Annotated in this window: 51 protein-coding genes and 1 pseudogene (1 of these 52 running past the window's edge); 35 read left to right on the plus strand and 17 right to left on the minus strand. The window is 66.2% G+C overall.

From position 1 onward, the window contains the following. Positions 1-57 precede the first annotated feature (57 nt). The 4 genes and pseudogenes from infB to typA all read left to right on the plus strand — a co-directional run. Positions 58-2,235 (plus strand): annotated as a pseudogene (gene infB, locus AC6LKD_RS13845) (translation initiation factor IF-2); the annotation flags it as partial. 24 nt (positions 2,236-2,259) lie between these two features. After that, positions 2,260-2,661 (plus strand): 30S ribosome-binding factor RbfA, encoded by a 402-nt coding sequence (rbfA, locus tag AC6LKD_RS13850; protein WP_006388333.1) that lies wholly within the window; start codon positions 2,260-2,262, stop codon positions 2,659-2,661. Between the two features lie 37 nt (positions 2,662-2,698). Continuing rightward, on the plus strand, positions 2,699-3,451 hold the full coding sequence (gene truB, locus AC6LKD_RS13855) for a tRNA pseudouridine(55) synthase TruB (protein WP_498116547.1): 753 nt from the start codon (positions 2,699-2,701) through the stop codon (positions 3,449-3,451). Then, complete coding sequence (gene typA, locus AC6LKD_RS13860; protein WP_013392465.1) at positions 3,448-5,271, plus strand: translational GTPase TypA; 1,824 nt, start codon at positions 3,448-3,450, stop codon at positions 5,269-5,271. Before truB ends, typA begins: the two co-directional genes overlap by 4 nt. Before the next feature lie 96 nt (positions 5,272-5,367). Here the strand turns inward: typA and cynR are convergent, their stop codons facing one another. Next, on the minus strand, positions 5,368-6,279 hold the full coding sequence (gene cynR / locus AC6LKD_RS13865) for a transcriptional regulator CynR (RefSeq protein WP_498116548.1): 912 nt from the start codon (positions 6,277-6,279) through the stop codon (positions 5,368-5,370). A gap of 155 nt (positions 6,280-6,434) precedes the next feature. On the opposite strand from cynR, the gene AC6LKD_RS13870 reads away from it, so the two are divergent. From AC6LKD_RS13870 to AC6LKD_RS13885, 4 genes are all read left to right on the plus strand, one after another. After that, positions 6,435-7,661, plus strand: a complete 1,227-nt coding sequence (locus tag AC6LKD_RS13870) for a muconate cycloisomerase family protein (RefSeq protein ID WP_498116549.1) — start codon at positions 6,435-6,437, stop codon at positions 7,659-7,661. Between the two features lie 42 nt (positions 7,662-7,703). Then, on the plus strand, positions 7,704-8,618 hold the full coding sequence (locus AC6LKD_RS13875) for a dioxygenase family protein (RefSeq protein ID WP_498116550.1): 915 nt from the start codon (positions 7,704-7,706) through the stop codon (positions 8,616-8,618). A gap of 105 nt (positions 8,619-8,723) precedes the next feature. After that, positions 8,724-10,070, plus strand: coding sequence for an MFS transporter (locus AC6LKD_RS13880; protein ID WP_049797780.1), 1,347 nt, complete (start codon positions 8,724-8,726; stop codon positions 10,068-10,070). A 22-nt stretch (positions 10,071-10,092) separates the two neighbouring features. Then, the gene (locus tag AC6LKD_RS13885; RefSeq protein WP_013392470.1) at positions 10,093-10,881 is read left to right on the plus strand and encodes a 1,6-dihydroxycyclohexa-2,4-diene-1-carboxylate dehydrogenase; all 789 of its coding nucleotides are present in this window, start codon (positions 10,093-10,095) and stop codon (positions 10,879-10,881) included. 63 nt (positions 10,882-10,944) lie between these two features. Here AC6LKD_RS13885 and AC6LKD_RS13890 read toward each other — a convergent pair whose 3' ends face one another. Beyond that, positions 10,945-11,907 (minus strand): LysR family transcriptional regulator, encoded by a 963-nt coding sequence (locus AC6LKD_RS13890; protein ID WP_237709986.1) that lies wholly within the window; start codon positions 11,905-11,907, stop codon positions 10,945-10,947. A gap of 104 nt (positions 11,908-12,011) precedes the next feature. Between AC6LKD_RS13890 and AC6LKD_RS13895 the strand changes: the two genes are divergently transcribed. Then, complete coding sequence (locus AC6LKD_RS13895) at positions 12,012-12,995, plus strand: Bug family tripartite tricarboxylate transporter substrate binding protein (RefSeq protein ID WP_013392472.1); 984 nt, start codon at positions 12,012-12,014, stop codon at positions 12,993-12,995. 42 nt (positions 12,996-13,037) lie between these two features. Further along, positions 13,038-14,462: a M20 family metallopeptidase gene (locus tag AC6LKD_RS13900; RefSeq protein ID WP_498116551.1), complete on the plus strand. Its 1,425-nt coding sequence runs from the start codon at positions 13,038-13,040 to the stop codon at positions 14,460-14,462. 108 nt (positions 14,463-14,570) lie between these two features. Here AC6LKD_RS13900 and AC6LKD_RS13905 read toward each other — a convergent pair whose 3' ends face one another. Further along, complete coding sequence (locus AC6LKD_RS13905) at positions 14,571-15,263, minus strand: LOG family protein (protein ID WP_013392474.1); 693 nt, start codon at positions 15,261-15,263, stop codon at positions 14,571-14,573. On the opposite strand from AC6LKD_RS13905, the gene polA reads away from it, so the two are divergent. The 3 genes from polA (at position 15,262) to AC6LKD_RS13920 (ending at position 19,794) form a co-directional block, all read left to right on the plus strand. Next, on the plus strand, positions 15,262-17,979 hold the full coding sequence (polA, locus tag AC6LKD_RS13910) for a DNA polymerase I (RefSeq protein ID WP_498116552.1): 2,718 nt from the start codon (positions 15,262-15,264) through the stop codon (positions 17,977-17,979). The two genes, AC6LKD_RS13905 and polA, sit on opposite strands and share 2 nt — an antisense overlap. Before the next feature lie 114 nt (positions 17,980-18,093). After that, positions 18,094-18,933: a ZIP family metal transporter gene (locus AC6LKD_RS13915; RefSeq protein WP_013392476.1), complete on the plus strand. Its 840-nt coding sequence runs from the start codon at positions 18,094-18,096 to the stop codon at positions 18,931-18,933. A gap of 72 nt (positions 18,934-19,005) precedes the next feature. Then, positions 19,006-19,794 carry a dienelactone hydrolase family protein gene (locus AC6LKD_RS13920; RefSeq protein WP_498116553.1) on the plus strand — a complete coding sequence of 263 codons (789 nt, stop codon included), beginning with the start codon at positions 19,006-19,008 and terminating at the stop codon, positions 19,792-19,794. Between the two features lie 79 nt (positions 19,795-19,873). Here the strand turns inward: AC6LKD_RS13920 and AC6LKD_RS13925 are convergent, their stop codons facing one another. After that, positions 19,874-21,535 (minus strand): Na/Pi cotransporter family protein, encoded by a 1,662-nt coding sequence (locus AC6LKD_RS13925; RefSeq protein WP_013392478.1) that lies wholly within the window; start codon positions 21,533-21,535, stop codon positions 19,874-19,876. A 173-nt stretch (positions 21,536-21,708) separates the two neighbouring features. Between AC6LKD_RS13925 and AC6LKD_RS13930 the strand changes: the two genes are divergently transcribed. Then, entirely contained in the window at positions 21,709-23,100 is a 1,392-nt protein-coding gene (locus AC6LKD_RS13930) for an L-serine ammonia-lyase (protein WP_013392479.1), read from the plus strand. A gap of 39 nt (positions 23,101-23,139) precedes the next feature. Here the strand turns inward: AC6LKD_RS13930 and AC6LKD_RS13935 are convergent, their stop codons facing one another. Together AC6LKD_RS13935 and htpX are read right to left on the minus strand one after the other, a co-directional pair. Continuing rightward, positions 23,140-24,267 carry a lactonase family protein gene (locus AC6LKD_RS13935; RefSeq protein WP_498116554.1) on the minus strand — a complete coding sequence of 376 codons (1,128 nt, stop codon included), beginning with the start codon at positions 24,265-24,267 and terminating at the stop codon, positions 23,140-23,142. A 227-nt stretch (positions 24,268-24,494) separates the two neighbouring features. Next, positions 24,495-25,376, minus strand: a complete 882-nt coding sequence (gene htpX, locus AC6LKD_RS13940; protein WP_013392481.1) for a protease HtpX — start codon at positions 25,374-25,376, stop codon at positions 24,495-24,497. Between the two features lie 152 nt (positions 25,377-25,528). On the opposite strand from htpX, the gene AC6LKD_RS13945 reads away from it, so the two are divergent. Together AC6LKD_RS13945 and AC6LKD_RS13950 are read left to right on the plus strand one after the other, a co-directional pair. Beyond that, positions 25,529-26,383, plus strand: coding sequence for a DMT family transporter (locus AC6LKD_RS13945; protein WP_041652943.1), 855 nt, complete (start codon positions 25,529-25,531; stop codon positions 26,381-26,383). 37 nt (positions 26,384-26,420) lie between these two features. Continuing rightward, complete coding sequence (locus AC6LKD_RS13950) at positions 26,421-27,272, plus strand: sulfurtransferase (protein WP_492274709.1); 852 nt, start codon at positions 26,421-26,423, stop codon at positions 27,270-27,272. Between the two features lie 82 nt (positions 27,273-27,354). Here AC6LKD_RS13950 and AC6LKD_RS13955 read toward each other — a convergent pair whose 3' ends face one another. Continuing rightward, positions 27,355-28,278 (minus strand): LysR family transcriptional regulator, encoded by a 924-nt coding sequence (locus AC6LKD_RS13955; protein WP_498116555.1) that lies wholly within the window; start codon positions 28,276-28,278, stop codon positions 27,355-27,357. A gap of 218 nt (positions 28,279-28,496) precedes the next feature. Between AC6LKD_RS13955 and AC6LKD_RS13960 the strand changes: the two genes are divergently transcribed. Then, the gene (locus AC6LKD_RS13960) at positions 28,497-29,630 is read left to right on the plus strand and encodes an MFS transporter (protein ID WP_498116568.1); all 1,134 of its coding nucleotides are present in this window, start codon (positions 28,497-28,499) and stop codon (positions 29,628-29,630) included. Here AC6LKD_RS13960 and AC6LKD_RS13965 read toward each other — a convergent pair. Beyond that, on the minus strand, positions 29,608-30,177 hold the full coding sequence (locus AC6LKD_RS13965) for a phosphonate degradation HD-domain oxygenase (protein ID WP_013392486.1): 570 nt from the start codon (positions 30,175-30,177) through the stop codon (positions 29,608-29,610). The two genes, AC6LKD_RS13960 and AC6LKD_RS13965, sit on opposite strands and share 23 nt — an antisense overlap. A 38-nt stretch (positions 30,178-30,215) precedes the next feature. Further along, positions 30,216-31,079, minus strand: a complete 864-nt coding sequence (locus tag AC6LKD_RS13970; protein ID WP_013392487.1) for a LysR family transcriptional regulator — start codon at positions 31,077-31,079, stop codon at positions 30,216-30,218. A 149-nt stretch (positions 31,080-31,228) separates the two neighbouring features. Between AC6LKD_RS13970 and AC6LKD_RS13975 the strand changes: the two genes are divergently transcribed. The 5 genes from AC6LKD_RS13975 (at position 31,229) to AC6LKD_RS13995 (ending at position 37,259) form a co-directional block, all read left to right on the plus strand. Further along, positions 31,229-32,302 (plus strand): putative 2-aminoethylphosphonate ABC transporter ATP-binding protein, encoded by a 1,074-nt coding sequence (locus AC6LKD_RS13975; RefSeq protein WP_013392488.1) that lies wholly within the window; start codon positions 31,229-31,231, stop codon positions 32,300-32,302. After that, complete coding sequence (locus AC6LKD_RS13980; RefSeq protein ID WP_498116556.1) at positions 32,280-34,070, plus strand: putative 2-aminoethylphosphonate ABC transporter permease subunit; 1,791 nt, start codon at positions 32,280-32,282, stop codon at positions 34,068-34,070. Before AC6LKD_RS13975 ends, AC6LKD_RS13980 begins: the two co-directional genes overlap by 23 nt. A 23-nt stretch (positions 34,071-34,093) precedes the next feature. Continuing rightward, positions 34,094-34,915 (plus strand): phosphonoacetaldehyde hydrolase, encoded by an 822-nt coding sequence (gene phnX, locus AC6LKD_RS13985; RefSeq protein WP_013392490.1) that lies wholly within the window; start codon positions 34,094-34,096, stop codon positions 34,913-34,915. A 96-nt stretch (positions 34,916-35,011) separates the two neighbouring features. Beyond that, the gene (locus AC6LKD_RS13990; protein ID WP_013392491.1) at positions 35,012-36,034 is read left to right on the plus strand and encodes a putative 2-aminoethylphosphonate ABC transporter substrate-binding protein; all 1,023 of its coding nucleotides are present in this window, start codon (positions 35,012-35,014) and stop codon (positions 36,032-36,034) included. Positions 36,035-36,128: 94 nt separating this feature from the next. Beyond that, the gene (locus AC6LKD_RS13995) at positions 36,129-37,259 is read left to right on the plus strand and encodes a TIGR03364 family FAD-dependent oxidoreductase (protein WP_013392492.1); all 1,131 of its coding nucleotides are present in this window, start codon (positions 36,129-36,131) and stop codon (positions 37,257-37,259) included. 55 nt (positions 37,260-37,314) lie between these two features. On the opposite strand, the gene AC6LKD_RS14000 is transcribed toward AC6LKD_RS13995, so the two are convergent. From AC6LKD_RS14000 to AC6LKD_RS14015, 4 genes are all read right to left on the minus strand, one after another. After that, on the minus strand, positions 37,315-37,755 hold the full coding sequence (locus AC6LKD_RS14000) for an SRPBCC family protein (protein WP_498116557.1): 441 nt from the start codon (positions 37,753-37,755) through the stop codon (positions 37,315-37,317). A gap of 117 nt (positions 37,756-37,872) precedes the next feature. Further along, positions 37,873-38,559: a dienelactone hydrolase family protein gene (locus AC6LKD_RS14005; protein ID WP_498116569.1), complete on the minus strand. Its 687-nt coding sequence runs from the start codon at positions 38,557-38,559 to the stop codon at positions 37,873-37,875. 59 nt (positions 38,560-38,618) lie between these two features. Beyond that, positions 38,619-39,305: a carboxymuconolactone decarboxylase family protein gene (locus AC6LKD_RS14010; protein WP_498116558.1), complete on the minus strand. Its 687-nt coding sequence runs from the start codon at positions 39,303-39,305 to the stop codon at positions 38,619-38,621. A gap of 39 nt (positions 39,306-39,344) precedes the next feature. Further along, positions 39,345-39,971 (minus strand): VOC family protein, encoded by a 627-nt coding sequence (locus AC6LKD_RS14015; RefSeq protein ID WP_498116559.1) that lies wholly within the window; start codon positions 39,969-39,971, stop codon positions 39,345-39,347. Between the two features lie 335 nt (positions 39,972-40,306). Between AC6LKD_RS14015 and AC6LKD_RS14020 the strand changes: the two genes are divergently transcribed. After that, the gene (locus AC6LKD_RS14020) at positions 40,307-41,236 is read left to right on the plus strand and encodes a LysR family transcriptional regulator (protein WP_049797781.1); all 930 of its coding nucleotides are present in this window, start codon (positions 40,307-40,309) and stop codon (positions 41,234-41,236) included. Between the two features lie 95 nt (positions 41,237-41,331). Here the strand turns inward: AC6LKD_RS14020 and AC6LKD_RS14025 are convergent, their stop codons facing one another. The 3 genes from AC6LKD_RS14025 to AC6LKD_RS14035 form a co-directional block, all read right to left on the minus strand. Further along, on the minus strand, positions 41,332-42,480 hold the full coding sequence (locus AC6LKD_RS14025) for an aromatic ring-hydroxylating oxygenase subunit alpha (protein WP_013392498.1): 1,149 nt from the start codon (positions 42,478-42,480) through the stop codon (positions 41,332-41,334). A 242-nt stretch (positions 42,481-42,722) separates the two neighbouring features. After that, positions 42,723-43,733 carry an acyltransferase gene (locus AC6LKD_RS14030; RefSeq protein WP_013392499.1) on the minus strand — a complete coding sequence of 337 codons (1,011 nt, stop codon included), beginning with the start codon at positions 43,731-43,733 and terminating at the stop codon, positions 42,723-42,725. A 204-nt stretch (positions 43,734-43,937) separates the two neighbouring features. After that, entirely contained in the window at positions 43,938-44,906 is a 969-nt protein-coding gene (locus AC6LKD_RS14035; protein WP_492274703.1) for a Bug family tripartite tricarboxylate transporter substrate binding protein, read from the minus strand. Positions 44,907-45,061: 155 nt separating this feature from the next. On the opposite strand from AC6LKD_RS14035, the gene AC6LKD_RS14040 reads away from it, so the two are divergent. The 12 genes from AC6LKD_RS14040 to AC6LKD_RS14095 all read left to right on the plus strand — a co-directional run bounded on the left by AC6LKD_RS14040 (position 45,062) and on the right by AC6LKD_RS14095 (position 55,160). Beyond that, the gene (locus tag AC6LKD_RS14040) at positions 45,062-45,916 is read left to right on the plus strand and encodes an IclR family transcriptional regulator (protein ID WP_498116560.1); all 855 of its coding nucleotides are present in this window, start codon (positions 45,062-45,064) and stop codon (positions 45,914-45,916) included. A 93-nt stretch (positions 45,917-46,009) separates the two neighbouring features. Then, positions 46,010-46,276 carry an exodeoxyribonuclease VII small subunit gene (locus tag AC6LKD_RS14045; RefSeq protein ID WP_054451022.1) on the plus strand — a complete coding sequence of 89 codons (267 nt, stop codon included), beginning with the start codon at positions 46,010-46,012 and terminating at the stop codon, positions 46,274-46,276. Positions 46,277-46,283: 7 nt separating this feature from the next. Further along, positions 46,284-47,195: a polyprenyl synthetase family protein gene (locus AC6LKD_RS14050; protein ID WP_207466153.1), complete on the plus strand. Its 912-nt coding sequence runs from the start codon at positions 46,284-46,286 to the stop codon at positions 47,193-47,195. A 53-nt stretch (positions 47,196-47,248) separates the two neighbouring features. Next, positions 47,249-49,111, plus strand: a complete 1,863-nt coding sequence (dxs, locus tag AC6LKD_RS14055) for a 1-deoxy-D-xylulose-5-phosphate synthase (protein ID WP_498116561.1) — start codon at positions 47,249-47,251, stop codon at positions 49,109-49,111. A 181-nt stretch (positions 49,112-49,292) separates the two neighbouring features. Continuing rightward, positions 49,293-50,090 carry a GTP cyclohydrolase FolE2 gene (gene folE2, locus AC6LKD_RS14060; protein ID WP_013392505.1) on the plus strand — a complete coding sequence of 266 codons (798 nt, stop codon included), beginning with the start codon at positions 49,293-49,295 and terminating at the stop codon, positions 50,088-50,090. Between the two features lie 7 nt (positions 50,091-50,097). Then, positions 50,098-51,021 (plus strand): DUF817 domain-containing protein, encoded by a 924-nt coding sequence (locus AC6LKD_RS14065; RefSeq protein WP_013392506.1) that lies wholly within the window; start codon positions 50,098-50,100, stop codon positions 51,019-51,021. A 187-nt stretch (positions 51,022-51,208) separates the two neighbouring features. After that, on the plus strand, positions 51,209-51,586 hold the full coding sequence (gene rpsF, locus AC6LKD_RS14070; protein ID WP_013392507.1) for a 30S ribosomal protein S6: 378 nt from the start codon (positions 51,209-51,211) through the stop codon (positions 51,584-51,586). Between the two features lie 51 nt (positions 51,587-51,637). Further along, positions 51,638-51,961 carry a primosomal replication protein N gene (priB, locus tag AC6LKD_RS14075; protein WP_013392508.1) on the plus strand — a complete coding sequence of 108 codons (324 nt, stop codon included), beginning with the start codon at positions 51,638-51,640 and terminating at the stop codon, positions 51,959-51,961. Between the two features lie 110 nt (positions 51,962-52,071). Next, on the plus strand, positions 52,072-52,344 hold the full coding sequence (gene rpsR, locus AC6LKD_RS14080) for a 30S ribosomal protein S18 (protein ID WP_006218308.1): 273 nt from the start codon (positions 52,072-52,074) through the stop codon (positions 52,342-52,344). 14 nt (positions 52,345-52,358) lie between these two features. After that, complete coding sequence (gene rplI, locus AC6LKD_RS14085) at positions 52,359-52,814, plus strand: 50S ribosomal protein L9 (protein ID WP_013392509.1); 456 nt, start codon at positions 52,359-52,361, stop codon at positions 52,812-52,814. Between the two features lie 127 nt (positions 52,815-52,941). Then, positions 52,942-53,781: a BUD32 family EKC/KEOPS complex subunit gene (locus tag AC6LKD_RS14090; RefSeq protein ID WP_013392510.1), complete on the plus strand. Its 840-nt coding sequence runs from the start codon at positions 52,942-52,944 to the stop codon at positions 53,779-53,781. Continuing rightward, the gene (locus AC6LKD_RS14095; protein WP_013392511.1) at positions 53,778-55,160 is read left to right on the plus strand and encodes a replicative DNA helicase; all 1,383 of its coding nucleotides are present in this window, start codon (positions 53,778-53,780) and stop codon (positions 55,158-55,160) included. Before AC6LKD_RS14090 ends, AC6LKD_RS14095 begins: the two co-directional genes overlap by 4 nt. 64 nt (positions 55,161-55,224) lie before the next feature. On the opposite strand, the gene AC6LKD_RS14100 is transcribed toward AC6LKD_RS14095, so the two are convergent. After that, positions 55,225-55,820 carry the 3' portion of a bile acid:sodium symporter family protein gene (locus tag AC6LKD_RS14100; protein WP_013392512.1) on the minus strand. 382 nt of this gene lie beyond the right edge of the window, so the window shows 596 of its 978 coding nt (coding positions 383-978); its start codon lies off the right edge, out of view; it ends in the stop codon at positions 55,225-55,227.

A 55,820-nucleotide genomic window follows, 5' to 3' on the forward strand; every position in this document is an offset into this window, starting at 1 on the left:
TAAGAGGCGAGGGGGGGGCCCCGCCCCGCGCCCCCCCCCCCGCCCCCCCCCCCGCGGCCCGCTCCCCCCGCCCGGGCGGCCGGCGGGGGGGCCCGCCGCAAGGCCGAGGCCGAAGCCGCCGCGCTGCGCGAGATGCTGAATCGTCCGCGCAAGGTGCTGCGCGCTCCCGAACCGGAAGCGCCCGCCGCCGCGGCGCCGATCTCGGGCACGCTGCACAAGCCGGCCGGCAAGCCGGGCGCCGCTCCTGGCGCCAAGAAGGACGCCAAGCCCGCCGCTCCCGGCGCGAAGAAGACCATCAAGACCGCTGAAGTCGCGTCGACCTGGTCCGATGACGCCTCGCGCAAGAAGCCCGCGGACAAGCCGGCAGCCCCGGCCAGCCGCGACGGCTGGCGCGCGGGCGGCAAGGGCGGCGGCAAGGGCGGCCGAGGCGGCCGCAACCAGCAGAACGATCGCCGCAACGAGCCGGCGCCGCAGGAATTCATCGCGCGTGAAGTCCACGTGCCGGAAACCATCAGCGTGGCCGACCTGGCCCACAAGATGTCCGTCAAGGCCGCCGAAGTCATCAAGCAACTGATGAAGCTGGGCCAGATGGTCACCATCAACCAGGTGCTGGACCAGGAAACGGCCATGATCGTGGTCGAGGAACTGGGCCACGTGGCGATCGCCGCCAAGCTGGACGATCCGGAAGCCTTCCTGGACGAAACCGCCACCGTGTCGGAAGCCGAACAGATGTCGCGCGCTCCGGTCGTGACCGTCATGGGCCACGTCGACCACGGCAAGACCTCGCTGCTGGATTACATCCGCCGCGCCAAGGTCGCCGCGGGCGAAGCCGGCGGCATTACGCAGCACATCGGCGCCTACCACGTTCAGACCGAACGCGGCATGGTGACCTTCCTTGATACCCCGGGCCACGAGGCGTTCACCGCCATGCGTGCCCGCGGCGCCAAGGCCACCGACATCGTCATCCTGGTCTGCGCGGCCGACGACGGCGTGATGCCGCAGACCCGCGAAGCCATCCACCACGCGAAGGCCGCAGGCGTTCCCATGGTCGTGGCCATGACCAAGATCGACAAGCCCTCAGCCAACCCCGACCGCGTCAAGCAGGAACTGGTTGCCGAGGAAGTGGTGCCGGAAGAATACGGCGGCGACGTGCCGTTCGTGTCCGTGTCGGCCAAGACCGGCGAAGGCATCGACGATCTGCTCGAAAACCTGCTGCTGCAGGCCGAAGTGCTGGAACTGAAGGCGCCGGTCGACGCGCCCGCCAAGGGTCTGGTGATCGAAGCCCGTCTCGACAAGGGCCGCGGCCCGGTCGCGACGATCCTGGTGCAGAGCGGCACGCTCAAGCGCGGCGACGTGGTGCTGGCCGGTGCAAGCTTCGGCCGCGTGCGCGCCATGCTGGACGAAAACGGCAAGCCGATCCAGGAAGCCGGTCCGTCCATCCCCGTGGAAATCCAGGGCCTGACCGAAGTGCCGGCTGCCGGCGACGAGCTGATGGTGCTGTCCGATGAGCGCAAGGCGCGCGAAATCGCGCTGTTCCGCCAGGGCAAGTTCCGCGACGTCAAGCTGGCCCGCCAGCAGGCCGCCAAGCTCGAATCCATGTTTGACAACCTGGGCGAGGGCACGCAGACCCTGGCCCTGATCGTGAAGACCGACGTCCAGGGTTCGCAGGAAGCGCTGGTGCAGTCCCTGACCAAGCTGTCGACCGACGAAGTGCGCGTGCAGGTCGTGCACGCTGCCGTCGGCGGCATCTCGGAAAGCGACATCAACCTGGCCATCGCCTCGAACGCCGTCGTCATCGGCTTCAACGTCCGCGCCGAAGCCAGCGCCAAGAAGCTGGCCGAGAACAACGGCATCGACGTGCGCTACTACAACATCATCTACGACGCCGTGGATGAGGTGAAGGCAGCCATGTCGGGCATGTTGGCGCCCGAGAAGAAGGAAGAAGTCATCGGCTTGGTCGAGATCCGCGAGGTCTACAGCATCTCCCGCATCGGCAATATCGCCGGTTGCATGGTGCTGGACGGTCTGGTGCGTCGCGATTCGCAAGTCCGCCTGCTGCGCAACAACGTGGTCCACTGGACCGGCCAGCTCGATTCGCTGCGCCGCTTCAAGGACGACGTCAAGGAAGTCAAGTCTGGCTTCGACTGCGGTCTTACGCTGCGCGGCAACAACGACATCCAGGTGGGTGACCAGCTGGAAGTCTTTGAAATCAAGGAAATCGCGCGTACGCTGTAAGGCGTCCGCGAGGCATTTTTTCTAATGAGCCGTCACAAGTCCAAAGCCATCCCCGGCCGCAATCTGCGGCTGGCCGACCAGATCCAGAAGGATCTGGCCGGGATCATCCAGCGCGAGATCGACACGACCCGCGCTGGACTGATCACGCTCTCCGGTGTGGAACTGTCGACCGACTACGCGCACGCAAAGGTGTATTTCACGGTTCTGGGCGCCGAGCCCGAAGCCGCGACCGCCTTGCTGAACGAGAAAGCCGGTTGGCTGCATTCCCAGCTGTACAAGCTGCTGCACATCCACACTGTCCCCACTTTGCGCTTCTTCCACGACGAGCAGATCGCCCGTGGCATCGAGATGTCGATTCTGATCGACCGCGCAAACCGGCCCGGCCCGCACTCGGGCGTGCCCGACGAACCTGAAGACCAGTCCTGATCGGGCTGTCGTCACTGCTTTAAACCGGATTCCGACGATGGCTAAACGACGCGGGCTTACGCTCGACGGTGTGCTGTTGCTCGACAAACCCGTAGGTTTGTCGAGCAACCACGCCCTGCAACGCGCCAAACGTGCCATGGACGCGGCGAAAGCCGGTCACACGGGCACGCTGGATCCCTTCGCCACCGGCTTGCTGGTGTGCTGCATGGGCCGCGCAACCAAGATTTCCGGCGCGATGCTCAACGCCGACAAGGCATATCGCGCTACGCTGCAATTTGGCTCCGAAACCGACTCGGGCGACCTGACCGGCAATGTGGTGTCCACCGCCGAGCCCGGGTTTACGGTGGATGAGCAGTCGCTGCGCGAGGCGCTGTCACGATTCTCGGGCACGATCGAGCAGATTCCGCCCATGTATTCCGCGCTCAAGCGCGATGGCAAGCCGTTGTACGAGTACGCGCGCGCCGGCATCGAGCTGGAACGGCCGCCGCGCCAGATCACGATACACCGCATCGAACTGCTGTCCCTGAACGGGACCGAGGCAGAGATCGATGTGGCATGCAGTAAAGGCACATACATCCGGACACTGGCCCAGGACATCGGGCGCGTGCTGGGCTGTTACGCCCACCTGACGGCGCTGCGGCGCACGCACGTCGGGCCTTTTTCCCTGGAACGCGCCGTTGCGCTGGAAGCCTTGCAGGCCATGCCAGATCCCAAGCAGGCATTGCTTGCACTGAACGAATTGCCGGAGGGCTTGCTGCCCTCCACCCTGACCTTAAAGGACTCGCTATGACTCGCGCCTTGCGCAACGTCGCCATCATCGCCCACGTGGACCACGGTAAAACCACCCTGGTCGACCAGCTGCTGCGCCAATCCGGCACCTTCCGCGAAAACCAGGCGCTGACCGAACGGGTCATGGACTCGAACGACCTGGAAAAAGAACGCGGCATTACGATTCTGGCCAAGAACTGTGCCGTCGAATACGAAGGCACGCACATCAACATCATCGACACCCCGGGACACGCGGACTTCGGCGGCGAAGTCGAGCGCGTGCTGTCCATGGTCGACGGCGTGCTGCTGCTGGTGGACGCGGTTGAAGGCCCCATGCCCCAGACCATCTTCGTGACCCGCAAGGCGCTGGCCCTGGGCCTGAAGCCCATCGTCGTGGTCAACAAGGTCGACCGTCCGGGCGCCCGCACCGATTTCGTCATCAACGCCACGTTCGACCTGTTCGACAAGCTGGGCGCCACCGACGAGCAGCTGGACTTCCCGGTGATCTACGCCTCGGGCCTGTCGGGCTACGCCGGCCTGACCGCCGACGTGCGCGAAGGCAATATGCGTCCGCTGTTCGAAGCCATCCTCGAACACGTGCCGCAGCGTGAAGACGATCCCAATGGTCCGCTGCAAATGCAGATCATCTCGCTGGACTACAACAGCTACGTCGGCAAGATCGGCGTGGGCCGCATCAACCGCGGCCGCATGCGTCCCGGCATGGAAGTGGCCTACAAGTTCGGCCCCGAAGGCCAGGGCGGCCGCGGCCGCATCAACCAGGTGCTGAAGTTCCACGGCCTGGAGCGCATCGTCGTGGACGAAGCCGAAGCCGGCGACATCGTGCTGATCAACGGCATCGAAGAACTGGGCATTGGTTGCACGGTGACCGACACCGCCACGCAAGACGCGCTGCCGATGCTGCGCATCGACGAACCCACCCTGACCATGAACTTCATGGTCAACACCTCGCCGCTGGCCGGCCGCGAAGGCAAGTTCGTGACCAGCCGCCAGCTGCGCGACCGCCTGGACCGCGAGCTGAAGTCCAACGTGGCGCTGCGCGTGCGCGACACGGGCGACGACACAGTGTTCGAAGTGTCGGGCCGTGGTGAACTGCACCTGACCATCCTGCTGGAAACGATGCGCCGCGAAGGCTACGAGCTGGCCGTGTCGCGTCCGCGCGTGGTGTTCAAGGACATCGACGGCGTTAAGTGCGAACCCTTTGAATCGCTGACCGTCGACGTCGAAGACGCCCATCAGGGCGGCGTGATGGAAGAACTGGGCCGCCGCAAGGGCGACCTGCAGGACATGCAGCCGGACGGCCGCGGCCGCACCCGCCTGGAATACCTGATCCCGGCCCGTGGCCTGATCGGCTTCCAGAACGAGTTCCTGACGCTGACGCGCGGCACCGGCCTGATGAGCCACATCTTCCACGAATACGCGCCCATCAAGGAAGGCTCGATCGGCGAGCGCCGCAACGGCGTGCTGATCAGCCAGGACCAAGGCGACGCCGTGGCCTACGCGCTGTGGAAGCTGCAGGATCGCGGCCGCATGTTCGTGAGCCCGGGTGATGCGCTGTATGAAGGCATGATCATCGGCATTCACAGCCGTGACAACGACCTGGTCGTGAACCCCATCAAGGGTAAGCAGCTGACCAACGTGCGCGCTTCGGGCACCGACGAAGCCGTGCGCCTGGTTCCGCCGATCCAGATGTCGCTGGAATACGCCGTGGAATTCATCGACGACGACGAACTCGTGGAAATCACGCCGAAGTCGATCCGTCTGCGCAAGCGCTTCCTGCTGGAAAACGAGCGCAAGCGCGCCGCGCGCGAATCAGCCGTCTAAGGGCTAGCGCGAAGCGCGGCTTCGCATCGGTCCAGAAAGAACGCAGCCCTCGGGCTGCGTTTTTTTTTGCTGCGTGCCGCAGTAGCCGCCCGCCTGTCAGCGGCGGCCGGCTGCCACCGCGCCTGGCAGGCGCTGCACCGCGTCCAGCAGCCGGGCGGCGAACTCCTGCGCCGCGCGGCTGCGCGATGCTTCCTTGCGCCACAGGATGGCCGCGCGGCGGATGGTGGTCGGATCGGTGAGCGCGATGCTCTTCAATTCGGATCCCGCCGCGCCGGCCGCATGCTCGGCGGCGATGGTCGCCAGTTCGCCTTGCCGGCACAGGTGGATCAGCGCATCCACCGATTCCATTTCCACCCGCACCTCGGGAGCCAGCCCGGCCTGGGCGCAGGCCGCGTCTATCATGCGGCGCGTGGCGAAGCTGCGCGGCAGCAGCGCCAGCGGCACGCCCCCAAGGTCGCGCATGCGCAAGCTGCGCCGCGAGGCCAGCGGGTGGTTCTTGCCGACCACCACCCGCAGGCGCTCATCGAACAAGGGTTGCGCCTCGATTTCCTCGCGCAGCGCCGGGTGGAAGGAAATGCCCAGGTCCAGCTGGCCGCTGACCAGCAGGTCCTCGATGGGGCCGGCGCGCAGGTCGCGCACCTGGATCTGGACCTTGGGAAAGGCCAGGCTGAATCCGGCCACCGCGTCCGGCACGAAATGGGTCAGGAAGGTGGGGATGACGCCTATGGTGAGGGATCCAGCCTGCAGGCCGGCCAGATCCGCCAGGGCCATTTTCCCGGCTTCGACTTCCTGCAAGGCCCGGCTGGCATGGTCGCGCAGCACCCGGCCCGCTTGCGACAGGCGCAACCCCCTGCCAATACGGTCGAACAGGGGCATGCCCAGCTCTTCCTCCAACTGTCGCAGGCCGTGCGACAGGGTGGATTGGGTGACGTGCAGGGCGTCCGCCGAGCGGGTCAGGTGCTCGGTTTCTGCGACGCTGAGAAAGTAGCGTAGCTGGCGCAATTCCATCGGCGGGACTCCTGGTGCAAAGCCGGAACAGACGGTCAATGATGGGCGATTTATTATTCGATGGTATCGAATAATAAGTGCAATATAAATCATTGGATGAAAAACCGGCCGGGCCCTAATCTTGCCTGTATCACTCACGCAGGGCTTCAGGCTTTATGACTTCCGTTTCGACCCAGGCTCCGATCACGCCGGACGACGCCTCCTGGCGCATCGAGCGCATCCACGCGAGGATCGTCGACATCCCGACGATCCGGCCGCACAAGTTTTCGTTCGGCGCCATCAACCGGCAAAGCCCGGTCATCGTGCAGCTCTGGCTGGCCAACGGCGCCTGCGGTTTTGGCGAGGCGGCGACGATAGGCGGGCCGTCGTGGAACGAGGAGTCGCCCGAAACCATTCTGCATGCGATCCAGAACTACCTCGCTCCGGCAGTGGCCGGGGCGGATGCGCGCCGGTTCGCCGAACACATCAACCGTCTCGATGCCGTCTGCAAGGGCAATGCCTTTGCCAAGAGCGCCGTTGAGATGGCGCTGATCGACGCGGTGGCGCGCAGCCTGGGCGTGCCGGCCTGGCAATTGCTGGGAGGCAAGCGCATCGAACGCCTGCCGCTGGCCTGGACGCTCGCCAGCGGCGATTCGCAGCGCGACCTGGAAGAGGCCGAGCAGATGATGCAGGCGCGCCGCCACCGCCTCTTCAAGCTCAAGATCGGCGCGCGCAGTCCGGCCGACGACGTGGCCCACGTGGCGCGCATCGCGCGCGGCCTGGACGGCCGCGCCGAGATGACGGTGGACGTCAACCAGGCCTGGGACGGCAACACCGCGCGTCGCTATCTGCCGCAATTGGTGCAGGCCGGCGTGACCTTGATCGAACAGCCCGTGGCGAAGTGGGACGTGCAGGCTTTGCGCGAGGCGACGCAGTCGCTGGGCTCGGCCGCGCTGGTCATGGCGGATGAGACCGTGTGCTCCGCGCAGGACGCCTACATGCTGGCCTCGCAGCGCGCATGCCATGTGTTTTCCCTGAAGGTCGCCAAGCACGGCGGCCTGCTGCGCACGCGCGAAGTCGCGGCCGTGGCGCAAGCCGCCGGCATAGGCTGGTACGGCGGCACCATGCTGGAGACCTCGCTGGGCAGCGCGGCGTCCGCGCACGTGTTTGCCACGCTGTCTGACCAGCATCACGGTTGCGAACTGTTCGGCCCGCAGCTGCTGGTCGACGACATCGTCGAGCAGCCCATGGCCGTGCGCGACTTTGCATTGCAATTGCCCGACGGCCCCGGCTTCGGCGTTGTCGTGGATGAGAAGCGGCTGGATCGTTTCGACCGCGCCAGGGCAGGCCTGACGCCCGTCACGGTCGACTTCGGCCGCGGTGGCGAGGCTGCCGCGACCTGACCCACCATTTTCCCGATCATTCCAAAAAGCAGGAGACGCATCATGGCTGAATTTACCCAGCAACAACTACTGGACCTGGTCAACAGTTCCCAGGTCAATCCCGGCAACGACCGGGTCCGGCAGATTTCGCAGCGCATCGTGTCGGACCTGTTCCGCGCGATCGACGATCTCGACATCAAGCCCGACGAGTTCTGGGCGGGCGTGGATTGGCTCGCGCGCCTGGGCGCCAGCGGCCAGATGGGATTGATCACCGCGGGCCTGGGCTTTGACCGCCTGATCGACATCCGCGAGGAAGAGGCCGACGAGGCCGCCGGCCGCGCCGCCGGCACGCCGCGCGCCATCGAGGGACCGCTCTACATTGCGGGCGCCCCGCTGTCCGACAGCGAAGCGCGATTGGACGAAGATCCCGTGCCGGGGACCGTACTGGTGATGGAAGGGCAGGTGCGCGACGTGGACGGCCAGCCTGTCGCCGGCGCGCTCGTCGACGTCTGGCACGCCAACGAGCTGGGGCGCTATTCGCATTTCGATCCGGACCAGGCGGACTACCACCTGCGCCGCAAGATCAAGACCGACGCGCAGGGCCGCTACCGCTTCCGCAGCTTCATTCCGCCGGGCTACGCGATTCCGCCGGACAGCCCCACGTCCGAACTGTTCGAGGCATTGGGCCGCCATGGCAACCGGCCGGCCCATATCCACTTCCTGGTGGCCGCCGAAGGCCAGCGCACCTTGACCACGCAGGTCAACATCCCGGGCGACACCTTCCTGGACGACGATTTCGCCTTCGCCACGCGCGACGGCCTGGTGGTCGAACTGCAGCCGGGCACGCCGCCCGTGGGCTATGAGAGCCTGGGCGTGAACGCGCCGTTCACGCGCGTCTGTTTCGACTTTGTGCTGCAGCCGGCGCTGGACGCCGACGAGGCCCGCCCGCAAGCCCGCATGGACCGCGCCACCGCTTAAGCGTCCCCCCGGCGGCGCCCGCCGCGGCGCCGCCGTCCCCGATATCACACAGAACAATCCCGCAGGCGCGAGGCCGGGTTCGGCCGCGCCATGGAGACAAACATCATGACCGCTACCAATAGCTGGTCGATCCCCACGCTGATCGACCAGGAACGCCTGGGCGCCTTTCAATGGCGCGTGCTGATCCTGTGCTTTCTGATCGCGCTGTTCGACGGCTTCGACACCCAGGCGATCGCCTTCACCGGGCCCGCGATCCTGGCCGCCTTCGATCTGAAGGCAGGCGCGCTGGCGCCCATCCTGACCGCCGGCATCGTCGGCATGACGGTGGGCGCGATGACCCTGGGCCTGATCGGCGACCGCATCGGCCGTCGTCCCGCCATCATGCTGGGCCTGGCCCTGTTTGGCCTGTCCACGCTGGCCACGGCCTGGGCTACCGACACCAGCCACATCCTGGTGCTGCGCTTCATCGCCGGCCTGGGCATGGGCGGCTGCACGCCGGTGCTGCTGGCGCTGGCCGCCGAGTACGGCCCGGCTCGCTTACGCGGCGCCATCATGACCGGCGTGCTGCTGGGCCTGCCGGCGGGCGCCATGCTGGGCGGCCTGCTGGCGGCGCGCATGCTGCCCGTCATCGGCTGGGAAGGAATCTTCGTGGTGGGCGGCCTGGCGCCGCTGGCGCTGCTGGCCATCGCCGCCCTGATGCTGCCCGAGTCGCTGTACTTCAAGGCCACGCGCCGCGATCCGGAAAGCCAGCGCTACATCGCGCGGATTCTCTCGACGATATCGAGCCGCAAGCTGGGAGCGGACACGCAGTTCACCGTGCCGGAGGAATCCGTCGCGCGGGCCGGCGTGGGCGCGCTGTTCGCGGACGGCCACGGCGCCAAGACCGTGGCGATCTGGGCGGTGTACCTGTTGAACTGGGTCGCGTGGTTCATGCTGCTGTCGTGGCTGCCCACGGTGCTCAAGGCTGCGGGCCTGCCGGCAGAGCAGGCGCCCATGGGGACGGTCATCGTCAATGCCGTCTTCATCATCTGCGCGATCCCGCTGTCCTTCATGCTGCCGCGCCTCAACACCCGGCGGCTGCTGGGCGGCATGTTCGCGCTGGGCATCGCGGTGGCCGTCGGCCTGAGTCAAGCCGGCGACAACTGGACGCTGGTCTTCATCCTGGTCGGCGCCGCCGGCTTCGGCATAGGCGGACAGCAGATCGCGCTGAATTACCTGGTCGTGGGCGCTTACCCCACCGCCTTGCGCGCCACCGCCACCGGCTGGGCCATCGGCATGGGGCGCGCGGGAGCTATCGCAGGTTCGGCCATCGGCGGCAGCTTCCTGGCCTGGGGCGGGCCTTCGGGATTTTTCATCGCGCTGGCCATCCCCCTGGCGGTCGCGGCGCTGGCGGTATTGAGCCTCAAGCTCAAGCATGCGCGGCCCGAGGGCGCGCTGTCCGCGGCGCATTGATACGGCAAAGGACGACACAAGCATGAACACACATCTACGTTTCGAGGGCCAGGTGGCCCTGGTCACCGGCGCGGCCCAGGGCGTGGGCCGGGCAACGGCCCGGCGCCTGGCGGCCGAAGGCGCGCACGTGGTCGTGGTGGACCGGGCCGAGGAGCAGGGCGCCGCCGTGGCCGAGGAAATCCGGGCCGCGGGCGGACGCGCCAGCTTTGCGCAGGCCGATCTGGAAACCCATGCGGGCGCGCAGTCCATGGTGCGGGCCGCGCTGGCAATCAATGGCCGCATCGACGTGTCGGTGCACAACGTGGGCGGCACGATCTGGACCCGGCCGTTCTGGGAGTATTCGCCCGAGCAGATGCAGCGCGAGGTCAACCGGTCGCTGTGGCCCACGCTCTGGTCCTGCCGCGAAGTCATACCGGTGATGCGGGCGCAGGGCGCGGGCGCCATCGTCAACGTGGGGTCGAACGCCACGCGCGGCATCTACCGCGTGCCCTACTCGGCCTCCAAGGGTGGCGTGCACGCGGCCACCGTCTGCATGGCGCTGGAGCTGGCGAAGTCCGGCGTGCGCGTCAATTGCGTGTCGCCGGGCGCGCTGGACAACGGCGTGCGCGCCATCCCGCGCCATCATGAGACGCCCTCCGCGCAGGAGACCGCCTGGGTGGGCGAGATGTATGCCTCCTGCCTGCGCGACACGCCGCAGGACCGCCTGGGCCAGGCCGAAGAGGTGGCAGCGGCGATCTGCTTCATGGCCGCGCCCGAGGCGTCCTATATCACCGGGCAGATCATGTATGTGGCGGGCGGTGACATAGGCTGAATGGGCCGAGCCGCCAGGGGCCGGTTCAGCCTGTTGCCGCAGGTCTGGCTGCCTGGCTCCGCATCAGCCGTCGGGGCGGCTGGCCGCCAGCCAGTCCAGGAAATCGCGGCCTGGCCCTTGGTCGCGCGCGATTGCTCCTATGGGCTGGAACGAGCCCGGCGATTCGATCGGCACGCGCTGGAAGTGCCCATGCTGCATGTACCAGTTGCCCAGGGTCTGCGGCACCATCGCCAGGGCCTCCTGGGCCTGCATGACGGCGATGAGCAGCGGCATCGGCGGGGCAGCGCTGCTTAGCCTGCACAGCCGGGGCACCACGCCGGCGCGTTCGAAAAACGCCTTAAACACCGCGTGGATGGCCAGTTCCGGCCGGGGCTCGATCCATAGCTGCGAGGCCACCTGCGCCAGCGTGGGCGCGCCGTCGGGCGCCAGCAGCGGGTGGCCGGCGGCGGCCACGATCACCGCTGCGTCGTCTTGCAGCGGCACGAATTCCAGGCCGGCGGGCACCGCTTCCGGGCGCCGGCACAGCAGCATGTCCAGGCTGCCGCCAGCCGCCTGCGGCAGCAACTGCTCGCGGCTGCCTTCGACGACCTCCACTTGCAGTCCCGGCCGCGCCTTCAGGTAGGCGGGCAGGCGTTCGGCCAGCAGCCCGCCGCTGGCCGCGGGAATGGCGCCCAGGCGCAGGTAGCCGGTGGCGCCCTGACGCAGGGCCGCCACCGAGTCCGTGGAAGCGCGCAGCGTTGTCAGCATGCTGCGGGCGCATTCCGCCATGAGCTGGCCGCTGCGCGTGGTGCGCATGCCGCGGGCGTGGCGCTCGAACAGCTTTACGCCCAGCAGGTCCTCGATGTCGGCCAGCGCATGGGTGGCCGCAGGCTGGCTCAGGCCGATATGGCTGGCCGCCTGCTGGATGCTGCCCAGGTCGGCGATGCTGGCGAGCAATTGCAGATGGCGCAGGCGGCCCTTGGCGAGCAGGCGGGACAGCAGGGTGGCGGGGGCGACGTCCATGGCGCGGGCAAGATTGATATTCAAAATATGAATATATCTACCCATTAATGTATTTGAAATAAGGATATGCCCTGGACACAATGCAGCGATCCCGTTCATTGCTTCCGTTCCCCAGGAGTGGCTGGTCCATGAAGTCCCGTCTGCTGCACGCGCTGGTTTGCGCCGTAACTTTCAGTGTTTCGTCCCTGGCCGCCGCCCAGGGCGCCTATCCTTCCCAGCCCCTGCGGCTGATCGTGCCATTTGCGCCTGGCGGATCCACGGATGCGCTGGCGCGCGCGGTGGCCGAGGGCTTGCGCAAGGAACTGGGCCAGAGCGTGGTGGTGGAGAACCGCGCTGGCGCGGGCGGCCTGCTCGGCACCGAGGCGGTAGCCCGGGCCGAGCCCGACGGCTACACGCTGGGCATGGCCACGGTCAGCACCATGGCCGTCAATCCCTTGCTATACGGCACCAAGCGCGTCGACCCGCAGACGCAATTGAAGCCGGTGGCGTCGGTGGCGACGGTGCCGGTCGTATGGATGGTGAATCCGGCGTTTCCGGCGCAGGATTTCGCGCAATTCCTGGCCGAGCTGCGCGCCCATCCGGGCAAGTATTCCTATGGTTCGCCCGGCGTGGGCTCGCTGGGCCATCTGAACCTGGCGGCCATGAATGCCGACCTGAAGGTCGACGTGCTGCACGTGCCGTACCGCGGCATGGGGCCGGCGCTGACCGCCGCGGTGGGCGGCGAGGTGCAGGTGCAGCAGGACCAGTACGCCTCCGCGCAATCGCTGGTCAAGGCCGGCAAGCTGCGCGCCATCGCCGTGTCGGCGCCGGCCCGGATGCCCGACATGCCGGAACTGCCGACCATGACCGAACTCGGTTATCCGCAACTGAACGCGCTGGGCCAGACCTGGTTCGGGCTGGTCGTGCCCGCAGGCACGCCGGATGCCGTGGTGCAGCGCCTCAATGAGGCGGCGGTGCGCGCGCTGGCGGACCCGGCGCTGGTGCAGCGCCTGGCGGGCATGGGCGCGCAGGCCGATGCCGGCACGCCGCAGGCCTTCGCCGAACGCATCGCGCAGACGCTGGCCGCCAATCGCAAAATCATTGAAACTGCCGGCATCAAGCTCGACGAGTGACCTGACCGGTATTTCCCCGCCATTACAGCCACAGGAGAGACAATGGGTGCCATCGAAAAACTTGCGCCGTTCATCGACGCGCGCAGCGAGCGCTACGCGGAACTGAGCGACCGCATCTGGAGCCTGGCCGAACTGCGCTACGACGAACACAAGTCCGCCGAGCTGCACATCGCGATGCTGGAGGAAGCAGGCTTTCGCGTCACGCGTGACGCCGCCGGCATTCCCACCGCCTTCGTGGCGGAGGCGGGCAGCGGCGGGCCTGTGATCGGCATCCTGGGCGAGTACGACGCGCTGTCGGGCCTGAGCCAGGAAAGCGGCGCCTACGCCTGCCAGCCTTCGCCGGAAACGCCGAACGGCAATGGCCACGGCTGCGGCCACCACCTGCTGGGCACCGCCGCGCATTTCGCCGCGGTGGCAGTGAAGGAATTCCTGGAGGCCAACGGCCTGCCCGGCACCATCCGCTTCTATGGCTGTCCGGCGGAAGAGGGAGGCTCGGGCAAGACCTTCATGGCGCGCGCTGGCCTGTTCGATGACCTGGACGCGGCGCTGACCTGGCACCCCGCATCGCACACTGGCATCTTCCACCAGTCCTCGCTGGCCAACATCCAGGCTTACTTCCGCTTCCGCGGCATCGCGGCGCACGCGGCGAACTCGCCGCACCTGGGCCGCAGCGCGCTGGACGCGGTCGAACTGATGAACGTGGGCGTGAACTACCTGCGCGAACACATGGTGCCGGATGCGCGCGTGCACTACGCCGTGACCAATAGCGGCGGCATTTCGCCCAACGTGGTGCAGGCCCGCGCCGAGGTGCTGTACCTGGTGCGCGCGCCGATCAATTCGCAGGCCTCCGAACTGTACGAGCGGGTGCAGAACGTGGCGCGCGGCGCGGCGCTGATGACGGGCTGCGAACTGGAAATCGTGTTCGACAAGGCCTGCTCGAACTACATCCCCAACGGCGTGCTCAACCAGATCATGTACGCCAACATGCAGTCTTTGCAGGGGCCGGATTACAGTGCGGGCGAACAGCAGGCCGCGCGCCGCATGTGGGACTCGATTTCCGCGGACGACATCGACAACGCCGGCAAGAATCTGGGCGCGGTGCTGCGCAATCCCACGCCGCTGTTCACCGGCGTGGCGCCGTACGAACCCGGCAAGGCCGAGATCACCTATGGCTCAACCGACGTGGGCGACGTGAGCTGGGTCACGCCCACGGCGCAATGCTGGGGCGCCTGCTATGCCTACGGCACGCCGTTCCATTCCTGGCAGATGGTGGCGCAGGGCAAGCTGTCCATGGCGCACAAGGGCATGGTGCACGCGGCCAAGATCATCGCGGCGACCGCCGCCGATCTGTACACGCAACCCGAGGCGCTGGCGCGCGCCAAGGAAGAACTGATGGAGACGCGCCGGGGGCAACCCTACGTCTGCCCGATTCCGGCCGAGGTGCTGCCCTCGTTCATGCGTCAATAGGAAGGACCCCCACGCCGCGCGCGCTACGCGCGCTTGCTGCCCCCCGCGGGGGGCAGCGCCGCCTTAGGGCGGCCTGGAGACGGCGCGGGCCTCAAGCTACATGCGATTTCAGGCCGGCAGGGACGGCGCGTATTGCGCGTCCGAGTTGACCTTGGCGTGGAATTCCACCACCTTGCGCACCACCTTGACGGGATCGTCTTCGATGATGAAGAGGTCCAGGTCGTGCGCGCCTATCATGCCGTTGGCCAGCACCTGGCCGCCCAGCCATTCGACCAGGCCGGACCAGTACTCGCTGCCCACCAGCACGATGGGAGCGGGCGGGACCTTGCCCGTCTGGATGAGCGTCAGCGCTTCGAAGAGTTCATCCAGGGTGCCGAAACCGCCAGGCATCGCCACATAGGCGAAGCTGTGCATGAAGAAGGTTGCCTTGCGCGAGAAAAAATACTCGAATGACAGGCTGATGGTTTGGTATTCGTTGTTGTGCGCTTCGTGGGGCAGGCTGATGTTCAGCCCGATGCTGGTGCCGCCTGCCTCGAACGCGCCCTTGTTGGCTGCCTCCATGATGCCGGGACCGCCGCCGGCGATCACCGCGAAACCCGCATCCGCCAGAGCAGCTGAAATGGCGATGGTGGTTTCATAGTGGGGGGAATTACGGCTGACTCGCGCACTGCCGAAGACGCTGACAGCAGGCCCGATGTTCGCGAGCTTGTCTGCCGCCGTCCGTATCTCTGACATAATCAGCGGAATTTGTTTGTTGGCGGGTGTTTCCGCAGCTATTGCCATATCTGCCTTTGTAACCATGAAAAAAACCTTATTACTGGTCGACGGTTCAAGTTACTTGTACCGCGCTTTCCACGCTATGCCTGATTTGCGCAACGCGCAAGGCGAACCCACGGGGGCGCTTTACGGCGTGGTGAATATGCTGCGCAAACTTGTCTCTGATCATAAGGCAGAGTATGCCGCATGTATTTTCGATGCCCGCGGCAAGACCTTCCGGGACGATCTCTACCCGGAGTACAAATCGCACCGCCCGCCCATGCCGGAAGACCTGGCGGCGCAGATCGAGCCCATCCACCGCGCGGTGCGCGCGCTGGGCTGGCCGGTGCTGGCCATTGAAGGGGTCGAGGCCGACGATGTGATCGGCACCCTGGCCAAGCGCGCCGCCGAGCACGACGTGCACACCATCGTGTCCACCGGCGACAAGGACCTGGCGCAGCTGGTCAACAGCCACGTCACCCTGGTCAACACCATGACCGGGGAAGTGCTGGACGAGGCCGGCGTGGTCAACAAGTTCGGCGTGCCGCCCGACCGCATCGTGGATTACCTGATGCTGGTGGGGGACGCAGTGGACAACGTCCCTGGCGTGACCAAGGTGGGTCCCAAGACGGCGGTCAAATGGCTTACGGAATTCGGCTCGATTGACAAGCTGGTTGAAGGCGCGGAAGACATCAAGGGCGTCGCCGGCAGCAATCTGCGCGAGGCCATTCCGAATTTCCCGCTGACGCGCCAATTGCTGACCGTGAAGTACGACTGCGACCTGGCCGGCCACGTGGATGCGGTGGACGACCTGACGCCGCGCCCGCGCGACGAGGCGACGCTGACCGAGCTCTACGAGCGCTACGGTTTCCGCACCTGGCTGCGCGACCTGACCGGCGACGCTGAACGCGTACCGGCGGGCGATGCCCGCGTCGCGCACGAGGCGCCTGCCGCGCCCGTGGAGCTGGACTATCAGATCCTCTCCGACTGGGCCGCGTTCGACGCCTGGATGGAAAAGCTGAAGGACGCGCCGCTGGTCGCGGTGGATACCGAGACCACTTCGCTGGATGAAATGCAGGCGCGGATGGTGGGCATGTCGCTGACGGTGTCGCCCGGCGTGGCGTGCTACATCCCGGTCGCGCACCGCGGCCCGGACAACGCGCCGCAGTTGCCCAAGGCCGAGGTCCTGGCGCGCCTGAAGCCCTGGCTGGAGGACGCTACGCGCGCCAAGCTGCTGCACCACGCCAAGTACGACGCGCACGTGTTCGCCAACGAAGGCATCAAGCTGGCCGGCATTACCGAAGACACGATGCTGCAGGCCTATGTGCTGGAATCGCATCGCGGCGTCGGGTTGAACGACCTGGCCCAGCGCTACCTGGGCCGCAGCGGCGTGTCCTACGAGGACCTCTGCGGCAAGGGCGCCAAGCAGATCGGCTTTGACGAAGTGGCGGTGGACAAGGCCGGCCACTACGCCGCCGAGGACTCGGACTTCACCTTGCAGCTGCATCAGGTGCTGCGCCCCATGGTGGCGGCCGACGAAGGGCTTAACCGCATCTACCTGCTGGAAATGCAGGTGTCTGAGGTGCTGACCACGGTCGAACGCAATGGCGTCAAGGTGGATGCCGCGGAACTGGGGCGCCAGAGCCATAAGCTGGGCCAGGAAATGCTGCAGCTCGAGCAGAAGGCCTATGAACTGGCCGGCCAGCCCTTCAACCTGAATTCCCCCAAGCAGCTGGGCGAGATCCTGTTCGGCCGCATGCAGCTGCCGGTGGTCCGCAAGACCGCCAGCGGCGCGCCGTCCACCGACGAAGAAGTGCTGAGCAAGCTGGCGCAGGATTACCCGCTGCCGCAAGTGCTGCTGGAATACCGCGGCCTGTCCAAGCTGAAGTCCACCTACACGGACAAGCTGCCGCGCATGATCAACCCGAACACCGGACGGGTACACACGCATTATTCGCAGGCTGCGGTCATCACCGGCCGCCTGGCTTCGTCCGATCCCAACCTGCAGAACATCCCGGTGCGCACCGAAGCCGGCCGGCGCGTGCGCGAGGCGTTCATTGCCGAGCAGGGCATGCTGCTGTCGGCCGACTATTCCCAGATCGAGCTGCGCATCATGGCGCACGTGTCGGACGACGCCAATCTGCAGCGCGCCTTCGAGGCGGGCGAGGACATCCACCGCGCCACGGCCTCCGAAGTTTTCGGCGTGTCGCTGGAGGACGTCTCCACCGAGCAGCGCCGCGCCGCCAAGGCGATCAACTTCGGCTTGATCTACGGCATGGGGGTGTTCGGCCTGGCGTCCAACCTGGGCATCACGCGCGATGCCGCGCAGGCCTACATCGACCGCTATTTCGCCCGCTATCCCGGCGTGGCGATGTACATGGACGACACCCGCCGCCGCGCGCGCGAACAGGGCTATGTGGAAACCGTCTTCGGACGCCGCCTGCAACTGCCGGAAATCCGCGGCGCTTCGGGCCCGCGCCGCCAGGGGGCCGAGCGCGCCGCCATCAACGCGCCGATGCAGGGCACGGCGGCCGACCTGATCAAGATGGCCATGATCGCGGTGCAGGACTGGCTGGAAGCGGAAAAGCTGCAGACGCGCATGATCATGCAGGTGCACGATGAACTGGTGCTGGAAGCGCCGGACGCCGAACTGGAACTGGTCAAGGAAGCATTACCGCGCCTGATGTGCAATGTGGCGACCCTGCGCGTGCCGCTGGTGGCCGAGGTGGGCATGGGCAAGAACTGGGAGCAGGCCCACTAAGGCCGGGACCCTCCTGTCCCCGGGACACTTGGGCCGCCTGCGGGCGGCCCATTTCCGTTTTCGGTATTGAAACAATATAATGTTGCGCTTCCCCGCCTAAAACACGTCCCCCAAATGTTGCTGCTCTGGATTTTGCTCGCCACCGTTACCGGCGGGCTCATCGCTGTCCTGGTCGCCAGTTGGCTGGCCTACAAGGTCTTCGCGCAATATCTGCACCACATGGTCAGCCTGTCGGTGGGGGTGCTGCTGTCGGTGGCCCTGCTGCATCTGCTGCCCGAGGCGTTCGAGACCGGGGTGGGCGACGCCCATGTGCTGTTCGGCCTGATGCTGGCGTCGCTGATCGGCTTCTTCGTCCTGGAGAAGATTGCCTTGCTGCGGCACAGCCATCACCACGAGGGCGACGGCCACCATCACCACAAGGGGCATGACCGTCACGAGGCGGGCCGCGGTGGGGTGCTGATCCTGATCGGCAGCTCGCTGCACAATCTGTGCGACGGCGTGCTGGTGGCCGCGGCTTTCCTGACCGATCCGCTGCTGGGCGTGCTGACCGCGGCGTCCATCATCGTCCATGAAGTGCCGCACAAGCTGGGCGACTTCGTGGTGCTGCTGAACGCCGGCCTGGCGCGCCGCCGCGCGTTCTCGCTGATTCTCTTCACCAGCTTGTGTTCAGCCGTGGGCGGCATAATAGGGTACTTCGTGCTGCAGCAGGCGCAAGAATGGGTGCCGTATGTCCTGGTGGTTGCGGCCAGCAGCTTCCTTTACATCTCGGTGGCCGATCTGATGCCGCAGATGCACGAACGGGTATCCCTGGCCGATGCCGTCCCGCAGTTGCTGCTGGTCGGCGTGGGCGTGGCGCTGATCTACAGCGTCACCACGGTGATGCACCACGGGCATGACCACGACGCCGAAGCAGGCCGTGGCGCGCCGCAAGTGGAGCATGTCCACCGGCACTAGGATCGGCGCGAGGCCATGCAGGCGCTGGCGGGATATCCGGCTTGGTTGATCATCCCTACACAGGAGTTCTTCATGAGTTTTTCCGCCGCAGCCGGCAATGTCGCCCCCACCGTGATCCACACGGACACCCAGGGGCTGGTCCACGGGGATTTCAAGCTGCCCGTGGCCGACGGCACGATCGCCGCCTATTACGCCGCGCCCGAAGGCCAGCGCGACCTGCCCATCGTGCTGGTGGTGCAGGAAATCTTCGGCGTGCACGAGCACATCAAGGACCTGTGCCGCCGGGTCGCCAAGGCCGGCTACCTGGCCGTGGCCGCCAATCTCTACCAGCGCCAGGGCGACGCCTCGGTCTACACCGACATTCCGAAACTGATCGCAGAGCTGGTCAGCAAGGTGCCGGACGAACAGGTGTTTGCCGACCTGGACGCCAGCGTCGCCTGGGCGGCCGAGCACGGCGGCGACCCCAAGCGCGTGGCAGTGACGGGCTTCTGCTGGGGCGGCCGCCTGACCTGGATGTACGCCACGCACAACCCCGACGTGAAGGCCGCCGTGGCCTGGTACGGCAAGCTCAGCGTGGGCCATGGTCCGCTGATCAAGCGCGTTGCCTTCGACGTGGTCAACGAGCTGCACGCGCCGGTGTTGGGCCTGTATGGCGGCAAGGACGCCAGCATTCCGCTGGCCGACGTCGAAACCATGAAGGCCAAGCTGGCCGCCGGCAACGACAACGCCAGGCGTTCTGAGTTCGTGGTGTACCCGGAAGCCGACCACGCTTTCCTGGCGGACTACCGCGCCAGCTACAAGGCCGAGGCGGCGCAGGACGGCTGGAAGCGCATGCTGGATTGGTTCAAGCGGTACTTGTAGGAGCGTAGCAGGGGGGACGAAAGCGCCTCTTGCCGCGATTTGAAAAAGCCGACCTCGCGGGTCGGCTTTTTTCTTTTTCTCAGTTCCCTGCCTCGCGCAGGCGGCTGGGCAGCAGCTCGCCGTGGCGCGCCAGCAAGGGGTAGGCGGCCGCGCCCACCAAGTGGGAATTGATGCCCTTCATGTCGCGCAGGATATCCAGGTAGAGCGCGCCCACTTCGGCCGCGTCGACCTCGCCCGCCTTGATCTTCTGCAGGTGGGTATCCGCCGCATGGGTTTCGATCGAGCGGAAGCGCGCCTTCTCGCCCGCCAGCGCGCGGGCCTGGCGCAGGTCGTCGTTGACGAACAAGGCTGCGGCGGTGCGCTGGTTGGCGATGAGCTGGCCCAGCGTGTCGTCCAGGCTGGCGCGCTGCTCGGGCGAAAACATCCAGCCCTGCTTGCGCAGCTTGGCGACGTGGCTGAGCAGGCCGTGATGGGCGATGTCGCCGGCATGGCCGATATTGCTGGTGAAGGCGAGGATGTCGTCCAGGCGCTGGATGTCGTCGCGCGTCATGTTTTCCTGGTCCAGGGTGGCCAGGTAGGTGGTGATGGCGTTCTCCAGCTTGTCCAGCGCGGCGTCCAGCTGGCGCGCCTGCACCATGCGGTGGCGGTTGTCGCGCTTGAAGCCGGCGCGGGCGTAGAGCAGCAGGGTTTGCAGCATGTCGGCCATGCGCAGCGCTTCGCGCGCGGCGTTGCCGAGCGCCACGGCCGGCACGTCATGGGCCCATTCGTCCAGGTACTGGGGACGCGACGGGTCGTTCGGATCCGCGCGTTTGGGCAGCCAGCGGGTCAGCAAGGCGGCATAGGGCGTCAGCAGCGGCAGGAACACCAGGGCGATGACGGCGTTGAACAGCGTGTGGAAGTTGGCCACGGCGCGGGCCGGGTCGGACGCCAGCTCGCTCATCATCGGCTGCAGGTAGGGCAGCAGGATCAGGCCGGCCAGCACGCCCAGCACCCGCGTCAGCAGGTTGCCCAGCGGCAGGCGGCGGGCGGCCGGGTCGTCGCCGGTCACGCCTTCGATCATGGGGTTGATGGCGGTGCCCAGGTTGGCGCCCAACACCAGCGCGAATGCGACGTGCGGGGCCACCATGTGGTGGCTGGCCAGCGACATGACCAGCACCACCACGGCCACGCTGGAATGCGCCGCCCAGGTGAAGGCGGCCGCCAGCAGCACGGTGGCCACCGGCTGGGTCGACAGCGCGTCCAGGATCATGCCCAGCATGGGCGCGGTCTGGAAGGGCTGGAACAGCTCGACCAACTGGTGCAGCGACAGCAGCAAGAGGCCCAGGCCGATGAAGACGCGGCCCAGGTCGCGCGTGCGCCCCGGCGGATAGCGGCGGAACATCCAGACGCCCGCCAGGATCAGGATGGGGGCGAGCGAGGTCAGGTCGAAGGACAGCAGCTGGACGATGAGCGTGGTGCCGACGTTGGCGCCCAGCATGGCGGCCAGGGCCGGCGCCAGGCCGACCACGCCGCCGGCCGCAAAGCCGGTGATCATCAGGCCGGTGGCGGTGCTGCTCTGCAGCGCGGCGGTAATGCCCAGCCCGGCGGCGAAGGCCCGCAGGCGCGTGCCCAGGGCCTTGCCCAACGCCGCGCCCAGCGCGGCCCCGAAGGCGCGCTGCACGCCTGTTTGGACCATGTGCACGCCCCACAGGAGCAGGGCGACGTAGCCGGCGAAGTCAAGCAGGGTAATAAGTCCGGACATCCTGGCGTGTTTCCATTCTTTTATGACAAGTAATAATTCTGTAATGATCGCATGCGCGGCGCTGGCGGGGGAACCTGTCCCCTCAATACAGCATACGCCTGCCGTGCCTGCTGCGCGCGGACTGGGCTGCGCGTATCATTGCCTCATCCTTCGTAGATGCATTGGAGTGTTGCGTGGCCGTTTCCGTATTCGACCTGTTCAAGATAGGCATAGGCCCGTCTAGCTCCCATACGGTGGGCCCGATGCGGGCTGCCCTGTTGTTCGCGCAAGGCCTGGAACGCGACGGGCTCATGCCCAGCGTGACCTGGGTGCGCGCCGAGCTCTACGGATCCCTGGGCGCCACGGGCAAGGGCCACGGCACCGACAAGGGCGTGCTGCTGGGCCTGATGGGCGAAGCGCCCGATACCGTCGACCCTGCCGCCATCGCCGGCATGATCGCGTCGGTGCGCGCCAGCCGCCAGTTGCCGCTGCTGGGACGCCATCCGGTTCCCTTCGTGGAAAAGGAACACATGATGTTCTACCGCCGCGAAGCCATGGCGGAGCATCCTAACGGCATGAAGTTTCATGCGTTTGACGCCAATGGCGAATCGCTGCGCGAAGCCCGCTACCTGTCGGTGGGCGGCGGCTTCGTGGTGACGGCCGGCGCCTCCAACAGTCAGGTCATCGCCGCGCACGACCAGTTGCCGTTCCCGTTCCGCATGGGGCGCGAGCTGATGTCCATGTGCCGCGAGAACGGCTTGTCGGTGGCGCAGCTGATGATGAAAAACGAGCTGACCTGGCGCGACGAGGCCGAGGTGCACGCCGGCCTGGACCGCATCTGGCAGGTGATGCAGGACTGTGTGTCGCGCGGCTGCGGCATCAACTATCCCGAGGCCGACGGCGAGCTACCCGGCCCCCTGCGCGTGCGCCGCCGCGCGCCCGAGCTGTACCGCAACCTGACGCAGCGCGCCGAGCGCACGCTGTCCGATCCCCTGTCCGTGATGGACTGGGTCAATCTGTACGCGATGGCGGTCAACGAAGAGAACGCCGCCGGCGGGCGCGTGGTGACGGCGCCGACCAACGGCGCGGCCGGCATCATCCCCGCCGTGCTGCACTACTACGACCGCTTCGTGCCCGGCTCCAATCGCGAGGGCGTGCGCGATTTCCTGCTGACGGCGGCGGCCGTGGGGCTGCTGTACAAGTACAACGCCTCGCTGTCGGGCGCCGAGGTCGGCTGCCAGGGCGAAGTCGGCGTGGCTTGTTCGATGGCGGCGGGCGGCCTGGCGGCGGCCCTGGGCGGCACGGTCGAACAGGTCGAGAACGCGGCCGAGATCGGCATGGAGCACAACCTGGGCCTGACCTGCGACCCGGTCGGCGGCCTGGTCCAGATCCCCTGTATCGAGCGCAACGCCATGGCCTCCATCAAGGCCGTCAACGCCGCCCGCATGGCGCTGCGCGGCGACGGCCAGCATTACGTGTCGCTGGATTCCGTCATCAAGACCATGCGCGAAACCGGCGCCGACATGAAGACCAAGTACAAGGAAACCGCGCGCGGCGGGCTGGCGGTGAACATTGTCGAGTGCTGAGGGCACGGGGTGACGACGATGCGGGAGGGCGAGCGGCTGTCATGGCCTCGGGGTTCCTTTCCGAAGCAAGGGAAGAACGCAGGCCGGGGAGGAAATGGCAAACGGCACGCCTGCAGGCTGCAGCTGGCCGCTGTCCGGGTCGATGCGCAGGCAGGAAATGCGGTGCTCGTCCTGGCTGGCGACCAGCAGGAAGCCGCCGTCCGGGGTGATGGCGGCGTCCCGCGGGGTGCGCCCGCCGGCGGGCCACAAGCCTATCGGCTCAAGCCAAGGGGCGGATTCCAATAGCCGAAATCCTGCGATGCTGTCGTGGCCGCGGTTGGTCGCGTAGAGCCAGCGTCCGCTCGGATGCAGGCAAAGCGCGGACGCGGAGTTGGCGTTGCGCCAATCTGCCGGCAGCGTGCCGATCCGGGCGAGCGCGTGTGCATGGGGATCGCGTGCCGTGGGCAGTTGAACGACGCTCACGCTATTGGACAGTTCGTTGAGCACGAAGGCGCGGGTACCGGCCGGATTCAGCCGCAGGTGGCGCGGCCCGGAACCTGGACCTATCTGCACCTGCAGGTCCGGGAGCAGATCCAGCGCGGCGCCCCGCAAGGCATGGCGGGCGACGCTGTCGGTACCCAAGTCACACAGGTAGACCGCATCGCCGGACGGGGTCGGCTGGGCGCAATGCACATGGGGGCTCGCCTGGCGGTCGCTGCGCGGACCGCTGCCATGGCGCACGATGATGTCGGGCGGGGCGCTGGGCAACCCCTGTCCGTCGAGCCGGTAGCTCAGGACTTCGCCGCTACCATAGTTGGATACGAAGAGGCGGTCCGCCGCAGGGGTCAGGCTGATGTGGCAAGGGCTGGCGCCAGGGGTAGGCACATTGAGCAAATGCCGCAGCGTGGCCGCGTCGTCGACCGCGTAGACGTCGATGCTGGCGCCTACTTCCTGCTCGCTCACGCCATACAGCAAGCCGAGGGACGCGGAATGGCACAGGTAAGAGGGATTGACGCCATGGCTGTCCACCTGCAATTCACGCAGCGTGGCCGTCGCGGCGTCGAACCTCAGCAAGTGGATGCCGCGCCCTATGCCGTGCACATGCGGCATCGGCCGCGTATACGTGCCCACGGCAACCAGCCAGCTGCCCGTTCCGCGGGCCGGGGAGCGCGTACTCGATTCAGCCACGGTCTGCCCTCGACATCACGTCTATCCATACAGCCAGGACCGGCGCCAGGCCCCTGAAATTATGCGCCCACCCCATTGAAGCAGGAATGTCTGATCGTTAGTCCTCTTCGGGGTCTGCCTCGCATCCTGGGGGCCTTTTTTTGGCCGGAGCCGGAAAAGACGATGGCCCGCGCAAGCGGGCCATCGAGTCAGGGCTGCAGGGCGCGAGGCCCGTCTGAGCGCAAGGCTTAGATCACGCGCGCGTTCTGCAGCGCGGCGATGCGGGCCGGAATCGGCGGGTGCGAGGCGAACATGGCGGCCAGGCCGCCCTTGCCGGTGATGCCCGAGGCCTCGAAGGACTTGGGCAGTTCGCCCGGCTCCAGGCCGCCGAGGCGGGCCAGGGCGCGGATCATGGGTTCGCGGGCGCCCATCAGGTGGGCCGAGCCGGCGTCGGCGCGGTATTCGCGCTGGCGCGAGAACCAGGCCACGATGATCGAGGCCAGGACGCCGAAAATGATCTCACAGACCAGTACGGTGATGTAGTAGCCCGGGCCGATGCCGCGTTCGTTCTTGAACACCACGCGGTCGATGAAGTAGCCGACCACGCGCGCCAGGAACACGACGAAGGTGTTCACCACGCCCTGGATCAGGGTCAGCGTGACCATGTCGCCGTTGGCGATGTGGGCGACTTCGTGGGCCAGCACGGCGGCGACTTCTTCTTCGCTCATGCTTTCCAGCAGCCCGGTGGACACGGCGACCAGGGAGTCGTTCTTGAACGCGCCGGTGGCGAAGGCGTTGGGCGCGCCTTCATAGATGGCGACTTCCGGGCGGCCGATGCCGGCGCGGTCGGCCAACTGGTGCACGGTGTCGACCAGCCAGGCTTCGCGCTGGTTGCGCGGCGAGTTCGGGTCCAGCACCTGGGCGCCGGTGCTCCACTTGGCCATGGGCTTGCTGATCAAGAGCGAGATGATCGCGCCGGTGAAGCCCACCACGACCGAGAAGATCAGCAGGGCGTTGAGGTTCAGGCCGTTGGCGGTGATGTAGCGGTCCACGCCCAGGATGCGCAGCGTGGCCGACAGCACGAGCATGACGGCCAGGTTGGTCAGGACGAACAAGACAATGCGTTTCATGTTTTTTGTGTTCCTCTGCGAGCAGGATATGCCGGGATTCGACACTGCTGCGGCCCGCCAGTTCCCCGACTCGCGGCGCCGCTTCCGGTGACGGAGAGTATAGTATCGCTTTCCCTTATTCCTCCTCACTTTTCCCTTAGCGTAGACCCCCCATGCAGGCACTTTGGATGTTGCTGGCGTCCGCCATGTTCGCCATCATGGGTTCGTTCGTGAAGCTCGGCACCGAGCATGGCGCCTCGCTGCCGCAAGTGGTGCTCTTTCGCGGACTGCCGTCGGTCATCCTGCTGCTGATCTGGGCCCGCGCCGGCCGCCAGTCCATCATTCCCGTTAGCTGGAAACTGCACCTGTGGCGCAACCTGTCTGGCGTCACGTCGATGTGGCTGGGCTTTTTCGCCATCGCCCATCTGCCCCTGGCCACGGCCACCAGCCTGAATTACACCGCGCCGCTGTTCATCGCCTGTTGGATGCTGGGCTGGGGCGGGGCGCAGCGCGACCCCGTGCGCATTATGGCGGTGGCGCTGGGGTTCCTGGGCGTGATCGCGGTCCTGCGGCCCAGCATCAACGAAGACCAGTGGCTGGCCGCCTTGCTGGGAATGACCGCCGGCGCCATGTCGGCCATCGCCATGATGCAGATCCGCCAACTGGGCCGGGTCGGGGAACCCGAGTGGCGTACCGTGCTGTTCTTCTCCGTGGCCGTGTGCGTGTCCAGCCTGGCCGGACTGCTGTTCGAGGGCTGGGGCTACGCCGACTGGACCGGCTATCTGTCGCTGCTGGGCGTGGGTGTGACGGGGCTTTTCGGGCAGCTGGCCATGACCCGGGCCTTCGGCCTGGGGTCGGCGTTGCTGACCGCGGCACTGCAGTACAGCACCATCATCTTCGCGGCCTTGCTGGGCATGGGTATCTGGGGCGAGCAGCTGGACGCCTTGGCCTGGGCCGGGATGGGCCTGATCATTTTCGCGGGCCTGCTGTCGATATGGCGCACCATGCGCGATCCCAAGCCGGCCTGACCCGCGACAGCTACGCACCATTACAGGAGCACACCGAATGACGATGACCCTGATTTCCGCCGCCGACCTGGCCGCGCGCCTGGATGCGCCCGATGTGCGCGTGTTCGATGTGCGCCACGACCTGAGCAACCACGCGGCGGGCCGTCAGGCCTATGACGCCGGCCATATCCCCGGCGCCCGCTACCTGGACCATGAAACCGAGCTGTCCGCGGCCCGCACCGGCAAGAACGGCCGCCATCCCTTGCCCTCGCGCGGCGAATTCGGCGCGTTGATGGCCGCGCATGGCGTCACGCCCCAGACCCTGGTGGTGGCCTACGACGCCAGCGGCGGCATGTACGCCGCGCACCTGTGGTGGATGCTGCGTTGGCTGGGACACGATCAGGTGGCCGTGCTGGATGGCGGCTGGCAGGCGTGGACCGCGGCCGGACTGCCGACCACGACCGAAGCCGCGGCCGCCGTGCGCGCGGGCGATCCGGTCGAGCCGGGTGCCTCACTGGCGGGTTCGGTAAACGCCCAGGCGGTGCTGGACAATATTTCCCGCCAGGCTTTCACCGTGATCGATGCGCGCGCGGCCAACCGCTACCGCGGCGAGGTCGAGCCCATGGACCCGGTGGCAGGCCACATTCCGGGCGCGCTGAACCGCCCCAACGGCGAGAACCTCCAGGCCGACGGCCGCTTCAAGCCCGCCGCGCAATTGCGCGAGGAATTCGCCAGCCTGCTGGACGGCCGCGATCCCGCAGCCATCGTGCACCAGTGCGGCTCGGGCATTACGGCCTGCCACAATCTGCTGTCGATGGAGATCGCCGGCTTGTCAGGGTCGCGCCTGTACCCGGGCTCCTGGAGCGAGTGGTGCAGCGACCCGGCCCGGCCGGTGGCCACGGGCGCGTAGGTTCTGCAGGCCGGGGCGCAACGCCCCGGCTTTCTTGCCGCAAGCCGCCGGGACTTTGCGGGACGGCGCGCCGGGCGGCTTCCTATCGCCTGGACCGGCCGGCGGACTTGGCCGCCTTGGCGTCCGCGAACACTCTCGAGCAGAGAAAATCGACCAGGGCCCGTACCTTGGGCGACGGCTGCTTGCTGGCGGGCCAGAGCACATGGAAGACGTTGGTGCGCTCCGCCTGTCCCGCCAAGACCTGCACCAGGCTTCCATCCGCCAATGGCTCGCGGATGGCGAAGTCCGGCAAGTAGGCTATCCCCAACCCTTGCAGCGCGAAGCAGGCGCGCGTCTCGATGTTGTTGCAGATCATGGAGACGGGCAGCTGCAGTTCTGGTTCGCCTTCGGCTTGCCGCAGCGCCCAGGTCTCCAGCTTGCCGCTGCTGGGAAAGCGGTAGTGCAGGCAGCTGTGATGCAACAGATCGGCCGGCGTCCGGGGCGTGCCCCGGCTGGCCAGATAGGCGGGCGAGGCGACCAGCAGGATTTGGAATGAACCCAGGCGGCGCGCCGACAGGCGGGAGTCGGCCGGTTCGCCCGTGCGTACCACGGCATCGAAGCCTTCTTCAATCACATCCACCATGCGGTCGGTGAAATCCAGATCGAGTTCGATCTCCGGATATTCGCGCATGAACTCGCCCAGTACCGGCAGCACCAGCCCGCTGACCAGCGGCAGGCTGACGCGCAGGCGTCCGCGCGGCGCGCCGGCCGCACGCGACAGTTCCAGCTCGGCCGCCTCGATCTCGGCCAGGATGCGCCGGCTGCGTTCCAGGAACAGCATGCCTTCGGCTGTCAGCGTGACACTGCGCGTGCTGCGGTGGAACAGGCGCACCCCCAGCTTTGCTTCCAGCCGCGCCACGCTTTTGCCGATGGCGGAGGCCGACACGCCGAGCTGCCGGCCGGCGGCGACGAAGCTGCGCGTTTCGGCCACCTGCACAAACACGACAAAGCCATTCAGGCTGTCCATTTCTTTCCTCGATTGCGGACATCTAGTTCCGCATAAGAAGGAAATGTAGCCTACTTTTTCTTTAATTCCGGCGCATCTATTGTCTGGGTTCTCCTGCTTCAACCTAGATGCCACCCATGACAGATTCCGCGTTTTCCTCGCGCCCGCGCCCTGCGCCCGCGCATCCCCCCGCTGCCGCTTGCGATCGCTTGCCGTGGGGCTCCCTGCTGGCGCTGGCCATGGCGGGCTTCATCACGATCCTGACCGAGGCGCTGCCGGCCGGGCTGCTGCCGCAGATGGCGCAGGGCCTGGCCGTGTCCCAGGCCAGCATCGGCCAGACCGTCACCATCTACGCGATCGGCTCGCTGGTGGCGGCGATTCCGCTGGTCGCCGCCACCCGGGGCGTCCGCCGGCGTCCGCTGCTGCTGGCGGCGATCGCCGGGTTCGTGCTGGCCAATACGGTGACCGCGCTGTCATCCGCCTATGTACTGACGATGGCTGCGCGCTTCCTGGCCGGCATGTCGGCGGGGCTGTTGTGGGCCTTGGTGGCCGGCTACGCCGCGCGCATGGTGCCGGCGCACCAGCAGGGCCGCGCAATCGCGGTGGCGATGCTGGGCGCGCCGCTGGCGCTGTCGCTGGGCGTGCCGGCCGGAACCTTGCTGGGCTCGCTGTGGGGCTGGCGCATCGGCTTCGGCATCATGAGCGGGCTGGCGCTCATCCTGATGGTCTGGGTGCGCCTGCGGGTGCCGGACTTTGCGGGACAAACCCGGGGCCGGCAACTGCCGCTACGGCGCGTATTCCTGCTGCCCGGCGTGCGTCCGGTGCTGTTCGCGGTGCTGGCGTTCGTGCTGGCGCACAACATTCTCTACATCTATATCGCGCCATTCCTGGCCTCGGTGGGGATGGCTGCCAGCACCGAACTGGTGTTGCTGGTGTTCGGACTGAGTTCGCTGCTCGGCATCTGGGTGGTAGGAGCGTTGATCGATCGGCATCTGCGGGCGCTGACCCTGGCCTGCATAGCCCTGTTCGGCCTGGCCGCGCTGGCGCTGGGCATCGCGGGCGGCATGCCGGTCATGCTCTATCTGTCTGTGGGCGCCTGGGGCGTGGCGTTCGGCGGCTCGCCGACGTTGTTCCAGACGGCGCTGGCCAAGACGGCCGGCGATGCCGCGGACGTCGCGCAGTCCATGCTGGTGACGGCGTGGAACACGGCCATCGCCGCGGGCGGCGTGGTTGGCGGCGCGTTGCTCGAACGCCTGGGCGTGGCTGCATTCGTGCCAGCCCTGCTGGCGCTGCTGGCGGCGACGCTGGCGGTCGTCTGGGCCGCCAGGACGCACGGTTTTCCCGCCAGCCCTACCAGATGGCAGCCAGCTTGACCCGCCCGGAGACGCTCTCGGCGATCTCCAGGAAGTGATCCAGGGGCGGCGTGGCCAAGCCGGGGACCTTGGCCATGTCGTCCCAGCGCCTCAGGCGGATCGCATCCGGCGCGCCCGGCATGCTCGCAAAATCCACCGCCTGGCCCGCATCGAAACTGCCCCCCTGCAGCGCCAGGCTGCGCTTCGAATCCTCCGAGAGCGACGCTTCATATTGCGGTTCCACATAGCAGAGGTAGCGCTTGGCCTCCACATGCAGCCGGATCGGGTCCAGCACCGCCGGGCCGAACAGGCCGCGCAGGAAGGGCAGCACGAAGTACTGGTGCTTGTCGTCGAGGCCGCGCAGCGTGGGCGTGCCCGGCCGGTCGGCGATAAGGTGGCCCAGGTCGTGCAGCAGGCTGGCGGTGATCAGGTGGGCGCCGGCGCCGTGGCGTTCGGCCAGCGCCGCGGTTTGCAGCGCATGCCGCAGGTGGCTGACGGATTCGCCGTCGTAGGAGCGGTGCCCGCGCTCCAGGAAAATCTGTTCGATATCTTGCAGGGTCAAGGCCATGGTTGTCTCCTGGGTGGCCGCATAGGGGAGGGCGGCGCTCAGCCGGCGGCTGGCGCCATCTCCAGAAAGCGCGCGATCAACTGCACCGGTTGGCGCTCGCGCAGGCAGTACAGGTATTCATGCATCACGATGTCGGCGCCCTCGATGTCCAGGGCCGCCAGTTCGGGATGGGAGGGAATCTCGCGCGAGGGGATCAGGCTGATCCCCAGTCCGCACAGGATGGCCTGGCGGATCGACTCGCGGCTGCCGATCTCCAGCGTGCGGCGCACGGCGACGCCGGCCGCCAGCAAGGCGTCCTCCGTCAGTTGCCGCGTCATAGAGCCGGGTTCGCGCAACAGCAGCGCGTGTTCGGCCAGATCGGCCAGGCGGACCTGGCTGTGGCGCGCCAGCGGATGGCCGCGATGCGCCACCACCCGGATGGGATCGGCGGCGATCATGCGCCGGTACAGGTGCTTGTCATCCATCAGAAAGGATGAGGTGGCAATCTCGATGCGATAGTCATGCAGCGCCTGCAGCATGGTCTGCGAATTGCCGATGGCCAGGGTCAGGTCTATGCCCGGGTAGCGCTGGTTGTAGGCGCGCACCGTATCCATGATGTAGTAGGGGCCGGTGGCGCCGATGCGCAGATTGCCTTCGCGCAGGTCGCTGGCGTCGCGCAGGCGGAAATCGATCTCGGTTTCCTGCTGGACCAGCTTCTCCACCATGGGCATCAGGCTGTGGCCGGCGTCCGACAGGCGCATGCCGCGCCCCTGGCGATGAAACAGTTCGACGCCGTAACGGGACTCCAACTGGCGCAATTGCCCCGTCACCGTGGGCTGGCTGACGCCCAACTGGGCGGCGGCCTTGGTGACGGTGCCGCAGCGGGCCACGGCGTAGAAGGATTTGAGTTCGGCGACAAGCACGGTTTTTTGGGGGCGGAATATGGGCGCAATGCGCAAGACCGCCAGTACACCAAAATAATTTGATGTTTTTATTACTGCATTTGCGCGAAGTGTCATAAACACTCAATACGCGTCTTCCATACTGCCTTCGTTCCCAAACCGGAGGCCCCATGGCCGAACGCGATACCGCATTTCTCTCTGTCAGGCATCTGGTGAAGCGCTTTGGCAGCCATACCGCGCTGTCGGACGTCTCGCTCGACATCCGCGCCGGGGAGCTGGTGTGCCTGCTGGGGCCCTCGGGCTGCGGCAAGACCACCTTGCTGCGCGCCATCGCCGGCCTGGAGCGGCAGGACAGCGGCACCATCGTGCTGTCCGGGCGCGACATCTCGCATGCTGAACCGCAGGCGCGCGACTACGGCATCCTGTTCCAGTCGTATGCGCTGTTTCCCAATCTGACCGTGGCCCAGAACGTGGCCTACGGCCTGAGCGGCAAGCGCGCGCACCGCAACCACGTCGCCAACCGCGTCGAGGAAATGCTGACGCTGGTCGGGCTGGCCGGCGCGGCCGACAAATATCCGGGACAGATTTCCGGCGGGCAGCAGCAGCGCGTGGCCTTGGCGCGCGCGCTGGCGCCGTCGCCGTCGCTGTTGCTGCTGGACGAGCCCATGTCGGCGCTGGACGCCCGCGTCCGCGAGCATCTGCGCATCGAACTGCGCGCCCTGCAGAAGCGCCTGTCCATCACCACGCTGATGGTCACGCATGACCAGGAAGAGGCCATGGTGATGGCCGACCGCATCGCCGTCATGAATGGCGGCATCATCGAGCAATACGGCACGCCGCGGGAACTCTACCGCCAGCCCGGTTCGGCCTTCATCGCCGATTTCGTGGGCGAGGCGAACTGGCTGCCGTTCGAACGCCTGGATGCGCACCGCGCCCGCGTCGGACGCCAGGAGCTGGCCGTGGACGAGGCGCTGGACGCCGCCAGCGGCAAGCTGTTCGTGCGGCCGGAAGCGGTGCGCGTCAGCACCGCTCGGCCGGAGCAGCCGAATGCCATGCTGGCCGACGTGCTCGACGGCGTGTTCCTGGGCCGAGGCTATCGCTTGGCCTTGCGCCTGGAAGGGGTGCCCGGCAGCACGGTGCATTCCATCGTGTCCCCCGAAATTGGAGACGCCCTGCTGGGCCCTCACGCCGCCAGCCGCTGCTGGGTGGAGCTACCGCGCCATGCGATACGCGCCTACGCTTGATCCCGCCATGAACCGTTCCTCCACCACGGCCGCCCCGGCCCCAGCCAGCATCGCGGCGCCTGCGCCGATGCTGGGCCGCCGTCCGCTGCCGGCCTGGATCGGTGCCCTTGGCTTCGCCACCGGACAGGGCGCCCTCGCGCTGGGCCTGCTGCTGTTCCTGGCGCTGCCGCTGGCCGCGATCCTGATCCGGTCGGTGACCGACAGTGACGGCGCCTGGGCCGGGCTGTCGGTGCTGGCGGACATCATCGGCGGCGACGGCTTCATGTCCATGGTCGCGCGCAGCCTCGCGGTAGGCGTCGTGACCACGCTGCTGGTGGTGCCCTGCGCCTACGGATTCGCCTACGGCCTGACGCGCACGCGCCTGCCGGGCAAGGGCCTGCTGCGCACCGTCGCCTTGCTGCCGTTGCTGGCGCCGTCGCTGCTGCCGGGCATTGCGCTGGTGTACCTGCTGGGCAACCAGGGCCTGCTCAAGGGCCTGACCGGCGGCGCGACCATCTACGGCTTCTGGGGCATCGTCGTGGGCGAGGCGTTCTATACCTTCCCGCACGCGCTCATGATTCTTCTGACCGGCCTGGCCCTGGCCGACGGCCGTCTCTACGACGCCGCGCGCGCCATGGGCGCCGGCCCCTTGCGAACCTTCCTGACGGTGACCCTGCCGGGTACCCGCTACGCCGTGTTCTCGGCCTGCTGCGTGGTGTTCACGCTGACGGTGACCGACTTCGGCGTGCCCAAGGTCGTGGGCGGCGACTACAACGTGCTGGCGATGGAGGCCTACAAGGCCGTGGTCGGCCAGCAGAATTTCCCCAAGGGCGCGGCCATCGGCATCCTGCTGCTGCTCCCGGCGATCCTGACCTTCGCCCTGGACCGGCGGCTGCGCGCCCGTCAGGGCGCCCAGATGAGCGGCCGGGCCCAGCCCTACGCCGCCGGCCCCAACCGCCGCCGCGATGCCGCCTTCCTGGCGCTGGCCGGCGTGCTGGCGGCGTTCCTGCTGTTGATCATCGGCGTGGCGGTGTGGGCGTCCTTCGTGAAGATGTGGCCTTACAACCTGTCGATGTCGCTGCGTTCGTATGACTTCGACAATATGGACGGCGGCGGCTGGCTGGCCTGGCGCAATAGCCTGCAGCTGGCGTTCTGCACTGCCCTGATCGGCACGGCCGTGGTCTTCACGGGCGCATGGATGATGGAGAAGGTGCCCGCCCGCGGCCAGCTGGCGCGCGGCCTGCGCGGCATGGTCGGCATGCTGGCGCTGATGCCCATGGCCGTGCCCGGCCTGGTGCTGGGCCTGGGCTACATCTTCTTCTTCAACAGCCTGTCGAACCCGCTGAACGTGCTGTACGGCACCATGCCGCTGCTGGTCCTGTGCACCGTCATCCACTTCTATACCAGCGCGCACCTGACGGCCGCCACCGCGCTCAACGCGCTGGACCCCGAGTTCGAAGCGGCCTCGGCGTCGCTGAAGGTGCCGCGCCTGACGACCTTCCTGCGCGTGACCCTGCCGATGTGCCTGCCTGCGGCGCTGGACGTGGCCCGCTATCTGTTTGTTTCCGCCATGACGACGGTGTCCGCAGTCGTATTCCTGTACAGCCCTTCGACGGTGCTGGCCGCGGTCGCGGTGCTGAACATGGATGACGCCGGCTTCATTGGCCCCGCCGCCGCCATGTGCACCGTGATCATGGCCAGCTCGGCCGCCGCTGCCATGGTCCTGCATCTGGCCAGCCGCGCGCTGGTGGCGCGCAGCCAGGCCTGGCGCCGTCCCGCGGCCCATTGAACGATTTTTCAAGGAAGACCCTCATGACTGTTTCGCCTTTGCCCGTCCGCCTGGAAGCGGTGATCTTCGACTGGGCCGGCACGCTGGTCGACTTCGGTTCCTTCGCGCCCACCAAGGTGTTCGTGGACGCGTTCTCGCAGTTCGGCGTGGAAATGTCGCTGGCGCAGGCCCGCGGCCCGATGGGCATGGGCAAGTGGGACCACATCCGCACGCTCTGCAACGATGCCGTGATCGCCGGCCAGTACCAGGCCCAGTTCGGCCGCCTGCCCACCGATGACGACGTGACCGCCATCTACGAGCGCTTCCTGCCGATGCAGCTGGACAAGGTCGCCCAGTATTCCGCGGCGATCCCCGGCGCGGTCGAACTGTTGCGCGCCCTGCGCCAGCACGGCCTGAAGATCGGTTCGTGCTCGGGCTATCCGGCCAGCGTCATGCGCCGCGTGGTGGAACGCGCCGCCTCCGAAGGCCTGGAGCCCGACTGCATCGTCGCCAGTGACGACGTGCCGCGCGCCCGGCCGGCGCCCGCGATGGCTTTGAAGAACGTGGTCGAGCTCGGCCTGTCCGACGTGGCCGCCTGCGTCAAGGTCGACGACACCGCGCCCGGCATCGAAGAAGGACGCCGCGCCGGCATGTGGACCGTGGGCCTGCTGCTGTCGGGCAACGCCGCCGGCCTGACGCTGGAGGAATACCTGAGCCTGGATGACGCAGGCCGCCAGAAAGCGCGCACCGCCGCCAGCCTGGAGCTGTCGCCCGCCGCGCCGCACTACCTGATCGACACCGTCGCCGACCTGCCCGCGGTGATCGCCGACATCGAATCCCGTTTGTCCGCGGGCCAGCGCCCCTAAACGTTCCATCACCTGTCTGCACCGCCTGACGGGGCCGGCCCAAGCCAGCCCCGAGGACCTTCTCAGCCTTTTTTCCGCTTACCAACGGAGTACTTCATGAATCGCTACAAGCTGCTTGCACTGGCCGCCGCCCTGACGGGCGTGATGGGCGCCGCCTCCGCCGAGACCACACTGACGGTCTACACCGCGCTCGAAGCCGACCAGATCAAGGCCTACCAGGCCGCGTTCGAGAAGGCCTATCCCGACATCAAGATCCAGTGGGTGCGCGACTCCACCGGCATCATCACCGCCAAGCTGCTGGCCGAAAAGAACAACCCCAAGGCCGACGCCGTCTGGGGCCTGGCCGGCACCTCGCTGGGCCTGATGGACAAGGAGGGCATGCTGCAGCCCTACGCCCCCAAGGGCCTGGACCAGATCGCCGCCAACATGCGCGACGCCAAGGCCGAGCCCAGCTGGGTCGGCATGGACGGCTTTGCCGCTGCCATCTGCTTCAACACCATCGAAGCCGAGAAGCAGAAGCTGCCCAAGCCCACCTCGTGGCAGGATCTGACCAAGCCGGTGTACGCCGGCAAGATCGTGATGCCGAACCCGGCTTCGTCGGGCACCGGCTTCCTGGACGTCAGCGCCTGGCTGCAGATCTTCGGTGAAGAGAAGGGCTGGGCTTACATGGACGCCCTGCACAAGAACATCGGTTCGTACACGCACTCGGGCTCCAAGCCGTGCAATATGGCCGCCGCGGGCGAATTCCCGATCGGCGTGTCGTTCGACTACCGCGCCGCCAAGCTGAAGGCTGACGGCGCCCCGGTCGAAGCCGTGTTCCCCTCGGAAGGCCTGGGCTGGGAAGTCGAAGCCACCGCCATCATGAAGGGCACCAAGAACCTGGAAGCCGCGCGCAAGCTGGCCGACTTCTCCGCCAGCCGCGAGGCCAATGAACTGTACAAGGCCAACTTCGCGGTGCTGGCCATCCCGTCGATCGCCACGTCGAATCCGAACCTGCCGGCCGACCTGATGCAGCGCATGATCAAGAACGACTTCACCTGGGCCGCCACCAACCGCGACCGCATCATCGCCGAGTGGACCAAGCGCTACGACGGCAAGTCCGAGCCGAAGAAGAAGTAAGTCCGTTTGATCGCGGCGGCGCTGGCTGCCGCCGCGCCCCGGGGCTGCCCGCTAGGGCGGCTCCCGCCGCATTTCCCTTTGCAATGTTCCACAGATGAAAAATTTCGACGTAGTCGTGGTGGGCGCCGGCATGCTGGGCATCGCCCATGCCTGGGCGGCCGCCAAGCGCGGCCTGTCGGTGGCCGTGATCGAGCGCAGCCGCCAGGCGCATGGCGCCACCATCCGCAACTTCGGCCAGGTCATCGTGACGGGCCAGGCGCCCGGCATGATGCTGTCGCACGCCCAGCAGGCGCGCGAGCTGTGGCTGGAACTGGCGGACCGGGCGGGCTTTCATGTGCGCGCCAACGGCGCCCTGGTGTTGGCCCGCAACGCCGAAGAGGCGGACGTGCTGCAGGAGTTCGCCGACACGCGCATGCGCCAGGAGGGTTATCGCGCCAACCTGCTGTCGGGCCGCGAGGTGGCCGCACTATATGGCGGCCAGCTGGCGCACCACTGCGCGGGCCTGCAAGGGCATGACGATCTGCAGATCTATTCGCGCGAGGCGCTGCCGGCCATTACGAGCTACCTGGCGGAGTCGCTGGGCGTGCAGTTCATTACCGGCACATTGGCGCGCGCGGTCGAGGGCGGACTGGTGTGCACCTCGGCGGGCGAGTTCAAGGGCGGGCACGTGTTCGTCTGCCCCGGACATGATTACCTGACCCTGCTGCCTGAGCGCTTTGCGCCGATGAACCTGGAGGTCACGCGCCTGCAAATGCTGCGCGCCGCGTTCGAAACCCATCCCATCGCGCTGGACCGCCCCTTGCTGACCGGCCTGTCCTGCGTGCACTACGGCGCGTTCTCGGATCTGCCGTCGGCGCTGGCGCTGCGCGAAGTGATCCAGGCGCGCACGCCCATGCTGCTGGAGAACGGCATCCATCTGCTGATCAGCCCCACGCCCTATGGCGAACTGATCATCGGCGATTCACACCGCTACGGCCAGGATGCGCTGCCGTTCAACGACGAGGCGGTCGACAACGCCATGCTGGACCTGGCGTCCCAGGCCCTGGGCGCGCGCCTGCGCGTGCTGGAGCGCTGGCAGGGCGTCTATGGCGCGCATGGCCCGGCGCCGTTCTCCGTCATGCCGGTGGACCCGGCCACGACGGTGGCGGTGATGCATTCGGGCGTGGGCATGACGGTTGGCCTGGCCATCGGCGAGCGCACCGTGGCGGGCGTAGTGGGCCGCTGAACCCGGCCGCTGAGCCCGGGCGCTGGCGCGCAATGGGGCGCGCGGATGAGTGCAGTCACTCCTCGCGCAGCTTCGCATCCAGCGCCGCCAGCGCCGTCGCGTACATAGCCTGCATGGCGTTCGCCACATCGCTCAGTGGCGCGCCCTCGACCCGGAAGTCAGCCCACCATTGCACCAGCGTATGTCCGCTTTCGGTGATGGGATGCAGCGACACGCCAGCGATGCCATCGCGCAAGGGCAGGCTGGTTTCGATGACGGCGTAGCGCAGCGTGGTGCCGGGATCGTCCAGCATCAGGAGTTTCTCGCGCACAAAGCCGGACGGCTTGCCCGTCAAGTAACGCACGGAACCCACCGCGTCATGACGTCCTCCCTCTTCGATCCGGCTTTCTGCAACGCCTGGCTGCCAGCGCGCCAGCCCATCGAAATCGCGGAAGCAGGCCCAGACCTTTTCAAGCGGCGCGTGGACAATGGCACTGACGTGTACGGTGTGCGGCATAGGGACTCCAATGGGCGCTAGGCCCTCGAAAGGGAAAACGGCAGGAAATGGGCGCAGAGCGGCAAGCCCGGATTTTGCGGTGTGCGGGATGCTTGAGACTATCGATTGGCGGAGGTGTCAGGCGCCGAGAGATCGGCGCAGGAAGGTCTGCGTCCGCTGATTCGCGAGCGCGGCGGCATGCGCGTCATAATGCGATCCGCCGCGCCGCGCGAAAGCATGGTTGCAGCCGGGATAACCGTGGACCTCGGTACCGGTCCTGCCCTCCAGCGCGGCCTTGATGCGCGCCTGGGAGTCCGCGGGAATGAACTCATCCGCATCGGCCAGATGCATCATCAGTGGCGCGGTCACCTGATCCGCTTCCTTCAGGTGCAGATCGGTGCCGCCGCCGTAGTAGGCGACCGCCGCGTCGACCTCGCAGCGGGCGGCTGTGAGGTAGGCCATGAGGCCTCCCATGCAAAAGCCCATGACGCCGACCTTGCCGTTCCCGCCTGAGATCGATCGCGCGGCGTCGATCATTGCCGCGATATCCTGCACGCCGCGGTCGATATCGAACGCCTTGTACAGCTCGAATGCCTGTCGCCACTCCTGCTTGTTCAGCTTGTTGAATTCGATGCCCGGCGCGGCGCGCCAAAAAAGATCGGGCGACACGGCGATGAAGCCCATGGCCGCGAGTTCATTGCATGTCGCCCGGAGATCGGCATTCACACCGAAAATCTCCTGGATGACTACGACGACGGGGGCGGCGATTGCATCGGGCCGCGCTACATAGGCGTCGTAGGCTCCGTCGGAAACCGTTATTTTCATCACGCATATCTCTTCAGATTTGTTTCTTCACTTGATTCAGCGGGCGCCAGGCGCCCGTTTCAACGATGGGATTGCTCAGCCGCGTTGCTACGGTCTGAATCCGCCCGTTTCTTCTTGATGGCGACGAGGTCGGTACCTTCGGGCCAGGGGACCTCCTGGACGCGTTCCGGCACATCGTCCCATTCAAGACGCAGCGCCCGGCAGAAAGAGGCGTGCAGCATGTAGCCGCCGATGTGATACGTGATCTCGGCAATGTCCTCGTCCTTCATGAGCGTGTGCAGCGCATTGAAGACGCCGTCGGGAACGCGGCCGCGGTCGAGCACGATCGCGTCGGCATAGGCCAGAATCGCGCGCTCGAGCGGCGTCCACAAATCAGGCTCCACATTCCAGTGCTGGATCGCGTCGATCTTGGCCTGCGGAATGCCAAGCACGTCTGCGATCTTGCAATGTTGCGAGTAGACGAACTGGCTCGCCATCAGGAAGCCGACCCGCATCAACGCGATTTCGCGCGCCCTGGGGTCCAACTGACTGGACGCTTCTGCCCCGAACAGTCCCAGCATGCCCATGTGCGCGGCGGCATGGTCGAAGATATATGGCCGCAATGCAATGGTGGACCACCAGTGTCCCGGCGTGCCGGTGGCCGTGCCCGGATTGACCGTCGGGTCGCCGCCCTTGAAAAGCCTCTCGTAGTATGGGCGGCCATTGGCATGGATTTCAGACAGGGGTACTTGGCGGACACGAGGCATATGTTCTCTCTGTTCTTGATGGGGTTCGTATTGGCAATATCAGGCGTCGATCGTCTCGCGCTTGTGGCGAGGGGCGTCCACGGCTGTCGCGGGCTCGTGCCGGACGTCCGCTTCGGTGAATACTCGTCTCCAACCTGCGAATTCGAGTTGAATGCCGTCTGGATCCCTGAAGTAAATCGAGGAGACCCAGGTGCTTTTGTGCTCTTGCTGCGTCACATTGAGCCCGTTCGGCGACACATCGTCGTGATGCACGATCTTGGATACCTCGACCCCCGCGGCAATCAGCCGTTCCCGATACTCGGGGATCAGGGCGGCATCGACATTGAACGCGAAATGATTCATTGCACCGATCGGGGTTTCGAAATGCAGTATCGACGGAACGGTCGGGCCCGGCAAAGCCGCAGGCGCATCCCGCAACCAAAAGAAGGCGAAGGATGCGCCGCAGCCCATGTCGAAGAAGAAGTGCTGCCCGTGGTCGAAAACATGGGTCTTGATCAGCGGCATTCCCAACACGCCTTGGTAGAAATCCACCGTGCGTTTCATGTCGGCGCAGACCATCGCGATGTGGTTCAAGCCCCTGATTTCGAATTTCTTGTTGACCTTGTCAGGCGCCGTAGTAGGTTGGCCGTTCATGTCGGTTGTCCCTCCAGAATTGAAGTCGATCACTTGCCGCCTGCTCGCTCTTGCCAAAGGCATTGGCGGATAGCGAAGGCTCGACATTTTTGTGCTTGCGTGGATCGGCAATCAATTTATCAGCGGTCCGCGACAGGGGGAATTCGCCATTCGGCAATGCAGCTTTCTGCTATCAAGCGCTCTGATTTATCCGCCCTGTCGGAAACGGCTCGACCCATGTTTGGGCGTTCGAGCATCCCTAGTAATCACAAAAATTTGTCTACTTACTACTTTTATCGATTCCTAGGTTCCAAAAGCGCTCGGCGTGATAGAGTTTTCCTCCGCCCGGGGGGCTTGGGCTCGCGGGATCAATCTCGGTCTGACAACTGATGGGTATGGCAACTGCTCATGGCTGGTCTCTCAAGGACATCGATCTCACTTCATTGCGGCTATTTGCGGCGGCGGTTGAGGAAGGATCTCTTGCCCGGGCGGCTGAACGGGAGCACATCGCCATTTCGGCCATCAGCCGCAGAATTTCGGATCTTGAATACCGCTGTGGCTTAGCGTTGCTCGAACGCCATGACCGCGGCGTGGCGGCGACTGCCGCCGGTGAGATATTGCTGGCTCGGTTGTGCGATCTGTCTGGCCCGCTTCAACGCATGATGTTCGACATGGAGGCGATCCGTGGCGGCACTAGCGGATTTATCAGGGTCCATGCCCATATGTCGGCGATTTCTGGATCTCTGCCTGGCAAGATCGCCAGTTTTATTGCTGAAAACCCGGGTATCGATGTTGAGTTGGACGAGTTCACCAGCGTCGAGGTTATCCATTCGGTCCGCACGGGCAGCGCGGATATCGGCCTGTTCTCGGGTACGGTCGATGGCGGTGATCTGCACATCATCCGCTGGGAGCATGACGAGCTGGTCGCGATCCTGCCGCCCGGCCACGGGCTTGCAAGCCGCGACGACTTGACGCTATCGGACATGCTCGACGAATTTTTCATCGGCATGCAGCGCGATAGCGCGCTATTGAGCCTGTACCGGCATCAGGCCACGATTCTAGGCAGGACTCTGAAGGAGCGCGGCCACGCGACGAGTTTTGAAAGCGTGCGCAAGATGGTGTCGGTCGGGCTGGGCGTCGCGATTCTTCCCGCCATCGCCGCCTACCCGTTTGTCGAACAGTTGGGCATCGTGGTCAGGCCGCTCAAGGAAACCTGGGCGTATCGCCCCTTGATGCTGTGCGTGCGTGACCCGAAGCATCTGCTTGCAGCCACGCGCTTGCTTGTCGAGCATCTGATCGGAAAAAAGCTCCCGGCCTGACGCCATGAAAAACACCCCATGGGATGGAGCTCCATCCCATGGGGTGCTGTTCACTGCCGGGCCCCAGCGGGCGAGGGGCCTCGGGGGCCCTGGCTTCAGACCCGCTCCTGCATGATGCGGCGATACCATTCATGGAAGTGCTGCATGCCGTCTTCCATGGGCGACTGGTAAGGACCGGTTTCGTTCACGCCGCGCAGCATCAGCGCCTTGCGGCCCGCGTCCATGCGCTCGGCGATCTCGTCGTCCTCGATAGCCGTTTCCATGTAGGCGGCGCGTTGCGCCTCGACGAACTCGCGCTCGAAGGCGGCGATTTCCTCGGGGTAGTAGAACTCGACCACGTTCACCGTTTCCTGCGGACCCTTCGGGTACAGCGTGGAGAGCACCAGCACGTGCGGGTACAGCTCGATCATGTGGGTCGGGAAGTACGTGACCCAGACCGCGCCGAAATCGGGCGCGTCGCCTTCGCGGAACGCCAGTAGCCGGTCATGCCACTGCTTGTAGACGTCGGACCCGGGCTGCGCCAGGGCGTTGTGCACGCCGACCTTCTGCAGGCTGTACCAGTCGTTGAACTCCCAGCTCAGGTCGTCGCAGGTGACGAAGCGGCCCAGGCCCGGGTGGAACGGACCGACGTGGTAGTCCTCCAGGTAGACCTCGATGAAGGTCTTCCAGTTGTAGTTGCACTGGTGCACTTCGACGTGGTCCAGCACGTAGTCGCCGAAGTCGAATTCCGGACGCGAGAACAACGGCGCCATGTCGGCGGCCGGATCGCGCGGGCCTTCGAACAGCAAGCCATGGCAGTCGCGCAGGCGGAACTTCTGCAGGTTCATGCAGGGCGTGGTGGCGAACTGCGGCGCGCCCAACAACTCGCCCTGGTTGTTGTACGTCCAGCGATGCAAGGGGCAGACGATGTTGCCGCCGGTTGCCTTCAGATTGCCATGCGTATTGCAGTTGCCGGCCACATTGCCGGTCTCGCCGCCAAGCATCAAAGCCTGGCGATGGCGGCAGACATTTGAGATGAGTTCGACGCCTTGCTGGTTGCGAACCAGCACGCGCCCTCCGTCTTCCTGGACCAACGTACGCCAATCCCCGTTTTCGGGCACCACTTTCTGGTGGCCGACGTATTGTGAGGATTGCTTGAAAATGAGTTCTTGCTCGCGGGCAAAGAGGGCTTCGTCAAAATACGCGCTGACGGGTAGCTGGGTGCGAGCTGGCACTACATGTGCCATCCGACCGATGTCGGTCATGATTCCCCCCGCTCGGATAAAAAAGCCAGGACGGAGAAGCATTTGCCTGGCGGCTTTGAAATCCGCTGGGTGCGTTCCGTGCTGGCGCGAAGAAAAATCGGTGCTGGCCGATCAAATAAGCCGTGAATTGTACCCCAAGCCCTTACCCCGCGCCCGTGAAGATCTGCGAAGCTTGGTGAAGTTATGCCGCAGCTGGTCGATGCGTGCCAGCTACGGCATAACCCCTTGAATATGTAGGCCTTTCAGACGAAGCGTCGGGTGGCGGGATGGCGCCTCAGCAGCCAGCTGCTGGCCGCCGACAGCGCGAACACGGCGGCGGCCAACACCGGCAGCGTCCATGCGTCATTGCGCGCGCCGCTCAGGGCGCCGGCGCGATGCGCCACGTCCAGGAACAGCGGATGGATCAGGTAGACGCCGAAGGTCAGCGGCGCCAGCGAGGCCAGCCGCGGCAGGCGCGGCGATGAGACGATCCACTGGAACGCGGCCAGCGACATGAACGGCACCGTGAGGCTGAAGTAATCGTAAAAGTAGGTGTTGAGGGCCCGGTTGCTCGACATGGCATACACGCCCAGCGCCGTCGCGGCCACGCTGGCTGTCAGCATCAGGCCGGGGCGAGGGATGCGCATCTGGCCGTCGAAGATCAGGCGGCCCGCCACGAAGTAGCCCAGATAGGGCAGGAACCAGGTCAGGAAAAAGCCGGCGGGCGCGCCCAGCGCGCGGCGGTACAGCGCGTCCAGGATCGCCACGCCCAGGATGCCCACCACCCACAGCGCGCGCGCCCGTGGTGTGCTGCGCGCATACAGGACTCGTACCAGTGGCGCGAACAGGTACAGGCCCACGATCATGTACAGGTACCACAGGTGGTAGTAGGGCTCGCCCTGGACCAGCTTGCGCGGCCAGAATGAAAAGTCGATGCGGCCGTCGTCCCACCAGTCCAACGCCGTGCGCCATGCCAGATAGAAGAAGGTCCAGAACAGGAGCGGCGCGCAGATCCGCGCCATGCGCCGGCTGTAGAACTGGCGCGCGTCCTGCGGCTTGTCGGGATCCAGCAGCAGGGCGCCGCTGACCATGACGAACACGGGCACGCACCAGCGCGCGGCCGAGTCGTACAGATTGGCGGCCAACCAGGCTCCGCCCCCGTAGACGGCCGGGTTGCTGACCACCATGGCCGCGCTGTGCAGCAGCACGACCGCCACCGCCGCCAGCCAGCGGGCGGCATCCAGGCGCGCGTATTTCTCTTCGGTATAGGGCATCGGGCTCCCGTTGCGGTGTTTGCCTTTTCACCTTAGCAGCGGGGCGCGCCCTGGTACTGTATCCAGGGGTTAGAGGGCCTGTCGGCGGCGCACGAAAAAACCGGCAGGGCTGCGGGAGCCTCTGCCGGCAGGAGCCGCGTGGCGCGGCGCATTCACGGGCAGGCGCGGGCCTGCCTACGTTTTGTCACGAAACGGCTCGCGCCCTCATTGCAGAACGATATTGGCCTGCTTGATCAGCTGCGCCACGATGGGCTGTTCGGTCTTGATCTGCTTGTCCAGTTCGGCGGCGGTGCCGGAGCGGGGATCGATGCCCATGTCCAGCATGCGCTTCTTGACGGTTTCGTCCTGCAGGGTTTCGACCAGGGCCTGCTGCAGTTTTTCCATGACGGGGGCGGGCGTGCCCTTGGGCGCCACGAAGCTGAACCAGGCGGTCATGTCGAACGCGGGATAGCCTTGTTCGGCCAGCGTCGCCAGCTTGGGCTGCGTCGCCAGGCGGCCGGGGCTGGTGATGGCGAAGACCTTGACCTTGCCGGCATCGGCCTGCGGCATGCCGGTGGCCACCATGTCGAAGAACAGGTCCACGTCGCCGCTGACCAGGGCGGGCAGGGCCTGGGTCGCGCCCTTGAACGGCACGTGCAGGATGTCGATGCCGGCGCGCTCCTTGAAGAGTTCGCCCGCCAGGTGCGAGGACGTGCCCGGGCCGAAGGTGGCGAAGGTCAGCTTGCCCGGGTTCTGCTTGGCGTAGGCCACCACGTCCTGGGTGTTGTTGAAGGGGCGTTTGGGACTGGCCAGCAGGACCAGCGGTCCCACGCCGACCATGCCGATGCGGGCGAAGCCGTCGGGATCGTAGGGCAGTTCCTTGTACAGATAGCGGTTGGTGACCAGCGTGGAGTTGGTCGCCATGAGGATGGTGTAGCCGTCCGGCGCTTCGCGCGAGACAAAGGCCGCCCCGATCGAGGTGCCGGCGCCCGCCTTGTTCTCGACGATCATGGGCTGGCCCAGCGTCTTGGCCATGCGTTCGGCCAGGATCCGGGTCAGCACGTCGGTCGCGCCGCCGGCGGGAAAGGGCGAGACCACCTTGATCGGGCGGGCCGGATAAGTTTCGGCCTGGGCGCCCAGCGCCGCTGCGCCGAGCAGCAGGGTGGCCAGCAGTTTGAAGCTAGTGCGTAGCATGTTTTCCCCTTGAAAACGTGTGCATGAGTGGAGGATCGGGCCTGGCTTGGCGCCGCGAGGCAGTGCTTGCCAGGTCTCCTTGGATGCATTAAATTCCGTAAAATGGAATTTAATTTTGTTATTCGAAATAAACTATAAAAACGAAGCGAATAGAAATGCAATCTTTTTCTGACGCCAAGCGCATCGCGCATCCCGCCGCCAAACCCGACGGCAAGGTCGAACTCAGCCTGCCCGCGCGGCGCAAGCGCGCCGCCGGCTCGGGCGAGGGCGCCAATTCTCCCGACTTCATTACGGCGCTGGCGCGCGGACTGGATGTGCTGCGCTGCTTCCGCCATGGCGTATCGGCCTTGGGCAACCTGGACCTGGCGCGCCTGACCGGCCTGCCCAAGCCCACCATCAGCCGCATTACCTACACCCTTACTGAATTGGGTTATCTGCGCTATCACCCGGACACCGGCAAGTACTCGCCCGGCTACGGCGTGCTGGCGCTGGGCTTCGGCCTGCTGGCCGGGCTGGAGGTGCGCGAACTCGCCAAGGCCTCGATGACCGAGCTGGCGCGCGCCACCGGCGGCGCGGTGGCCCTGGGCGCCTTCGATGGCGACGCCATGACCTACGTCGAAGCCATCCATGGTTCTTCGGCGCTGTACCTGCGCCTGCCAGTGGGTTATCGCGCCAGCCTGGACAGCGCCATGGGCCGGGCATATCTGGCAAGCCTGTCGCCCCAGGCTTGCGCCGACGCGCTGGCCCGCCTGGGCGAGACGGCGCCGGCCGCGGACGCCATTGAGCGCGCGCGGGCGGAACTGCGCGACACGGGCTGCTGCTACGCCATCGGCGAATGGCAGTCGGGGATCAATGCGGTGGCGGTGCCGTTCTCGTCCATCACGGGCGAGGGCGTCTTCGTCATGAGCTGCGGCGGGCCAGCCAGCCTGTTGCCGGAGGCGGACCTGCGCTCGCGCGTGGCGCCTCTGCTGCACGCCGCCATAGCGGGGCTGGCGGGCGCTCCGGCCTGAGACTTGCGGCGTGCCGCGGCAAGCCCGACGGCCTTGCGGGTATCTCGTACAATTCACGGATTGATCCACCCCCTAGCGCCCTCGGAGACCCGTTTGGCCAAATCTTCACAAGCCGATCCGCAGATCGATGACCGTCCCTTGCCCCAGGATTTCGAAACGGCGCTGGCCGAACTCGAATCGCTGGTAGCGGCCATGGAAGACGGCTCGTTGCCGCTGGAGCAGTCGCTTGCCGCCTACCGGCGCGGCGTGGCGCTCACGCGGGTCTGCCAGGAACGCTTGGCGCAGGCCGAACAGCAGGTCAAGGTCCTGGAAGGCGATTTGCTGCGTCCGCTGGACCCGGCGGCGCTGGATGACGAATAAGAACCCGATGAAGCAAATTCAACTCGCCTTTCCGGAATGGTTGCAAGGGCGCGTGCAGCACGTCGAAGACGTGCTGGATGATCTGTTGCCCCCGGCGGATGCGTTGCCCTCGCGGCTGCACGAAGCCATGCGCTACGCCGTGCTCGGAGGCGGCAAGCGGGTGCGCGCCGCGCTGGTCTACGCGGCGGGGCAGGCCTGCCCCGTCAGCGGCAGCGTGCTGGCCGTGCAGGCCTCGCTGGACCGCGCCGCCGCGGCGGTGGAACTGATCCATGCCTATTCGCTGGTGCACGACGACCTGCCCTGCATGGACGACGACACGCTGCGCCGCGGCCGTCCCACTACCCATGTGAAGTTCGACGAAGCGACCGCCATGCTGGCGGGTGATGCGCTGCAGCCGCTGGCCTTCGATCTGCTGGCTTCCATGCCGATCGCACCCGCGCTGATCGTGCAGGCCACCCAGTCGCTGGCGCGCGCCGCCGGCAGCCAGGGCATGGCCGGCGGGCAGGCGATCGACCTGTTCAGCGTCGGCCACGCGCTGTCGCGCGACGAACTGCAAACCATGCACAGCATGAAGACGGGCGCCATGCTGGCTTGCAGCGTGGCCCTGGGCGGCATCGTGGCGGGCGCCAGCTCGGCCTCGCGCCAGGCGCTGGACGCCTACGCGCAGGCCGTTGGGCTGGCCTTCCAGGTGGTCGACGACATTCTGGACGTGACCGCCGACAGCGCCAGCCTGGGCAAGACGCCAGGCAAGGATGCCGCCGAAAACAAGCCCACCTATGTATCGCTGATGGGGCTGGACGGCGCGCGCGCGTTCGCCCAGGAACTGCGTGAGGACGCGCTGGCTGCCCTGGCTCCGCTGGGCGATGCCGGATCGCGCCTGGCTGAACTGGCCGACTTCATCGTCCTACGAGACCGCTGAGCCGGGAACAGCCCGGGCTGGAGGCAGGCCGGGCCAACGAACCACATAAAAGCATGACGACAGATTTACTGGACCGCATTCAATCCCCGGCAGACCTCAAGCGCCTGGATCGCCGCGAGCTGAAAAGGCTGGCCGACGAGTTGCGCGGCTTCGTGCTGGAGTCGGTGTCCAAAACGGGCGGGCACCTGTCGTCCAACTTGGGCACGGTCGAGCTCACCCTGGCCTTGCATCAGGTGTTCGACACGCCCCATGACCGCATCGTCTGGGACGTGGGCCACCAGTCCTACCCGCACAAGATCCTGACCGGACGCCGCGCCGGCATGGCCAAGCTGCGTCAGCAGGACGGGATTTCGGGCTTCCCGAAACGCAGCGAATCCGAATACGACGCCTTCGGCACCGCGCATTCGTCCACCTCCATCTCGGCGGCGCTGGGCATGGCGGTGGCATCGCGCAACGCCGGCGTGCAGCGCCAGCACATTGCCATCATCGGCGATGGCGCGATGTCCGCGGGCATGGCTTTCGAAGCCATGAACAATGCCGGCGTCACGCCCAACATCAACCTGCTGGTGATCCTGAACGACAACGACATGTCGATCTCGCCGCCGGTGGGGGCGTTGAACCGCTATCTGGCGCGCCTGATGTCGGGCCGCTTCTATGCGGCCGCCAAGAATGTGGGCCGGGCGGTGCTGCAGCACGTGCCGCCGGTGCTGGAACTGGCGCGCCGCTTCGAGGAACATGCCAAGGGCATGGTCACGCCGGCCACGCTGTTCGAGGAATTCGGCTTCAACTACGTCGGCCCGATCGATGGGCACGACCTGGACGCGCTGGTGCCCACGCTGCAGAACCTCAAGGCCCTGGAAGGCCTGCAGTTCCTGCACGTGGTGACCAAGAAAGGCCAGGGCTACAAGCTGGCCGAGGCCGATCCGGTGCTGTACCACGGCCCCGGCAAGTTCGATCCGGCGGTGGGCATCCAGCAATCGAAGGCGCCGGGCAAGCGCAGCTTCACGCAGGTGTTCGGTCAGTGGCTGTGCGACATGGCCGAGCAGGATTCGCGTCTGGTCGCCATCACCCCCGCCATGCGCGAAGGCAGCGGACTGGTGGAATTCGAGCAGCGCTTTCCGCTGCGCTACTTCGACGTGGGCATCGCCGAGCAGCACGCCGTGACCTTCGCCGCCGGCATTGCCTGCGAAGGCCAGAAGCCCGTGGTCGCGATCTACTCCACCTTCATGCAGCGCGGTTACGACCAGTTCATCCATGACGTCGCCCTGCAGAACCTGGACGTGACCTTCGCGCTGGACCGCGCCGGCCTGGTGGGCGCGGACGGCGCCACGCATGCCGGCAACTATGACATCGCCTTCCTGCGCTGCGTGCCCAACATGGTCGTGGCCACGCCTTCGGACGAAAACGAAACGCGGCTGCTGCTGTCGACCTGTTATCAGCACCCCGGTCCGGCGTCGGTGCGCTATCCGCGTGGCGCAGGCTGTGGCGCGGCGGAAGCGCCCGGCCTGGATACGGTCGAACTCGGCCGCGGCGTGGTGCGCCGCGAGGGCCGCAAGATCGCCATCCTGGGCTTCGGCATGCTGCTCCAGGCCGCGCTGGGCGCCGCTGAAAAACTCGACGCCACCGTGGCCGACATGCGCTTCGTCAAGCCGATCGACCGCGAGCTGATCCTCGACCTGGCCAGCCGCCACGACGCGCTGGTCACGCTGGAAGATGCCTCCATCATGGGCGGCGCGGGCAGCGCGGTGCTGGAAACGCTGAGCGCGGCCGGGATCACGATTCCGGTGCTGCAACTGGGCCTGCCCGACGAGTTCATCGACCATGGCGAGCAGTCGGCGCTATGGGCCGGCATCGGCCTGGATGCGACGGGCATCGAAAGCTCGATCCGCGCCCGCTACGCCGATCTGCTGGGCTGAATCCGCTTCGATTCCTGCGGGCTTTGTCCGCAGGAATGAAACACACTGTTCCGGCCCCGCCAACCTACGAATAAAAGGGTTTTCCCTGGCGATTGGCGGACTATGGGCGATAATGGCCCCCTCTCAAAGATTACTAGGCCCGTGCGTTTTCACGACTGACTGCCTAGACAGGTAAGCCGAAATGAATTCTCCGATCGACCCCGCCATCGTGATGCCCGACGTCCAGAGTTCGGCGGACACCCGGCACATCCCGATTCAGCGCGTGGGCATCCGTGGCGTGCGCCACCCCATGTTGATTGAAAGCGGCGACGGCTCGCCCCAAGGCACCGTGGCCAACTGGACGCTGACGGTGGCGCTGCCGCCCGAAGAAAAAGGGACGCACATGTCCCGCTTCGTGGCCTTGCTGGAAAAATACCGCAGCACCCCCATGACGCCGACCCTGTTCCGCGCCATGGCGGCCGACATGCTGCCGCTCCTGCATGCCGAGCGCGGCGACATCACCGCAGCCTTCCCGTACTTCATCAACAAGTCTGCCCCGATCTCCGGCGTGCAAAGCCTGCTGGACTACGAAGTGCAGTGGATCGCCCGCGCCCAGGGCGACGAGGTCGAGTTCGAACTGATCGTGCAGGTGCCCGTCACCAGCCTCTGTCCCTGCTCCAAGGCCATCTCCGAGTACGGCGCGCACAACCAGCGCTCGCACGTCACGGTATCCGCCATCCTGAACGCCGACATCGGCATGGACGGCGTCATCCGCCTGATCGAGGAAGAGGGCTCCTGCGAGCTGTGGGGCCTGCTCAAGCGCCCGGACGAGAAGTACGTCACCGAACGCGCCTACGACAACCCCAAGTTCGTGGAAGACCTGGTGCGCGACGTGGCTGCCCGCCTGAACGCGCATCCCGGCATCGCCCGCTACCGCGTGGAAGCCGAGAACTTCGAATCCATCCACAACCACTCGGCCTACGCCGTCGTGGAAGGCTGAGCTTTCCGTGAGCCATCCGGCGGCCAATGACTGGCCGCTCATCGCGGGGCTGCAGCAGTGGGAATCGCGGCTGGCCAGCAATCTGGCCGGCCGCGGCCGTTTTGGTGTCGCCCTCTACGAGTTCTTCCGCTTTGGCGTGAAGCAGGCTTGGGCCTGCCTGTTCGGCGGCCTGATGTGCGCGCTGCTGCTGGGTACGCACTGGTGGTATCCGCAGGGCGCCGCGCTGGCCCGCTACGATTTCCTGACCCTGGCGGCCTTGGGCATCCAGGCGCTGCTGCTGGCGCTGCGCATGGAAACCTGGAGCGAGGCGCGCGTGATCCTGCTGTTCCATGTGGTGGGCACCGGCATGGAAGTGTTCAAGACGGCCGCGGGCTCGTGGATCTATCCCGAGGCCAGCGTGCTGCGCATCGGCGGCGTGCCGCTGTTCACGGGCTTCATGTATGCGGCGGTGGGCAGTTACCTGGCCCGCGTCTGGCGCCTGTTCGACTTCCGCTTCCGCGCCCATCCGCCGGTGGCGGCCACCGTGGCGCTGTCGGTGCTGATCTACGTGAATTTCTTCGCGCACCACTACATCATGGATATCCGGTGGGGCCTGTTTGCACTGACCGCCATCCTGTTCGCGCGCACCTGGGTGTATTTCCGCATCTGGCAGGTCTATCGCCGCATGCCGCTGTTGCTGGGTTTCGTGCTGGTGGCCCTGTTCATCTGGTTCGCCGAGAACATCGGCACCTTCGCCAATGCCTGGCGCTATCCCAATCAGTCGCAGGGCTGGGAGCTGGTGTCCATCGCCAAGCTGGGCTCTTGGTTCCTGCTGATGATCATCAGCTATGTGATGGTCAGCGTGGTCAACCGGCCCGAGGAAATCGATGTTGCCGATTTGCCTCTGCGGACGGGGCAGGGCGGTGGAAATAGCCCGTCCCTGATTTCCTGAGCCCTCTTTGGCTTGCGCTGTACCGCTCAATCGGTGATAATCGAGAGCTTTCTTGCTCGACCGCCCATGGTTTTTGGGTAGCGGGCTGCCCCTTGCGGGCCACTGTCCATGATGCAAATCCACCCCTGATGGAAAGCGGCGGGTGTAAGACGGTCGGCCAGCGAGACATCCTCAAGGAGTTTTACTCATGCGTCACTACGAAGTGGTGTTTATCGTTCACCCCGACCAAAGCGAGCAAGTGCCCGCCATGGTCGAGCGTTACCAAGCGCTGGTCACGGGCCAAGGCGGCTCGGTTCACCGCCTGGAAGACTGGGGCCGCCGTCAACTGGCCTACCCGATCCAGAAGCTCGTCAAGGCTCACTACGTCTGCCTGAACATCGAGTGCGGCCAAGCCACGCTGGATGAGCTGGAACACTCGTTCCGCTACAACGACGCCGTTCTGCGCCACCTGGTCATCAAGACCAAGAAGGCTCAAGCCACGCCCTCGATCATGATGAAGTCGGTCGAACGCGAAGAAGCCCGCAAGGCTTCGGCTGAAGCAGCAGCGCCGGCTCAGGCCGAGTAAGCAGGGCTCACGCAGAGCTCATCCCATGAAGTCCCCTCGGTGCCTGGCAGGATGAACAAGCTGGAACTCAGCGCCCGCGTTCTCGAATGCGAGCCTTTGCGCCACACTCCCGCCGGATTGCCTGCACTGGAAATGGTGCTGGCGCACGAGTCGGAAGTCGTCGAAGCAGGCCACCCGCGCCGCGTCGAATTGACTATCGCGGCTGTGGCACTGGGCGATCTGGCGTTGCTGTTGAAGGACACCGCGCTAGGGTCCGAATTGCTGGTGCAGGGCTTTCTGGCTCCCACCCGCAAGGACTCGGTGAAGGTCAAGCTGCATTTGCAGCAGGCACGCAGGATCAGCGGCAGCGCAGGACGCGATCCGCTGGTGGCTTGAAGGGAATTGAGCAAGAGGCGCGATGAGCGCCTTCTGAATACGGATAGGTTATGGGGGTTTGGGCCCGTTTTGGGTAAAACCCAGCCCCCTCAAACAAAGAGGCACATATCATGGCTTTCTTCGGAAAACGCAAGGAAAAACGCAAATTCACGCAGCAGAACCCGCTTTTCAAGCGTCGTAAGTTCTGCCGCTTCACCGCTGCCGGCGTGGAAGAGATCGACTACAAGGATCTGGACACCCTGCGCGACTTCGTGCAAGAAAACGGCAAGATCATCCCGGCTCGCCTGACCGGCACCAAGGCAATCTACCAGCGCCAGCTGGACACCGCCATCAAGCGCGCGCGCTTCCTGGCCCTGTTGCCTTACACCGACAACCACAACTAATCCGGGGCACTGAAATGCAAGTTATTCTGCTCGAAAAAGTCGTCAACCTGGGTAACCTCGGTGAAGTCGTCCGCGTGCGTGATGGCTACGCCCGCAACTTCCTGATCCCCCAGCGCAAGGCCCGTCGCGCAACCGACGCCGCCCTGAAGGAATTCGAAGCGCGCCGCGCCGAACTGGAAAAGGCCCAGGCTGAAAAGCTGGCCGCTGCCCAGGCTCTGGGCGAGCGTCTCGCCGGCTTCCAGCTGAAGGTTGCCCAGAAGGCTGGCGTCGACGGCCGTCTGTTCGGCTCGGTCACCAACGCCGACATCGCCGAAGGCCTGAAGAAGGCTGGCTTCGAAGCCGTCGAAAAGGCGCAAGTGCGCCTGCCCAACGGCCAACTGAAGGCGGTCGGCGAGTTCCCGATCCAGGTTGCCCTGCACGCCGACGTGCTGGTCGACGTGACGGTCCTGGTCGAAGGCGAACTGTCCTAAGCCGGTACCCGCAGTAAAAAGAAGCCGGCCCGCGTGCCGGCTTTTTTTCTTTTTTGCCCCGCGCCGATTGCGTGTAGGCTTCGGACTCCACGATCCAGGCCTCGCGCCGCATTCCTCAGAGGACGTCTTGACTCAGCCCCCCGTTCACCACAACGCGCCTCCTGGCTTGCGAGCCTGGCTGGATAGCGTGGATGCGTCGCGTGAACCGTCGGTGCGGGATGTGACGATAGAGGGCGTGCGCTGCATCATCAAACGCCGCCGACCCAGCATCGGGCAGGGCGTGAGCTATGCGCTGCGCTATGTGCGCGCCCTGTTCCTGGGCGTGGTTTGCAAGATATTCCTGGGTGAATTCCCGCGGCCGGGCGTGCTGCTGCGCAATGGCCTGGCGCACGAGTCGCAACGCCTGGCGCAGTTGTTGAAGGCAGGCTGCCGCGTGCCCGAGGTCTGGTGGCAAGAGCAGGGCCTGCTGGTGCTGGAATACGTGGGCGAAGACCTGGCTGACCTGATCCGCAACGAGGACACGACGTCCCGGCTGTGGTTGGCGCGTGCCGCCGCGGCCGATCTGGCCGCCTTCCATGCCCGCGGCATGTGGCATGGCGGCGCGCAGATCCGCAATATCACCTTGCAGGACGGCGAACTGTGGCGCATCGATTTCGAAGAGAACATCGGTTCGACCCTGTCGCGCCCGCTGGCCCAGGCCTATGACCTGTTCCAGATGCTGGCCTCTCTGGTGTCTTTGCGTAAATTGCCGGACGATGTGGCCCGCACGCTGGGTAAACTGGCGCTCGAAGTCTATTTCGAGAGCAACCCCGATGCCGAGGTCCGCGCCCGCCTGACACGCCTGGCACGTGTGCTCTGCGCCATTGCGGCGCCCTTGCGCGTGGTGCTGGGCCGCCTGCCCTCACGCGATATCCAGGGATTCTTCCGCGTTGCGGATATCCTGCAGCCGTTACTATTGAAGTCATGAATACACCCGCCGATTCCCAGCTCGAGTACCTGCGCGTTCCTCCCCATTCCATCGAGGCTGAACAGTCGGTCCTGGGCGGCCTGCTGCTGGACAACTCAGCCTGGGACCGCATCGCCGACGTGCTGGTGGAAGAAGACTTCTATCGCCACGACCATCGCCTGATCTGGCACCACATCGCCCGTCTCATCGGGTTGGCGCGTCCGGCCGACGTGATCACGGTCAACGAGTCCCTGATCAGCGCGGGCAAGGCCGAAGACGCCGGCGGCCTGGCCTACCTGAACGCCCTGGCGCACAACACGCCGTCCGCCGCCAACATCCGGCGCTACGGCGAAATCGTGCGCGAGCGCGCCATGTTGCGCAAGCTGGTGACGATCGCCGACGAGATTTCCTCGGCCGCCCTGAATCCGCAGGGCAAGGAAGCCCGCCAGTTGCTGGACGAGGCCGAGTCCAAGGTGTTCAAGATCGCCCAGGAAGGCGCGCGCGGCGCCGCCGGCTTCCAGGAGATCCAGCCCCTGCTCACGCAGGTGGTCGAGCGCATCGACGAGCTCTATCACCGCGAAGGCAGTTCCGACGTGACCGGCGTGCCTACCGGTTTCACCGACCTGGACAAGATGACGTCCGGCATGCAGGGCGGCGACCTGATCATCGTGGCCGGCCGCCCGTCCATGGGCAAGACCTCGTTCTCCATGAACATCGGCGAACACGTGGCTATCGAGCAGGGCTTGCCGGTGGCGGTGTTTTCCATGGAAATGGGCGCCGTGCAATTGGCGATGCGTATGCTGGGTTCGGTGGGGCTGCTGGACCAGCACCGCATGCGTACCGGCAAGCTGATCGCCGACGACTGGCCGCGCGTGACGCACGCGGTGCAGCTGATGCAGGATGCTCAGGTCTACATCGACGAAACGCCCGCGCTCAGCCCGATGGAAGTGCGCGCGCGCACGCGCCGCCTGGCGCGGCAGTGCGGCCAGCTGGGCCTGATCATCATCGACTACCTGCAGCTTATGTCGGGCAACGGCTCGGGCGAAAACCGGGCCACCGAAGTGTCGGAAATCAGCCGCTCGCTCAAGGGCCTGGCCAAGGAGCTCAACTGCCCGCTGATCGCGCTGTCGCAGTTGAACCGAAGCCTGGAACAGCGCCCCAACAAGCGTCCCGTGATGAGCGATCTGCGCGAATCCGGCGCCATCGAACAGGACGCCGACGTGATCCTGTTCATCTACCGCGACGAGGTCTACAACCCCGACTCGCCGGACAAGGGCACCGCCGAGATCATCATCGGCAAGCAGCGTAACGGTCCCATCGGCACCGTGCGCCTTACCTTCCAGGGTTCCAGCACGCGCTTCCTGAACTTCTCCGGCGCGCAGCCGCGCGACATGTACTGAGCGGTTCCGGCCCAAGAAAAAACCGCGCCTCGGCGCGGTTTTTCATTGCAGGCGGGAAGCCGCTTCAGGCTTCAGCCTCGGGGCGTTTGCCGAAGCGCGCGGCCAGCACGCCGCACACCATCAGCTGGATCTGGTGGAACAGCATCAGCGGCAGCACGATGGCGCCCACGGCGTGGCCGGCGAACAGCACCTGCGCCATCGGAATGCCGCTGGCCAGGCTTTTCTTCGAGCCGCAGAACAGCAGCGTGATGCGGTCTTCCACATTGAAGCCGAAAACCCGGCCCGCCAGCGCCGACAGGCCCAGCGCCAGCGCCAGGATGACGGCGCAGGCCACCACCAGGCCGGCCAGCGCGGGGATCGGGGTCGAACTCCACAGGCCTTCGTTGATGGCTTCCGAAAAAGCCGTGTAGACCACCAGCAGGATCGAGCCCTGGTCGACGAACTTCAGCATGGCCTTGCGCTTATGCACCCAGGCGCCGATCCAGCGGCGGGCGAACTGGCCCAGCACGAAGGGCAGCAGCAGCTGCAGCATGATCTTGCCGACCGCGTCGAACGAAATCGGCGCGCTGCCCGCGTTGGCCACCACCGTGCCCACCAGCAGCGGGGTGAGGAAGATGCCGAGCAGGCTGGAGGCGGAAGCGCTGCACACGGCGGCCGGCA

The organism is Achromobacter sp. D7-1 (genome assembly GCF_059760445.1).

What these genes read in the sequence shown, in the direction of transcription:
- rbfA (WP_006388333.1), top strand. Translation starts at nt 2,260, where the DNA reads ATGAGCCGTCACAAGTCCAAAGCCATCCCCGGCCGCAATCTGCGGCTG.
- truB (WP_498116547.1), top strand. Translation starts at nt 2,699, where the DNA reads ATGGCTAAACGACGCGGGCTTACGCTCGACGGTGTGCTGTTGCTCGAC.
- typA (WP_013392465.1), top strand. Translation starts at nt 3,448, where the DNA reads ATGACTCGCGCCTTGCGCAACGTCGCCATCATCGCCCACGTGGACCAC.
- cynR (WP_498116548.1), bottom strand. Translation starts at nt 6,279, where the DNA reads ATGGAATTGCGCCAGCTACGCTACTTTCTCAGCGTCGCAGAAACCGAG.
- AC6LKD_RS13870 (WP_498116549.1), top strand. Translation starts at nt 6,435, where the DNA reads ATGACTTCCGTTTCGACCCAGGCTCCGATCACGCCGGACGACGCCTCC.
- AC6LKD_RS13875 (WP_498116550.1), top strand. Translation starts at nt 7,704, where the DNA reads ATGGCTGAATTTACCCAGCAACAACTACTGGACCTGGTCAACAGTTCC.
- AC6LKD_RS13880 (WP_049797780.1), top strand. Translation starts at nt 8,724, where the DNA reads ATGACCGCTACCAATAGCTGGTCGATCCCCACGCTGATCGACCAGGAA.
- AC6LKD_RS13885 (WP_013392470.1), top strand. Translation starts at nt 10,093, where the DNA reads ATGAACACACATCTACGTTTCGAGGGCCAGGTGGCCCTGGTCACCGGC.
- AC6LKD_RS13895 (WP_013392472.1), top strand. Translation starts at nt 12,012, where the DNA reads ATGAAGTCCCGTCTGCTGCACGCGCTGGTTTGCGCCGTAACTTTCAGT.
- AC6LKD_RS13900 (WP_498116551.1), top strand. Translation starts at nt 13,038, where the DNA reads ATGGGTGCCATCGAAAAACTTGCGCCGTTCATCGACGCGCGCAGCGAG.
- polA (WP_498116552.1), top strand. Translation starts at nt 15,262, where the DNA reads ATGAAAAAAACCTTATTACTGGTCGACGGTTCAAGTTACTTGTACCGC.
- AC6LKD_RS13905 (WP_013392474.1), bottom strand. Translation starts at nt 15,263, where the DNA reads ATGGTTACAAAGGCAGATATGGCAATAGCTGCGGAAACACCCGCCAAC.
- AC6LKD_RS13915 (WP_013392476.1), top strand. Translation starts at nt 18,094, where the DNA reads ATGTTGCTGCTCTGGATTTTGCTCGCCACCGTTACCGGCGGGCTCATC.
- AC6LKD_RS13920 (WP_498116553.1), top strand. Translation starts at nt 19,006, where the DNA reads ATGAGTTTTTCCGCCGCAGCCGGCAATGTCGCCCCCACCGTGATCCAC.
- AC6LKD_RS13925 (WP_013392478.1), bottom strand. Translation starts at nt 21,535, where the DNA reads ATGTCCGGACTTATTACCCTGCTTGACTTCGCCGGCTACGTCGCCCTG.
- htpX (WP_013392481.1), bottom strand. Translation starts at nt 25,376, where the DNA reads ATGAAACGCATTGTCTTGTTCGTCCTGACCAACCTGGCCGTCATGCTC.
- AC6LKD_RS13945 (WP_041652943.1), top strand. Translation starts at nt 25,529, where the DNA reads ATGCAGGCACTTTGGATGTTGCTGGCGTCCGCCATGTTCGCCATCATG.
- AC6LKD_RS13950 (WP_492274709.1), top strand. Translation starts at nt 26,421, where the DNA reads ATGACGATGACCCTGATTTCCGCCGCCGACCTGGCCGCGCGCCTGGAT.
- AC6LKD_RS13955 (WP_498116555.1), bottom strand. Translation starts at nt 28,278, where the DNA reads ATGGACAGCCTGAATGGCTTTGTCGTGTTTGTGCAGGTGGCCGAAACG.
- AC6LKD_RS13960 (WP_498116568.1), top strand. Translation starts at nt 28,497, where the DNA reads ATGGCGGGCTTCATCACGATCCTGACCGAGGCGCTGCCGGCCGGGCTG.
- AC6LKD_RS13965 (WP_013392486.1), bottom strand. Translation starts at nt 30,177, where the DNA reads ATGGCCTTGACCCTGCAAGATATCGAACAGATTTTCCTGGAGCGCGGG.
- AC6LKD_RS13975 (WP_013392488.1), top strand. Translation starts at nt 31,229, where the DNA reads ATGGCCGAACGCGATACCGCATTTCTCTCTGTCAGGCATCTGGTGAAG.
- AC6LKD_RS13980 (WP_498116556.1), top strand. Translation starts at nt 32,280, where the DNA reads ATGCGATACGCGCCTACGCTTGATCCCGCCATGAACCGTTCCTCCACC.
- phnX (WP_013392490.1), top strand. Translation starts at nt 34,094, where the DNA reads ATGACTGTTTCGCCTTTGCCCGTCCGCCTGGAAGCGGTGATCTTCGAC.
- AC6LKD_RS13990 (WP_013392491.1), top strand. Translation starts at nt 35,012, where the DNA reads ATGAATCGCTACAAGCTGCTTGCACTGGCCGCCGCCCTGACGGGCGTG.
- AC6LKD_RS13995 (WP_013392492.1), top strand. Translation starts at nt 36,129, where the DNA reads ATGAAAAATTTCGACGTAGTCGTGGTGGGCGCCGGCATGCTGGGCATC.
- AC6LKD_RS14000 (WP_498116557.1), bottom strand. Translation starts at nt 37,755, where the DNA reads ATGCCGCACACCGTACACGTCAGTGCCATTGTCCACGCGCCGCTTGAA.
- AC6LKD_RS14005 (WP_498116569.1), bottom strand. Translation starts at nt 38,559, where the DNA reads ATGAAAATAACGGTTTCCGACGGAGCCTACGACGCCTATGTAGCGCGG.
- AC6LKD_RS14010 (WP_498116558.1), bottom strand. Translation starts at nt 39,305, where the DNA reads ATGCCTCGTGTCCGCCAAGTACCCCTGTCTGAAATCCATGCCAATGGC.
- AC6LKD_RS14020 (WP_049797781.1), top strand. Translation starts at nt 40,307, where the DNA reads ATGGGTATGGCAACTGCTCATGGCTGGTCTCTCAAGGACATCGATCTC.
- AC6LKD_RS14025 (WP_013392498.1), bottom strand. Translation starts at nt 42,480, where the DNA reads ATGACCGACATCGGTCGGATGGCACATGTAGTGCCAGCTCGCACCCAG.
- AC6LKD_RS14030 (WP_013392499.1), bottom strand. Translation starts at nt 43,733, where the DNA reads ATGCCCTATACCGAAGAGAAATACGCGCGCCTGGATGCCGCCCGCTGG.
- AC6LKD_RS14035 (WP_492274703.1), bottom strand. Translation starts at nt 44,906, where the DNA reads ATGCTACGCACTAGCTTCAAACTGCTGGCCACCCTGCTGCTCGGCGCA.
- AC6LKD_RS14040 (WP_498116560.1), top strand. Translation starts at nt 45,062, where the DNA reads ATGCAATCTTTTTCTGACGCCAAGCGCATCGCGCATCCCGCCGCCAAA.
- AC6LKD_RS14050 (WP_207466153.1), top strand. Translation starts at nt 46,284, where the DNA reads ATGAAGCAAATTCAACTCGCCTTTCCGGAATGGTTGCAAGGGCGCGTG.
- dxs (WP_498116561.1), top strand. Translation starts at nt 47,249, where the DNA reads ATGACGACAGATTTACTGGACCGCATTCAATCCCCGGCAGACCTCAAG.
- folE2 (WP_013392505.1), top strand. Translation starts at nt 49,293, where the DNA reads ATGAATTCTCCGATCGACCCCGCCATCGTGATGCCCGACGTCCAGAGT.
- rpsF (WP_013392507.1), top strand. Translation starts at nt 51,209, where the DNA reads ATGCGTCACTACGAAGTGGTGTTTATCGTTCACCCCGACCAAAGCGAG.
- priB (WP_013392508.1), top strand. Translation starts at nt 51,638, where the DNA reads ATGAACAAGCTGGAACTCAGCGCCCGCGTTCTCGAATGCGAGCCTTTG.
- rpsR (WP_006218308.1), top strand. Translation starts at nt 52,072, where the DNA reads ATGGCTTTCTTCGGAAAACGCAAGGAAAAACGCAAATTCACGCAGCAG.
- rplI (WP_013392509.1), top strand. Translation starts at nt 52,359, where the DNA reads ATGCAAGTTATTCTGCTCGAAAAAGTCGTCAACCTGGGTAACCTCGGT.
- AC6LKD_RS14095 (WP_013392511.1), top strand. Translation starts at nt 53,778, where the DNA reads ATGAATACACCCGCCGATTCCCAGCTCGAGTACCTGCGCGTTCCTCCC.